Below are 56,637 nucleotides of genomic sequence, written 5' to 3' on the forward strand. Positions count from 1 at the left end.
TTCCCGCGCGCGGCGCAGGCCCGCCGTCACGGACACGGCGATCACCAGCTCCAGGCCGGCGATGCCGAGCGCGTGGCGCGGGGTGCCGTCGTAGAAGGGGAGCAGGAGGTCGGCGACGCCGAACGGGTCGTCCTCGAGGAAGAGGAAGGTCAGCCCGTGCAGCGTGCCGGTGGCGAGGGTGAACGCGGCGAGCAGGGTGTGGCCGGTGCGCAGCGCGTCCCGGCCGCTGAACCGGCGGACCCAGCCGGTGGCGGCGAGCACGCCCCAGCACAGGGTGAGGCACATGCAGAGGTAGGTGAGGCGGCCGGAGAGCGCGGCCGCCTCGGCGATCCCGGTGTCGTGCGGCGACACCGGGATCAGCGCGGCTGAGGGGGACATGGAGCGGCTTACCTCCGGGTGCGCGGCGGGGTCCTGCCGGGAGTTCCGAGCAGGCGGAGCAGGCCGAACGTGGCGACGGTGGCGAGGGCCACGAGGACGGCGGCGGCGGCGAGGTCCCCGCCGCCGAGGGTGTCGTCCTCGGTGGCGGAGACGAGCAGGGACGTGGTTTCGGCGAGCCCGGTGCTCTCCAGGAGCGTCAGGTGCCCGAGCGCGGTGTCGACGGCGGTCTGGGCGAACGCGCGGACGTCGTCGTCGCGGGTGCCGGCGCGGACGTCGGAGGCGAGCGCGAAGAGGCTGCCGTACTCGGCGCGGAGCCGGTTGACGTAGGCGCGGTCGAACGCGTCGCCGCCGGCCGCGGCGAGTTCGTCCGCCCAGGTGCGCTCCTGCTCGGTCGGCTCCCCCGGGAGGGTGATCGCGAGCCGGTCGGCCACCGCGCCCAGTGCGACGTCGAGGCGGGCCTGGTCGTCGGTGATGCGGACGGCGACGGCGCGGACGCGGCGGTTGGTGGCCCGCTCGGCGGCCAGCCTGCTCGACGGCCCGGCCCACAGCGTGTGCTGCTTCAGCCGGGTCAGCAGCGCGCGGTCGGTCTGCTGCAGTTCGCCGGCCGACGCCGGAAGGGCGCAGCCGAGCACGAGCGCGGCCGCGGCGGCCAGCAGCGCCACGAATCGGAGCGGCATCCCGGTGTCCCTTCGCGAAGGAGGCTTCACAGTGAGCTACGGGAGAAAGGTGCGATCCGGTTCTCGCCGTCACCTTTTAGTGACCTGTGATGTGCATCACAAGACACATTCTGAACCGATCTTGAACGAGTGTCGTTTGCGGCCGTCGCTAATGGGGCACCGAAACTAATGCATATGGCCTATTAAGTTGTTTTGCGCTACGCTCCGATGGCCCCACGGTCCGCCAGTCAGGTGAGGTTGCGAGCTTTATGGAAGCACTGGGCAGAGAAAGTCGCGGCCACGTCGGTTACGCCTCGTCCGCCACCGCGGTCGACCCGGCGGACGATCTCGTCCCGTTGCTGTACAAGGACTTCCGCGCCACCCTGTTCGCACAGGTGTTGTCCCTGACCAACCACGACCGGCAGTGGACCGAGGATGTGGTGCAGGAGACCATGATCCGCGCGTGGCAACACTCGGACACCCTCGAACGCGAGCCCGGAATGCTGCGCGGCTGGCTGCTCACGGTGGCCCGCCGGATCGTCATCGACGGCTGGAGAAATCGCCGGGTCCGCCCGCAGGAGGTCGCTCTGGACATCCCGGAAAACGCCGAGTCCGCCGATCGCGCGGACAGTTCGTTAGCCGCACTAACGATTACTCGGGCATTGGGAGAACTGGACGCGAAATACCAGTCCGTCATCTACGAGACCTACCTCGCCGGAAACACCGTTCGGCGGGCGGCGGAAATTCTGGGAATTCCGGAAGGAACCGTGAAATCGCGGTTGTACACGGCGATGCGGCAATTGCGGAAGACGCTCGGTGAAGTGGCGGTGCGATGACGGGGAAGCACCGGGACGCCGCGGCGCACGGGCTCGGCGTCCTCGACGACCCGGCGGAGTTCGAAACGCACCTGCGGGGCTGTGCCCGCTGCCGGGTCCGGGTCACCGAGTTCCGGTCGGTGGGCGAAGCGCTGGCGGAGGCGGTCCGGCTCGGGTACCTCCCCCGCGGCGGCGCACCGGCGGCCGGCGTTCCGGAGCGACCGGCCGGAGCCGGCTACCCGCTGCCCGACGGAAGTGCCGGCGGGGAAGACCGGTTCGCATCGGCTGCGTCCATCGGCTCCCCTGCTCGTGTCGTGGGCGGGTCCGGCCGCGCTCCGCGGGATCTCCCCTGGTCGGCCGGATTCCAGTAGTCTGCCCCAACCCAACATGAAAGTCCTTACGGTGGATACCGAAGTAAATCCCGAGCACCCCGTCAGCGGGGCTTCGGTACCGAAGCGTCCCGCCCCGCGGCTCCCCGGCCGCGAACCCGAGCTCAGCCGTCTGACCAGCCTTTTCCCCGCCGCACTCGGCGGCCGCGCGGCCAGCGCGGTCCTGGTCGGCGAGTTCGGCATGGGCAAGAGCGCCACCCTCCACACCGTCGCGGCGCTGGCCGCGGACGCGGGCTTCACCGTCGCGATCGCCACCGGGTCGCGGCTGGAGAGCCACCTGCCGGGCGGGCTCGCCCGCCAGCTCGCGGACGCGCTGAGCGCCCCGGGCACGCCGCGCCCGAGCGCCACCGAGCTGTGCGGACCGGCCGGGGAGAGCGAAGCGCTCGAACTCTTCTTCGGGCTCGTCCGCGAGGCCGCCGGCCGCGGCCCGCTGTTCCTCGGCATCGACAACGTCCACCTCGCCGACGCCTGGTCCATGCGGTGCCTCGCCTACATCCGCAACCGCGTGCTCGACCTGCCGGTGCTGATCGTCCTGACCGCGCTGACCGGGCACCCGCCGCACCACGACGTCGCGCTGCTGGAGATGGCGGGCTGCACGCCGGCGTCGATCACCCTGAACGGCCTCGGCGACGCCGCCGCGGCCGAAATCCTCGGTCTCGCCCCCGGCGAGCTCGCCACCGCCTGCCGCGAGGCGACCGGCGGCAACCCGTACCTGCTGCAGGCCCTGCGCCCGCGGCTGCTGCCCGGCGCGGACCCGCACGAGCTCGGCTCGTCGCTGATCGGCCAGGTGCTCCACACGCGGATGCAGGAGTTCCCGCACGCGGCGGAGATCCTGCACGCGGCGGCCATCCTCGGCGAGGACGCCGGGTTCGACCTGCTGGCCCAGCTCGCCGGCGTCGACGAGCTCGACGCGCTGCAGGCGATCGACACGATGGTCCGGCTGCACGTGCTCACCAACAGCAACCAGCCGGTGCTGACCTATTCGTTCGTCCGCAACTCCCTGCTCAAGGACATGCCGCAGACGACCCGCGCGGTCAACCACGGGCGGGCGGCGAAGCTGCTGTCGGAGACGGGCGCGCCGGTCGAGCGCGTCGCCGCGCACCTGCTGGAAGCGACGTCGATCCGGATCCCGTGGGGCGTGGACGTGCTGCGGCTGAGCGCGCGCGACGCCGTGTTCTCCGGACGGCCCGAGCTGGCCGCGCGGCACCTGCGGCGGGCGCTGGCCGAACGGCTGTCGTCCGGGCGCCGGGTCGCCGTGCTGCTGCAGCTGGCGCACGCGGAGTTCCAGGTCGACCCGCCGGCCGCGGCGAAGCGGGTGCGGGAAGCCGTCGACACGATCGGCAACCGCGAGACCGCCGCGGTCATCGCCACCGCAATGCTGCTGTCGCTCTGCGGCGGGCAGGACGCCCGGCTCGGGATCAGCGCGGCGGGCCAGATCGCGGCGCGGCTCGACGCCGGCGGCCCGGACGCCGTGTGGCCGCTGCTGTGCGTGACCTACCTCGCCGAGGCGGGCAGCCGGCTGGGCCCGCCCCCGGAGTTCCGCGACTTCGAGGAGCAGTGGGCGCCGCTGACCGACCCGGCGGCGCAGCGCAGCCGCTCGGCGTTGCTGGCGCTCGACGCCGTCCGCAGCGGCGAGTCCGCGCAGGACGCGCTCGGCCACTTCACCGACGCGCTGGCCGGCGACGACAGCGAACTGTTCGAGCAGCACTACTTCTTCACGCTGGCGACGGCGGTGCTCGCGGACGAGCCCGCGCACGTCGACCGGCTGTGTCGCGCCCTCGACGTCGAGCGTGAGCCGTGGGACGTGCACGTGCCGCACGGCGCGCTGCCCACCCTGGCCCGCGGGATCGCGCTGCAGGCCAGCGGCGACCTGCAGCGCGCGAGCGTCCACTTCGAATCGCTGCTGCGCCGGTTCGACGAGCGCGGCGGCACGACGACGTGCCCGGTCGGCGTGCTGTGCGCGGCGAAGCTCGTCGAGTGCTGGGTGGACCTCGGCCGGTTCGAGGCGGCGACGTCGCTGCTGGACCGGATGGACTTCGTCGCCAGCCAGGGCCTGTTCACCCACACCTACCTGCTGTACGCGCGAGGCCGCCTGCGCGTCGCCACCGGGTACACCCGGTTCGGGTTCGAGGACCTGCTCAGCTGCGGGCGCCGGCTGGCCCACCACGGCATGCGGTTCCCTGGGTTCGTGCCGTGGCGCGCGCACGCCGCGCGGGCGGCGCTGGCGCTCGGCCAGGCCGACGACGCGGCGCGGCTGGCGGAAGAGGACAGCACGGCGGCGGCCCGCTGGGGCGCGGCGCGGCCGCTGGGCACGGCGCTGACGACGTTGGGGCTCGTGCGCGAGGACGACGAAGCCGAGCGCGCGCTGACCAAGGCGATCACGACGTTGCGGACGTCCCCGGCGCGGCTGCAGCTGGCGACGGCGTTGACGGAGCTCGGCAGCCTGCAGGCGCGGCACGGCCAGTCCGAAAAGGCCATCGAAACCCTGCGGCAGGCGGTGGAGCTGAGCGAGCACTGCGGCGCCCGCCCGCTCGCCCGGCGCGCGGCGGAGGAGCTGCGCTCGTCCCGGCGTGCGCTCACCCCGGCCAAGGACAACGAACACGGGTTGACGCGGCAGGAAAACCGCATCGCGGTGATGGCCGCGCAGGGCCTGACCAACCGCGAAATCGCGACGGCGCTGCACCTGACCCGGCGCACGGTGGAGCTGCACCTGTCGGGCGCGTACCGCAAGCTCGGCATCCCCGGCCGCGCGGAACTCGGTGGCGCGCTGGCCAAGTCCCACCGTGCGGACGCGCGTTGACCCGTCTCCGGGTCGTTGCTCTACTCGGGCCATGTCGTACGAAGAGCCGTTGAAATTCGCCTACTGGGTCCCGAACGTGAGCGGTGGCCTCGTCACGTCCGACATCGAGCAGCGGACGGACTGGGGTTACGAGTACAACCGGCAGCTGGCCGTGCTGGCCGAGAACAGCGGGTTCGAGTACGCGCTTTCCCAAGTTCGCTACACCGCCAGCTACGGTGCCTCCTACCAGCACGAATCGACCGGGTTCAGCCTGGCCCTGCTGCTCGCGACGCAGCGCCTGAAGGTGATCGCGGCCGTCCACCCGGGACTGTGGCACCCGGGCGTGCTGGCGAAGTTCATCGCCAGCGCCGACGTGATTTCCGGCGGCCGCGCGGCGGTCAACGTGGTCAGCGGCTGGTTCAAGGGCGAGTTCACCGGCCTCGGCGAACCGTGGCTGGAGCACGACGAGCGCTACCGGCGGTCGGAGGAGTTCATCCGCGTCCTGCGCGAACTCTGGACCAACGACCACGCGGAGTTCCGCGGGGACTTCTACCGCATCCACGACTTCGACATCAAGCCGAAGCCGGTGGCGGCCCCGCACCCGGAGATCTTCCAGGGCGGAAATTCGACGGCGGCGCGGAAGCTCGCCGGGAGCGTGTCGGACTGGTACTTCAGCAACGGCAAGGACTTCGACGGGTTCAGCGAGCAGGTTTCCGAGGTTCGCGGCTACGCGGCTTCCGCGGGCCGGACTGTCCGGTTCGGACTGAACGGGTTCGTGATCGCCCGTTCTTCCGAGAGCGAGGCCCGCGCGGTCTTGAAGGAGATCGTCGCCAAGGCCAACGTCGAGGCGGTCGAAGGGTTCCGGTCGGCCGTGGCGCAGGCGGGGAAGTCCACTTCGGACTCGAAGGGGATGTGGGCGGATTCGGAGTTCGAGGACCTGGTGCAGTACAACGACGGGTTCCGGACGAAGCTGATCGGGACGCCGGAGCAGATCGCCGACCGGGCGATCGAGTACAAGAAGCGCGGGGCGAACCTGTTGCTGCTCGGGTTCCTGCACTACCTCGAGGACGTCGAGCACTTCGGCAAGGAGGTGCTGCCGGTGATCCGGGCCAAGGAGCAGGACCTGGCGCGAGGTGCGGCGACGCCGGAGCCGCTGGGGGTCTGAGCGCCCGCGGGGGCGCCCCCGTTTTCCACGCTACCCGGGAGCACCGACAGAATCGCGCCGCCACCACTCCGGCCGCCGCCGTGGTCAGGCGGGGCGCGTCGGCGGGCGTCGATTAGCGTGAGCACGTGAACTTCTGGGCAGGGGCGGGCAGCCTCGCGCTGCTGGCCGTCGTGCTGGTCTTCGCCATCGTCCGGCCGCGCGGGTGGCCCGAAGCCGTCGCCGCGGTGCCGGCCGCGGGGCTCGCCCTGCTGCTCGGGCTCGTGCGACCCGAAGCGGCCGGCGACCGGGCCGTCGAGATCCTCCCGACGCTGGGCTTTCTGGCCGCCATTCTCCTGTTGTCCTTTTTGGCCAGTGTCGACGGCGTCTTCAGCTGGCTCGGCAACCGCCTGGCCGAGGCGTGCCACGGCAAACCGCGGCGCCTGCTGGTGCTCACCTTCGCCGCCGCGGCCGGGGTGACCGCGATCCTCAGCCTGGACGCCACCGTCGTCCTGCTCACCCCGGTCGTCCTCGCGACGGCGAAGAGCCTCGAACTCCCGCCCCGCCCGCACGTCTACGCGTGCGCGCACCTGGCCAACTCCGCGTCGACGCTGCTGCCGGTGTCCAACCTGACGAACCTCCTGGCGTTCGCCGCGTCGGGGCTGACGTTCGCCGGGTTCACGGCGCTGATGGCGTTGCCGTGGCTGGTCACGATCGCCATCGAACTGGCGGTTTTCCTGCGGTTCTTCGCCGCCGACCTGCGTCCCCGCGAGACGGCCGAACCGAAGCAGCACCTCGAAACGCCGACGTTCGCACTCGTCGTCCTCGTCCTGACGCTGGTGGGCTTCGGCGTCGGCCAGCTCGGCCACGTCGAGCCGGTGTGGATCGCGGCGCTCGCGGCGCTGATCCTGGGCGTCCGGGCGCTGGCGAGGGGCAAGATCCGGCCGTGGCAGCTGGTCACCGAGGCGTCGCCGCAGCTGTGCCTGTTCGTGCTGGGCCTGGCGGTCGTGGTGGAGGCGGTGTCGGAGCACGTCCTGGGCGGCCTCCTCGGCGACCTCCTGCCGACGTCGACCGGCCTGCTGGACCTCCTGATCGCGGCCGGGGTGGCGGCGCTGCTGGCCAACCTGGTCAACAACCTGCCGGCGACGCTGATCCTGCTGTCGGTCCTCGGCCCGCACCCGGCGCCGGGCGTGCTGCTGGCGGTCCTGCTGGGCGTGAACATCGGCCCGAACGCGACCTACCTGGGCTCACTGGCGACGCTGCTGTGGCGCCGGACGCTCCCGGCACCCCCGTCGGCGAAGACGTTCCACGCGCTGGGGATCATCACGACGCCGTTGTGCCTGGCCGCGGCGACCGGGGCGTTGTGGCTGAGCCTGGGCCTGGCGAGCTGAGCCGTGGTCGACATGTCGCTGAGCCTCGAACAGCTCCAGGGCCACACCTGGGACGCTCCGCCCGCCGACGCGACCCGGCTGGTCCGGACCGCGCACGAGCGCCGAGCTGCTGGTGCCCCTCGCGCTCGACCTCCTGGAGCGGGATCCGCTCGCCGAAGGCGACTTCCACCCCGGTGACCTGCTCGTCGCCCTGCTGAAGGTCCCGCCGGTTGGAGAGCGTCCAGCGGCAGATCAACGCCTTCCGCGCCGCGCACAACCCCTGAATCAGCTGGGCATCGTGATCGTCTGGCCCGGCTTCATCGTCGCCCCGCAGTCGTCCAAAGGCCCGCCGAAGCGGTCCGCCGCCACCGCCGGGATCGTCTTCGCCGCGTAGTCCTGCGCCGCCTTCAGCTTCGCCGGGTCCGTCACCGCGTCGCGGCGGACCCAGTCGCCGTTGCGCAGGCCTTCGATCGGCGAGCTGTAGATCAGCACGTAGTCGCGGTCCAAGCGCGGGTCCAGAGCGATGCCGTTCCCCGCCGCCCAGGGGCCCCACGAGTGGATGAACGTCGGCTTCACCGTGTCGAACACGTAGTTGCGCAGGCCCGCCAGGTCGTTGTCGTGGACCAGGTCCGCGATCGGCTTGTTGACCAGGCCCGCCATGTCGACCAGCTCCAGGCGGCTGGTCATCGACGAACCACCGAGGTCCGGCAGCAGCAGCGACGCCTTCTGGATGCCCAGGATGTCCGCGTAAGTGTTGAAGCCGCGGCCGAAGCGGTCCGCCACCAGGCACGCCGTGATGTTGGGGTTCTTCGCGAACTTGTCCGCCGCCGACGCGAAGCCGATCGCCGACGGGATGAACGCGCCCACCAGGACCACGACCACGCCGACGCGCAGCAGGGCCTGGCGGTGGCGCAGCAGCTCACCAGCCGACAGCGTGCCCGCGATGACCGCCAGCGGCCAGATCGGGCTGGCGAAGCGGTGCTGGTACATCCAGTCCGGGACCATCACGCCGTACGCGACGATCCCGAGCCCCAGCGGCACCAGCAGCGCGATCAGCGAACGCCGCCACGGGGCCTTGACCAGCGCGAACGCGAGCACGAGCGCCAGCACGGCCACGCCGGCCCAGCCCGCGTAGCCGACCAGCTCGAAGGGGCGCTTCACGGCGTCGAAGCCCGGCAGGCCCTGCTGCTTCGCCACCGACGGGTTGGCCAGGAGCCGCCCGAACTCGGCGTGGCGCCAGACGACGTACGCGCCGAACGGCACCGCGAACGCCGCCACCGACAGCAGGGCCAGGCGGAAGCTCTTCCAGAACAGGCCGCCGCGCAGCAGGAACAGCGCCGCCAGCGGGTACGCGCCCGCGTAGATCAGGCCTTCCGGCCGGGTCAGCGCGGCGAACGCCACCATGACGCCCGCCCAGATCGCGACCTTCGGGGTCAGCAGGCGGTCGTTGCGCACCGCGATGAACAGCGTCACGCCCAGCGTGACCACCGCGAACGCGAACAGCGAGTTCTCCAGGCCGGACACGACCCAGATGACGAACGACGGGATCGTCGCCAGCGTCAGGCCGGCGATCAGCGTGGCCAGCCACGCGAAGCGGGTGAAGATCTGCTTCGCGGCGAAGTGGCACGCGGTCAGGATGCCGCCGGTGAACAGCAGGCCCAGCACCTTCGGGAACAGCACGTAGTCGGGCAGCCCGAAGAGGGAGCCGTGGTCGAAGAGGCCGACGAGCTTGCCGAGGCCGAGCAGCACCATCCACGTCGGGTCGGAGAAGCCCTCGACCGGCGGGGCGCCCGGCTGCAGCACCGGGCCGAGGCCGTCGGCGAAGCTGCGGGCGTAGGAGAACGTGATGGCGGCGTCGTCGACGATCCAGTGGCCGTAGCGCGTGGCGTGGGCGGCGACCGCCGCGACGCCGGCGAGCACGGCCAGCACCGGCGCGAGCCGCGCGCCCCAGCTCCGCGCGGTCGTCGCGGGCACGGGGTCCTCGGGGACGTCGCTCGGAGAGGTCTCGGTGAGTGCGCTAGCCGTCATGTCCTCGTCACTGTTCCGCCCGCAGGCTTCTGCCGGTGGGATACGCGCGAGCCGGCGCCCCCTGAAGTGGGTCGAGCTGGAGACCCGCCACCGCGGCGACGCGGTCGAGACACTGTAGCCAATACCCCATCGGGGGTCGGCCACGCGTCGGCATTGAGCGTGATCCACCCCACATTCGACCGGTCAGGACAAGTGCGAGGTGTCGTTGACCAGGCGGACCGACGCGTTGCCGTCCGGGTAGAACTCGACGATCGACAGCGATGCCAGGTCCAGGTGCAGCCGGAACAGCAGCTGCGGGCCGGCGTCGAGGCCCATCCGCAGCAGCGTCTTGATCGGCGTCACGTGGCTGACCAGCAGCAACGTCCGGCCGCCGTGTTCGGCGATCAGCTCGTCGCGGGCCTTGCGGACACGCCGGTGGACGACGTCGAAGCTCTCGCCGCCCGGGGGCGGCACCGCGCTGTCGCCCAGCCACGAACCGTGCAGCTCGGGGTCGCGGTCGGCGGCTTCGGCGAACGTCAGGCCTTCCCAGTCGCCGAAGTCGGTCTCGATGAGGCCGGGGTGGGTCTCGACGCGGCCGCCGAGCGCGTCGGCGACGGCCTGCGCGGTCTGCTTCGTGCGCGTGAGCGGCGAGGAGATGATCGGGACGGCCTCGCCGTCGACGACCAGGCCGTCCATCGCGGCCAGCCGCTTCGCCGCCGCCGCGGCCTGCGCGCGGCCCAGTTCGGTGAGCGGGACGTCGCCGCGGCCGGAGTAGCGGCGCAGCGCCGACATCTCCGTCTGGCCGTGGCGCAGCAGGAGCAGCCGGGTCGGCGTGCCCTTCGCGCCGGTCCAGGCCACCGTCGCGCGGTCCGGCTTGCGGGTCGGCAGCTTCGGTGGCTTCGCCGTGGCGGGCTTGCCGGCGGCCTCGTCCATGGCCTCGTTGGCCAGGCGGTCGGCGTGGGAGTTCTGCGCGCGCGGGATCCACTCGTACTTGACGCGCGTGAACCCGGCGGCCAGCTCCTTGGCCCGCTCGGCCAGCGGCTGCATGTCCGGGTGCTTGATCTTCCAGCGCCCGGACATCTGCTCCACCACGAGCTTCGAGTCCATCCGGACGTCCACAGTGGACGCACCGAGCTCGGCCGCGGCGGCCAGCCCGGCGATCAGCCCGCGGTACTCGGCGACGTTGTTGGTGACGACGCCGAGGCCTTCCTTGCGCTCGGCGAGGACCTCGCCGTCGGCGTCCTTGACCACGGCGCCGTAGCCGGCGGGCCCGGGGTTGCCCCGGGATCCGCCGTCGGCCTCGATGACGACGTGCGAGGTCACAGACCCGACTCCACGGTCCGGACCAGGATCGCGCCGCAGTTCTCGCACTGGATGACCTCGTCCTCGGGCGAGCCCTTGATCTCGTTGACGGTGTTGCGGTCCATCTCCAGCTGGCAGGCACCGCACCGGCGGGCGCGAAGCAGGGCGGCACCGATGCCCTTGTGCTCGCGGACCCGCTCGTACAGCTTGAGCAGCGGCTCCGGGAAACGCGGCAGCAGCTTCGCGCGGTCCTCGTCGCGGCGGGCGCGGATGGTGTCGAGGTCCTTGAACGCCTCGTCGCGGCGGACGATCGCGGCGGCGACCTCGGCTTCGGCCTTGTCGACCTCGGCGCCGGTGCGCTGCGCGTCCAGGCCCAGCGCCTCGCGCTGCTCCATCAGCTCCAGCAGGTCGTCCTCGAGCGCGCGCTGGCGCCGTTCCAGTGTCTGCAGTTCGTGCTCGATGTCGGTCATCTGCTTCGAGTTCACCGAGCCGGACGCGAGGAGCTTGCGGTCGCGGTCCTCCCGGGCGCGCACCGACTCGATCTCCTTCTCCTGCCGGGCGACCTCGCGGTCCAGGTCGGAGGCGGCGGTCTCCACCGAGACGAGCGCGTCGCGGCGCTCGCGGGCGAGCTTCTCCCCCGCGTCGATCTCGGCCAGCTCCGGCAGGGTGCGGCGGCGGTGCGCGGTGCGCGAGAGCTCGGCGTCCACCTTGGCGAGCTCGAGCAACTGGCGCTGCACGGCGGGTTCGGCCTTCACGGTGCTCCTCTTAATTCGATGTGCGCTCGGCGCGGACGTTCCACGGGTCGGTGCACCGCGTGGAGACGCAGATGTCGACGTTACCCGCAAACGCTCGCGCCACGACCGCCGAGGCTTGCCCGCACCACGGCCATTCGCTGGCCCAGTGGGTCAGCCCGACCAGCGCGGGCACCGGGTGCGCCCCGGCGAGGTGCTCACCGGCGGGGTGATGGCGCAGGTCGGCGGTGACGTAGGCGTCGACCCCGGCCGCGGTGGCCTGCTTCAGGTAGGAGTCGCCGGCCCCGCCGGAGACGGCGACGGTGCGGATCAAGCGGTCCTCGTCGCCCGCCCCGAGCACCCCGGGCACGGTCTCGGGCAGCGCGTCGGCGACCCGCTGCACGAAGATCGCGAACGGCTCGGGCTCGGGCAGTTCGCCGAGGCGGCCGATGCCGGTGACGCCGTCGGCGTTGGGCGCAAGGGGGCCGGTCACGCGGAGCCCGATCGCCTGCGCGAGCGCGTCGGAGACCCCGGGGTCGGCCGAGTCGGCGTTGGTGTGGGCGCAGTAGAGGGCGATACCGGCGCGGATCATCCGGTGCACGAGCGCACCCTTGGCGGTGTCGGCCGGGACGCCGTGCACGCCGCGCAGGAGCAGCGGGTGGTGCGCGACGATCAGCTGCGCGCCGAGGTCGGCGGCTTCGTCGACGGTCTCGGCGACCGGGTCGACGCAGAAGAGCACGCGCGTGACGGGCTCGGCCGGATCGCCGCAGACGAGGCCGACGGCGTCCCACGACTCGGCGAGCGCGGGCGGGTAGGCCTGCTCCAGCACGGTGATGACTTCGGAGAGTGCGGGCATCCGGGGATCTTCGCATGTACGGTCGTGCGCCATGCGAGTACTGGCTGTGCTCTTCGCGGTGGTGTCCGGTCTCCTGGTGGCGGCGCTCCCGGCGTCGGCTTCTCCCCCTGGCTTGTGGCGGCTCACCGACCTGGCCGCGCAGCGCGTGGAAATAGCCGATCAGGTGGCGGCGGCGAAGTACGGAACGCCGTCACCGATCGACGACCCGGTGCGCGAACAGCAGATCTACGACTCGGTTTCGGCGCGCGCCCCGGGTCTCGGCCTCGACCCGGCGGACGCGGTGCGGTTCTTCCGCGCGCAGATCGAGGCGAACAAGGTGGTGCAGCGCGGGCTTTACACGCGCTGGGACGCCCACCCGGCGGAAGTTCCTTCGCCCCGGCCGGATCTCGCGGTGATCCGCCCGGTGATCGACCGGCTGAACACGGGGTTGCTGACGGAGCTGGCGGCGACTTCGGCGGTGCGGGCGGCGCATTCGTGCCCGGCGCGTCAGCTGGTGGCGGCGGGGGTGGCGGACGTCGTCCACCACTTCGACGCACTGCACACCCGCGCCCTCGGCACGGCGACGTCGGCTACCTGCTTGGGCTGAGGGACCCTCGGCAGCGGCTGTTCGTGCGGGCCGGGGGAGGCGCCCCGGCGGCGTCTGGCCGCCGCCGCCGTGAGCGCCGCGTGGGGCGTCAGTTGCAGTTGCCGCAGCAGCCGCAGCCCTGACCGGTGCACTTCGAACAGCATCCGTGCATGATCGCTTTCCTTCCGGTTCGCGTCCTCGCGTGATCACGCTAAGTGCCGGTCGCGGGCCACGGGTACCGCCGAGTGAGCGGGTGACCGGGTGAACCAGCCGGTTACGCAGGCGAAGGGGGCGTTCCACGAAGGGTCCCGCACTGGGCGGCCAGGGCCGGATGAGTCCGGCCGACGCTGATCCGCATCGCCCGCCGGTAAGCCAGGTCGCACTCCCAGCAGGTTTTCAGCGGAGGCCTTCGCACGTAGTTCTCAAAGACGACCTCGTGCTCCTCGCCGCACAGCGTGGTGAGGATGCCGTTGCCGAAGTCGATATCGGCGACCCAGTGCCAGATGTCGTCGAGGGCCGGCTGGATCCGGGCCTTGTCCAGGTAGACGATCAGACTCACCGGAGCACCGCCTCAAACTCGTCATGACGTCTTGATGAGACAACGGTCACACGCGGTCGTCGACTGGTCAAGACGAGTTGACGAGTGGAGAATGTTCCGCATGGTGGACCGTACGAGTGGAGTTCCCGCGTTCCGGCAGGTCGCGACCGATCTTCGCCGGAAGATCGATGCTGGCGAGTACGCGCCCGGAGCCAAGCTTCCGAGTGAACGCGAGCTGATCGACACCTATGGCGTTTCGCGGCCGACCGTCCGTGAGGCGGTGAACCTCCTGCGGTCCGAAGGCGTGGTGGACGTCGAGCACGGCCGTGGCGTGTTCGTGCGCCCACCGTCGAACATCCAGCGGCTCGCGCGCGCCCGGCTCTCCCGTGATGCGCGCGAACGGAACGAAGGCGCGTTCATGGCCGAAGCCAAGGCGAAGGGGTTCACCGCGGCGAGCAACGTCAAGGTCCGCTTCGAACGCGCCGACGAACGGGCAGCCGGATATCTGCAGGTACCGGTCGGAACCGACGTGACCGTAAGGGATCGGGTGATGCGAGCCGACGGACTGGTGGCTCAGATCGCGGTGTCCCGGCTGCCGCGTGAACTGACCCGGGGCACCGCGATCGAGAAGATCAACACGGGCGACGGCGGAACTTACGCTCGCCTCGAAGAGGCGGGGCACGTGATCGGCTCGTTCGCCGAGCACGTGGGCGCCCGGATGCCGACTCCGGACGAAGTGTCGCTGCTCCAGCTCGCCGGCGGCGTCCCGGTCTTGACGGTCACGCGCGTGGCCTACGGAACCGGTGGCAGGGCATTGGAGATGAACGACATCGTGCTCCCGGCCAGCCTCTACCAACTGTCGTACGAGTGGCCGGCGGACTGATCGAGACCGCCGAGTGAGCGGGTGACCGGGTGAACCGGCCGGTTACGCTCGCGGACGTGACCCACATCGTCTTCGTCTGCTCCGGCAACATCTGCCGCTCCCCGATGGCCGAACTGGTGTTCCGGGCCAAGCTCGAAGAAGCTCACCTCGGCGATGCCGTCCGCGTCACCAGTGCCGGTACCGGGCCGTGGCACGCCGGGGAGCCCGCCGACAAACGTGCTCGCGCGACGCTGAAAGCGCACGGCTACCCCACCTCGCACGTGGCCTCCGAAGTCTCCGGCGAAGACCTCGCCGCCGATCTGCTGCTGGCCGCCGACGAAGGGCACGCCGAGTTCCTGCGGTCGCGGGTCGAGGATCCCGCCAAGGTGCGGCTGCTGCGCTCGTTCGACCCGTCCGCGCCCGAAGGCGCCGAGGTCCCGGACCCCTACTACGGCGGTGACGACGGCTTCGAGGACGTCCTCGGCATGGTCGAACGCGCGGTGCCCGGCTTGCTCGACTGGGTCCGCGCCGAGCGGTGACCGGCGTCACAGCCGATCTTCGTACGGTTGAGCGGGCCGCGCCCGATAAGCCCTCCGGCATCGTCGTCGATGAGGGGAAAACGCGTGCTCAAAAGGATTTCGGGCGTTCTGGCGCTCGTGACCGCGGCGGGGTTCGTGGCCGCCGGTCCGGCCGGAGCGATCGCCGGGGGAAGTCAAGCCGCCGAAGGAACGTATTCGTACGTCGCCAAGGTGAACACCGCCGGGCGGGGCTGCACCGGGGCGCTCGTCGCGCCGCAGTGGGTGCTCACCGCCACGACCTGCTTCGGCGACGCCGCGACGCCCGCGGGCCCGCCGCCGGCCGCGGCCACCGTGACCGTCGGGGGCCGGACCACCGCGGTCGCCTCGCTCGTGCCGCGGCCGGACCGGAACCTCGTCCTGGCCCGGCTCGACGCGCCCGTCTTCACCGTCGCGCCGGTCGCCCTCGGGACCTCGCCCGTCAGCACCGGCGAAACCCTGCGGCTCGCCGGCTACGGCCGGACCGCGACCGAATGGGTGCCGGACCGGTTGTCGACCGCCACCTTCACCGTCGCGTCGAGCACCGCGACCACGCTGAACGTCACGGCCGACGCCACCACCTGCAAGGGTGACGCGGGCGGTCCGGCGCTGCGCGAGACCGGCGGCGCGACCGAACTGGTCGCGATCAACAACGCGTCGTGGCAGCACGGCTGCATCGGCGAGACCGAAACGCGCAACGGCACCACGGAAACCCGGCTCGACGACCTCACGGACTGGGTGCGCGCCCAGATCCCGCCGTACGCGATCCGCAACTTCAACGGCCTGTGCACCGGCGCCGGCACCCAGGTGACCACCGCGGCGTGCGCGGCGGACAACACCGGGCAGCGGTGGACGCTCCCCGGGGACGGCACGGTCCGCACCGCGGCCGGCCTCTGCCTCGCCGTGACCGGGACGTCGGTCGGGACCGCCGCCTGCACGGCCGTCCCGGAGCAGCAGTGGCGCTTCCCCGGCGACGGCACGCTGCGGACGGCGGGCGGTGTCTGCGCCGACATCGGCAGCAACGCGGCGGGCGCGGCGCTGCTCGTCACCGGCTGCGTCGCCGGCAACCTGAGCCAGCAGTGGTTCCTCAAGGGCGACGGCACGCTGCGCAACCACAACGGGCTCTGCGCCGACCTGGGCTCCAACGCCGAGAAGACCCCGATCACCGTCGTGACCTGCGGCGAAGGCCTGGTCAGCCAGCGCTGGGGCCTCCTCGGCGGCACGCTCGTCAACACCAACCGCCTGTGCGCCGACCTCGGGTCCGACGACCCCGGCACGCGGGTGATCATGGTCGCGTGCCGGGCGGGCGCGGTCAGCCAGCAGTGGACCGCGCCGGGCGACGGCACGCTGCGCAACCACAACGGCCTGTGCGCCGACCTGGGCTCCAACGACCCGGGCACGCGGGTGATCACGGCCGCCTGCGTCGCCGGCAACGTGAGCCAGCAGTGGCGGCTCGACCGCTGAGTCCCGTTCGTCCCGGCCTCCGTCACAGGTGGTGGAGGCCGGGACGCGGCCGGGCCGGGGCACGGCCTACCGTGGTGGGGTGCGGTTGCGGTTCCTGCTCAAGCCCGGGTGGCTGGCTCTGACGGCGGTGGTGTTCACCTTCGCCGTCTGCTGCTTCACGCTCCTGTCGCCGTGGCAGTTCAGCCGCAACACCGAACGCGAGCAGCAGAACTCCGCGCTGGAGACGTCGTTCACGGCCGCGCCGCTGCCGCTGACGCAGCTGCTGCCGCCGGGGAGCGTGATCGGCCCGCAGACCGAATGGCACCTCGTCTCGATCACCGGCCGGTACCTGCCGGACAAGGAGGTCGTCGCGCGGCTGCGGACGGTGCAGGGCGAGGGCGCCTTCGAGGTGCTGACGCCGTTGCAGACCACCGACGGCACCGTCGTGCTCGTCGACCGCGGCTACGTCCGGCTCGACAGCAAGTCCGGCGCGCTGCCGTTCGCGCCGCCGCCACCCGGCGTCGTGACGGTGACCGCGCGGGCGCGCGCCGACGAAACGGACCCGAAGAACCGTGACGCGTTCGCCGACGCGTCGACCGGCGGGCGGCTGCAGAGCTACGTCGTCGATTCGCGGGTCGTCGCGCGGGCGGCGAAGCTCGACATCCGGCCGGGCTACTTCCAGCTCGACACCGGCCAGCCCGGCGTGCTCGGCGCGCTGCCGCTGCCGCAGACGGACTCGGGGCCGTTCCTGTCGTACGCACTGCAGTGGATCGCGTTCGGCGCGATGGCGCTGCTCGGCTGGCTGTACTTCACCGTGCGCGAGCTGAAGCCCGGCGGCGCGCTCGATTCGTCGCCGACGCCGGCGCGCCGCAAGTCGGTCGCGGAGATCCTGGCCGAGGACGAACTCGCCGAAAGTGGCCATCAGAAGTAGGCCGGAAATGGCCCTTCGGCGCGGCCACTTGCCCGGGTGACACTGCGGGCATGCTGATCCACCCGTGGGACGCCGCCGACGACTCCGAATGGCGGGAGTGGCTGTCCTCGCACGACTTCGGCCAGCTGATCGCCGGCGGCACCGGCCGCGACCTGCCGGTGGTGACCCCGGCGCACTTCGCGTTCGACGGCGACCGCACGGTCGTCACGCACCTGGCGCGGCCCAACCCGATCTGGCCGCTGCTGGAGGAGCACCCGCGGGCGCTGCTGACGGTGGTCGACGACTACACCTACATCCGCGCGGACTGGAACACGACCGCGGACCCGGCGCGCGGCGTGCCGACGTCGTACTACGCGACCGTGCAGCTCGAGGGCGACGTCCGGCTGGTCGACGACCCGGCGGCGAAGGCGGCGCTGCTGGACGAGCAGCTGCGGCACTTCGAGCCCGACGGCGCGCGGGCCGCGGTCAGCGCCACGGAGGCGCCGGACAAGCGGCTGCTGCCGGGGATCCGCGGGATCGAGTTCACGATCACCGGCGTCCGGGCGAAGTTCAAGTTCGGCGGCAACAAGACGGCCGAGGACCGGGACCGGATCGGCGCCCGGCTGACCGAGCGCGGCGGGCGGCTGGACGCGGAGGCGGTGACGCAGCTGCGCCGCCGCGGCTGAGGGGACACCCCCTCAGCCGCGCTTCGTTCAGCCGCCGCAGGCCGCGACCGGCTGCACGGCCAGGTCGCCGTCGATGGTCTCGCCGGTGGCGTGGTTCAGCGCGTGCACGGTCATGTGCTGGACCCGGCCGGGCCGGTTGGCGGTCGGGTGCTGCTCCCGGATGCCGGTGGGCGTCGAGACGTCGTCGCCGGTGAAGAAGACCAGGCCGTTGTCGGCGAAGGTGATCGTCCAGACCTGACCGGCGACGTTCGTGTGGATCTCGAACTCCTCGCCGACGACGAACGAGCCGCCCGGGCCGTCGTCGTCGTGCTTGGACTTGAGCGTCCACGAGGTGCCCATGCTGCCGACACTGTCGGTTGTGCCGCGGCGGCCAAGCACGAGCGGCCCCCGCCCTATCCCTGGGGGCGGCCCCTAGGCCAGTCTATCGGTGCCCCAGGACAAAACCGCCCCAGCGCAAGCGAAGCCGCCCGGTTGTCCACACCCGGCCGCCCCTGTGGACAGCTCAGCGCGAGCGGCGCCGCAAACCCGCCGCGACGGCCAGCACCACCGAGGTCACGGCGGCCAGCCAGCCGACGACCCGGGACAGCTCGACCGCCCGCGTCACGTGCCCGGCGTCCGGGTTGCGCCCGACGCCGAGGACCGGCAGCTCGGCCACGCCGTGCGGGTACACCGTCCGGCCGCCGACGCGGACCTCCAGCGCACCCGCGAACGCCGCCTCGACGCGCCCCGCGTTCGGGCTCGGGTGGGCGATCGTGTCACGGCGCCACGCGCGCCACGCGCCACCGGCCGAGCCGCCGACGACCGGGGCCGCCAAGACGGTCAACGCCGCCGCCACGCGGGTCGGGACCAGGTGGACGAGCTCGTCGAGCCGATCGATCGCCCAGTGCCCCCGCCGCCCGACGCGGGCCCGGCGCAGCAGGCTCACGGCGCGCGCCCCGGCCAGCCCGGGAACGCCCGCGAGCGCGCCCCACACCAGCGGGGCGACGACGGCGTCGGAGGTGTTTTCGGCCAGCGTCTCGACGGAGGCGCGGGACAACGCGATCGCCCCGAGGCCGTCGGCGACCCGCGGGTCCAATTCGGACAGTGTCGCGCGCGCCGGCTCGAAGCGGCACTCTTCGAGGTCACGCGCGAGTTCGGTGCCCTGCACGGCCAGCCCGGCGGCCCCGAGGACCGCCCACGTCGTGACGGCCGTCGCCGAGGCTTGGACGAGCGGCCGCCCGCGACCGGCCCGCTCCAGCAGCACGCCACCCACGACGGCGGCACCCGCGACGAGAGCGCCACGGCCGGGGGTGAGCCGCCGGAAAGCCGTGACGGGCGGACGGCGGCGGGGGTCGCCGAGGGCGCCGTCGGCCGCCACACCCAAGACCAGTCCGATCGCGCGCGCCGCGCTCACCCGTGCCCCCCGGCGGAAGAAAACTGCAGTTCCTGAGGAGGCTACTCGACCCCGGAACCCGCCTCGCGGCGTGTCCGCCTGCCCCCACCGGCTCGCACGACGACCACCTGCACTCGCCTCGCGCGCGACCGCCGCCCGGCCGATGTCCGCCTCGGCTCACGCACCGAACGACGACCGCGGGACCCACCTCATCGGCGCCGCACGACCGACCGCCCGGCTACGACACGAGCGCCCGCCTCGCCGGCATCCGCACGACGGCCCGCCCCCACCGACCGCCCGAGCGCCCCATCCCGGGCCCGCCTCACCGGCATCCGCACGACGGCCCACCCCACCGGCCTCGATTACTCCACCAAGGCAGCGATCTCCTCACGCGCCTGCACCACGATGTCCCGCATCGCCCGCTCGGCCCGGTCCGCCTCCCCCGCCGCCACCGCCGCCGCCACCTCCAAGTGCAGCGCCACCGCCTCGGGCTGCGGCTCCGGGGGCATCAACCCGTGCCCCGTCCGCCCCGTCAGCACCTCCGCCACGACCTCCGACAGCTGCGCGAACATCGGGTTCCGCGAAGCGCTCAGCAACAGGTCGTGGAAAGCGATGTCGAACTCGAGAAAAGTCGGCAGGTCCCGCGCCCGGGCAGTCCGCGCCAGCCGCTCCCCCAACGCCCCGAGCCGACCCCGCTCCTCCGGTGTCGCCCGCAAAGCCGCGTACCGGGCCGCGCAGGGTTCGATCGCCGACCGGAGCTCGTTCAGCGTGGCCAGCGCCGCCGGGCGGCCCGGCCCGTCGAGTTGCCAGCGGATCAGCCGCGGGTCGTAGTGGTTCCACTCCGCCGTCTCGCGGACGGTCACCCCGACCCGGCGCTTGCTGCTCGTCAGCCGCATCGTCTCCAGGACCCGGACGACCTCGCGGGCCACCGTCCGCGAAGCACCGAAGCGCTCTTGCAGCTCTTCGGAGCGCAAGACGGTGCCCGGGGGCAGCGATCCGTTCGCGATCGCCGCGCCCAGCTCGTCCAGTACCTGCTCGTGCCTCACCTCACCCAACCTAGTCATCTGACTCGATTAAGTAGTACTTCATCTTGAATAAGTAGTACTTTTGAGTTTGACTCTCCTGGGCACAACGACGTGGGAGGTGCGGATGACCGTCATCGTGGTGATGGGGGTGTCAGGCTCCGGGAAGACGACGATCGGGACCGCGCTCGCGCGGGCGCTGGACGTCGAATACGCCGAGGCGGACACGTTCCACCCGAAGGCCAACATCGACAAGATGACCGCGGGGCACCCGCTGACCGACGAGGACCGCGCCCCCTGGCTCGAGGCCATCGCCGGCTGGATCCGGGAGCACCAGGCCGCCGGGGGTGTCGTGACGTCGTCCGCGCTCAAGCGCCGGTACCGGGACGTGCTGCGGACCGGCGGGAACGTCTGGTTCGCCCACCTGCACGGGGACCGCGAGGTCCTCGCCGAGCGCATGCAGTCGCGCTCGGGTCACTTCATGCCGGTGTCGCTGCTGGACTCCCAGCTCGCCGACCTCGAACCCCTCGAACCGGACGAGCCCGGAGCGATCTTCGACATCCGCGAGTCGCCCGCCGCCATCACCGACGGCGCCCTCACCGCTTTCCGGGAGCGCTCATGACCACCCTCGCCGCCGCCTGGACCGGCCACGACACCCGCCTGATCGCCGCGACCGTCGTCGCGATCGCCGTCATCGTCGTGCTGATCACCAAGGTGAAACTGCACCCGTTCCTGTCGCTGGTGCTCGGCTCGCTCGTGCTCGGGCTGACCGCCGGGATGCCGGTCGACAAGCTGCTCAAGAGCTTCACGACCGGTGTCGGCAGCACGGTCGCGTCGGTCGGCATCCTGATCGCGCTCGGCGCGATGCTCGGCAAACTGCTGGCCGACTCGGGCGGCGCCGACCAGATCGTCGACACCGTGCTCGGCAAAGCCCGCGACAAGAGCCTGCCGTGGGCGATGGCGCTCGTCGCCGCGCTGATCGGGCTGCCGATGTTCTTCGAGATCGGGCTCGTCATGCTGATCCCGGTGGTGCTGCTCGCGGTCAAGCGCACCGGGAAACCGTTGATGCTGCTGGGAATTCCTGCGGTAGCCGGGCTTTCGGTGCTGCACGGCCTCGTCCCGCCGCACCCCGGCCCGCTCGCCGCGGCGGGCGCGCTGAACGCGAACGTCGGGATCACGCTGGCGTTCGGCCTGCTCGTCGGCATCCCGACGCTGGTCATCGCGGGCCCGCTGTTCGGCAAGCTGGCCGCCCGGCTGGTGCCGGACGCCGCGCCGCCCGAGCGCCTGATTCCCGAGCGCGCGGACACCGGCAAGCCGCGCCCGAGCTTCGCCGCGACGCTCACGACGGTGCTGCTGCCGGTCGTGCTCATGCTGGCGAAAGCGCTCTCCGACATCCTGCTGGCCAAGGACAGCCAGGCCCGCAAGATCCTCGACTTCGTCGGCGACCCGCTGATCGCGCTGCTGGTGGCGGTCCTGGTCGGCATGGTGCTGCTGGGCCGCCCGGCCGGGCTCGGCCGCGACAAGCTGTCCACTGTGGTCGGTGACTCGCTCGGCCCGGTCGCGGGCATCATCCTCATCGTCGGCGCGGGTGGCGGTTTCAAGCAGACCCTGGTCGACGCCGGCGTCGGCGACGTCATCACCGGCCTGGCCAAGGACGCGAACCTCTCGCCGCTCCTGCTCGGCTGGCTGGTCGCGGTGGCGATCCGCCTGGCCACCGGCTCGGCCACGGTGGCGACGGTCTCGGCGGCGGGCATCGTGGCCCCGCTGGCGGCGGGGATGGACCCGTCGCAGAGCGCACTGCTCGTCCTGGCGATCGGCGCCGGGTCGCTGTTCTTCTCGCACGTCAACGACGCCGGGTTCTGGCTGGTGAAGGAGTACTTCGGGCTCTCGGTGGGCCAGACCCTGAAGAGCTGGTCGGTGATGGAGACGCTGATCTCGGTGGTGGCGATCGCCCTGATCCTCCCCCTCTCCCTGCTGGTCTAGATGTGATGTTCAGGGACGTTGTCCCGAGCTGAGGTGACCCGGTGACGGCCTGTCGTGCAGACAGGTGAAGGCCTCCGGATGTGAAGTGGAGCTGTCTAGGAACCGCTTCACCCACCGGAGGCCTTCGTGTCCCACCCTGGCCCCACACAACCCGCCTGCGACTCGCTCGCCTGATCGTCGAACAAGGCTGGAACTGCACCGACGCGGCGAAGATGTTCATGGTCGCCGCCAAGACCGCCGCGAAGTGGCCCCCCTCCTCCCACCGCACCGAAGGTATGGCCGGGATGGCTGACCGCAGCAGCCGCCCACACCACAGCCCGAGCAAAACCTCGCCCGTGCCGGTGCGTCAGATCGCGCGACTGCGGTGGCGGCACCGGCTGGGCCCGGTCCAGATCGCCGGCCGGCTCGACCTGCCCGCATCCACCCTGCACGCCGCGCCGGTGCGCTGCCGGATCCACCGACTCAACCCACATCGACCGGGTCACCGGCGAACCCCTGCGCCGCTACGAACACGCCCATCCCGGATCGCTGATCCCCGTCGATGTCACCAAGTCCGGCAACATCCCCGACGGCGGCGGGCACCGCTTCGTCGGACGCGCCAAGGCGACCGCAACAAACGCCCCCGGGCTGCCCCGCGGCGCCTACGCCGAAATCCACACCCACGAAACCGCAGCCACCGCCACCGCGGTATTGCGCCAGGCAGTGGCCTGGTTCACCGACCGCGGCGTCACCGTCGAACGGGTCCTGCCCGCCCCTACCGGCCGCAGACCAACGGCAAGATCGAACGGTTCCACCGGACACTGGCCGATGGATGGGTCTACGCCCGCTTCTATCCCTGCGAGCAACAACGCCGAGCAGCGCTACCGGGCTGGCTGCACTTCTACAATCACCACCGACCCCACAGCTCAACCGGCGGCAAGCCACCGGTCACCCGGCTGACCAACCTCCCCGGACATCACATCCAGCCCCGCACTTTCACGTGGAAGCGCGGCGTTGACATGTGACCTTTTGGTCACCTATCTTGAGGACGTGCAAGACGACCTGGTGTTCAAGGCGCTGGCGGATCCGACCCGCCGGTTCCTGCTCGACCTGCTCTTCGAGCGTGACGGCCGCACGCTCACCGAGCTGGAGACCCAGGTCGAGATGACCCGCTTCGGCGTCATGAAGCACCTGAAGCTGCTGGAAGAAGCCGGGCTCGTCGTCACGCGCAAGGACGGCCGCGAGAAGCGGCACTTCCTGAACCCCGTGCCGATCCGGCAGATCCACGACCGGTGGATCGACAAGTACACCGAGCGCCACGTCACCGCGCTGCTCGACCTCAAGAACGAACTGGAAGGCGAAGAACCATGACGACCACCGTGCAGGTCCACCGCGTCTACATCAAGGCCACCCCGGAGCGCATCTGGGAAGCCATCACGAAGCCCGAGTGGACGCAGAAGTACGGCTACACCGGCCTCGCCGACTTCGACCTCAAGGTCGGCGGCAAGCACCGGACCCGCCCGACGCAGGCGTTCATCGACGCCGGGTTCACCGGTGACCTCGTCGACGGCGAGGTCCTGGAAGTCGACCCGCCGCGCAAGCTCGTCATCACCTGGAAATTGCTGATGGGTCCCGAAGGGATGGGCGCCGAGCCGTACACGACGCTCACCTACGACATCGAGGCGACGAAGACGGCCGGCACCAGACTGACCGTCACCCACGACGTCACCGGCGCGCCGCTCACCGCCGACATGGTCGCCGGGGTGCACGAAGACGTCAACGCCGGGCCGGGCGAGAACGCCGGTGGTGGCTGGGACTGGATCCTCTCGGACCTCAAGTCCCTGCTGGAGACCGGCGAAATCCTGGTGCCGTAAGGGGGTCTGGCGGGACCTGTCTCGCGCCGCTTCGAGACAGGTCCCGCCAGGGTCTTCAGACGCGCTGGGTCGCCGCCTTCAAGGCCGTCTTCGCGGCCTCCGGCGCGCCCAGTGTGTCGAGTCCGAACAAGGCCGCCCCCACCACGGGGTTCACGTCGACGACGCGGACCACCGCGCGCGGCGCCACCTTCAGGCACCGCTTCTCGATCTCCGCGATCACCGGCGCGCCGATCCCGGTCAGCACGCCGCCGCCGAGGACGATCTCCGGGGCTTCCCCGGTCAGGTCCAGCTCGCGGAGGATCACCGCGGCGAACACGCTGACCTCCTCCACGAACCGCGTCACGACGTCCTGCGCGACCTCGTCGCCGGCCGCCGCCACCTCGAACAGCAGGGGGCACAGCCCGTGGATCGACGCCGCGTCGATCTCCTCGAAGTGCAGGCCCTGCACGACGTCCAGCAGCGTCGGCTTCCCGAAGTACGCCGCCACCGCCGGCATCAGCGCGGTCCGCGGGCCGCGGCCGTCCTCGGCGCGCACGGCCCACCACAGCGCTTCTTCGCCGAGCCGGTAGCCGCCACCCCAGTCGCCGGAGATCTTGCCCAGCGCGGGAAAGCGGTGGACGCGGCCGTCCGGTCCGACGCCGGCGCCGTTGATCCCGGCGCCGCACACCACGGCGACGCCCACCCCCGCGCTGCCCGCCCGCAGCAGCGCGAGGGTGTCGTTGCCGACGGTCAGGGTGTCGCTCCAGCCGCGCGCGGACAGCGCCGCGTGCAGCGCTTCTTCCTCACGCGGGAAGTCCAGCCCGGCCAGGTACGCGGAGGTGTGGACCGCGGCCGGCCGTTCCCCGAAGTCCGGAAAGGCTTCCAGCACCAGGGTTTCCAGCGCCGTGACGCAGGCCGCGACGCCGACGTTCTGCGGTGACGCGCCGGGCCCGCGCGACTGGCCCAGCACGACGCCGTCTTCCGAAATCACGAGGACCTCGGTCTTGCTGTTGCCGCCGTCGACAGCGATGATGGCAGGCTTCATCCGCGCGCCCACGGCAGGTATTCGCGGTTGATCTGCACCAGCGAGTCGGCGAGCTGGTCGGCCTTGGTGTACTGCCCGACCAGCGGGTGTGCCAGCAGCGCGTCCGCCACGCGGTCGCGGCCGCCCTTGATCGCCGCCTCCAGTGCGAGGTACTCGTACGACGTCGTCGCCGCGATGAGCCCGGCGAAGCGCTGCTCCACCGGCGGTTGCGCGATCGGCGTCGCACCCTTCGAGTCCACAGTGGACCTGGCCTCGATGACGGCGTCGTCCGGCAGGAACGGGAAAGTCCCGTCGTTGCGGACGTTCACCACGTGCTCCTCGGCCGGCCCGCCCGCGGTCAGCGCGTGCACGAGCTGCACGGCGGCCTCCGAGTAGTACGCGCCGCCGCGCTTCTCCAGCGATTCCGGCTTCGTGTTCTGCTCCGGGTCGAGGTAGATCTTCAGCAGTTCTTCCTCGACGTCGGACACGACGTCCGCGCGCGGCCGCTCGGTGCGCTGCTTGGTGACCTGCTCGTCGTGCGCGTAGAAGTACTTCAGGTAGTACGACGGCACGACGTTCATGCGCCGCAACCACTTCTCCGGCACGCTGACCTCGTTGGACAGGTAGTCCAGGTGCTGGTCCAGCAGCTCGGGCAGCCGGTCGACGCCGTCGACGAGCGCGCCGCGCTCCCAGCTCAGGTGGTTGAGTCCGGTGTGGACGAGCTTGACGTCGTCCGCGCCGACGCCGAGCAGCTTCCCGAACTGGCGCTGCAGGTTGATCGCGACGTTGCACAGCCCGACCGCGCGGTGGCCCTCGTTGAGCAGGGCGCGCGTGACGATGCCGACCGGGTTCGTGAAGTTGACGATCCACGTGTCGTCACCGGCGATCTTGCGCACGCGGTCGGCGATGTCGAGCACCACCGGGACCGTGCGCAGCGCCTTCGCGAGGCCGCCCGCGCCGGTCGTCTCCTGCCCGACGCAGCCGCAAGCGTGCGGGAACGTTTCGTCCGAGCGCCGCGCCCGCTGCCCGCCGACCCGCAGCTGGATCAGCACCGCGGACGCGCCGTCGACACCCTCTTCCAGCGACTGCGTGGTCCGCACCCGCGCGGGGTGGCCGGCGTGGTCGAGCAAGCGCTGGCTGAACCCGCCGACGGCGTCGACGCGGTAGGCGTCCGGGTCGACCAGCACGATCTCGTCGACGTCCAAAGTGGACCGGCGACCGGCGATCCCGTCGATCAGTTCCGGCGTGTAGGTGGACCCGCCACCGACGACTGCCAGCTTCATCCCTTGACTCCCGTGAATGTGATGCCCTTGACGAACGACTTCTGGGCGAAGATGAACAGCACGATGACCGGCGCCATGATGAGGGCCGTGGCGGCCATCGTCAGGTTCCACTCGACGTGGTGCATGCCGCGGAAGGACGCGATCGCCAGCGAAAGCGGCCAGTGGTCGCGGTTTTCCCCGGTGTAGAGCAGCGGCCCGAAGTAGTCGTTCCAGGTGAACAGGAAGCAGAACATCGCGGTGGCCGCGATCCCGGGCTTCGCCATCGGGATCAGCACCCGGTACATCGCCTGGAACTCGTTGCAGCCGTCGATCTTCGCCGCTTCGATGTAGTCCTTCGGAATGGTGAGGAAGAACTGGCGGAGCAGGAAGATCGAGAACGCGTCGAAGAAGAAGTACGGCACGATCAGCGGAACCAGCGTGCCCGTGAGGCCCATCCGCACCCACAGGTCGTACAGCGGCACGATGGTGACCTGCGGCGGCAGCAGCATCGCGGCCACCGTCAGCATGAAGAACAGGTTCTGCCCGCGCCACCGCAGCTTCGAAAGCCCGTAGGCGGCCGGGATCGCCGACAGCAGCGCGCCCGCCGTCGCCACGGCCGAGTACAGCAGGCTGTTGCCGAAGTACGACAGCAGCGGCGCCTTCCGGAACACCTCGACGAAGTTCTCGAAGTGCCATTCGGTCGGCCACAGGCTCGCCGTCATCGCCTGGTCGCTCTTCATCACCGAAGTGAGGAACACGAACAGCAGCGGCAGCATGAAGATCACGCCGAGCGCGATCCCGACCGCGTGGGTCGCGATGTAGGAAAGCCGCTTGTCCCAGTTGCGCTTGAACCGCACCTTCGGCGGCACGCCCGCATCGCGCTGCGGCGCTTCGGCCAACGCGGTCATGCGCCCTCCTCCTGGTGCTGGGACTTCCGCAGCTGCCGCACCAGGATCCAGGTGAACCCGGCGCTGACGATGAACAGCAGCACGGCCATCGCTGCCGCGTAACCCATGTTGAAGTAACGGAAACCCTGGACGTACAGCCAGATCGGGTACGTCAGCGTCGAGTTCTGCGGTGCGCCGATCAGCTTCGAGTTGCCGGCGACGTCCGCGGTGCCCGCGCTCGCGGAAGCCGCGACGATCGCCTGCGTGAAGAACTGCAGCGCGTAGATGATCGAGTTGACCACGCCGAAGAGCAGCACCGGCGAGATCGAGGGCAGCGTGACGTGCCAGAACCGGCGGATCGGGCCGGCGCCGTCGAGCTCCGCCGCCTCGTACTGCTCGGTCGGGACGTCCAGCAGCGCGGCGAGGATGATGATCATCAGCTCGCCGGAGCCCCACAGCGCGAGCAGCGTCAGCGCGGGCTTCGACATCTCCGGGCTGTTGAACCACAGTCCGCCGTCGATGCCGACGAGTCGCAGGAACCGGTTGACCGGGCCGAATTCGGGGTTGAACACGAAGACGAACGCCAGGGTCGCCGCGGCGGGCGGGGCGAGCGTCGGCAGGTAGCAGAGCGTGCGGACCAGGCCGACCCCCGACTTGAGCCGCGAGATCACCGACGCGACGCCGAGGGAGAACACCACGCGGCAGACCGTCAGGATGACCACCAGCCACAGCGTGTTGTACGCGGCCGTGCCGACCAGCGGCTCGGTGGTGAACATCCGGACGTAGTTGTCGAAGCCGATGAACACCGGCGGGTTGATCAGGTCGTACCGGGTGAAGGAGTAGTAGACCGTGGCGATCAGCGGGTAGCCGAAGAAGATCAGGAATCCGAGGAACGCCGGTGCCATGAAGAAGAAAACGGTTCGGCGGCGCTTGGCCCGGCGGGCCCCCGCCCGCACCTTCGCAGGTGCGGACGGGGAACCTTCGGTGGTGACGGGAAGAGCGGTGGAGGTCATCCGCCCGCGCCCTTCTGCTTGAGCTCGTCGTTCACCTGCGCGTCGACCTTCGCCAGGCCCGCGGTCAGGTCGGGGATCGAGCCGGCCTGCCACTTCTCCGCGAAGTCGTTGACGGCCTTGAGGTGCGCGTCACCGATCGGGGTGGTCTGGTTGGCCACCAGCTTGCCGCTGTCGTAGATGTCGAGGAACGTCTTGAACTGCGGCTGCAGGTCCAGCTTCGGCGAGGTGAGCGAAGCCTTGGTGCTGGGCACGTTCTTCAGGCCGTTGGCCATGTCCACCAGGGTGTCGGTGTCCAGGGTGGCCTGCTTGATCAGCTCCCACGCGGCGCCGGGGTTCTTGGCGCCCTTGGGGATCGCGATGATCGTGCCGGTGGTGAACCCGCCGCCGTAGCGGTCGGCCATCGAGTCCAGCACCGGGAACGGCGCCGTCTGGTACTTGATCTCCGGCGCCTGGTCCTTGAGGAACGCGGTGCGGAACTCGCCGTCCATGATCATGGCGAGCTTGCCCTTGTGGAAGCCGTGGTCGGCGGAGTACTCGTCACCGAGGCCCGCCTTGAACTTCTCGACCTTGTCGTGTCCGCCGTAGAAGTCGATGAGCTGCTTCTGGAACTCGAACATCGCCTTCCAGCCGGGGTTGGTGGCGAGGTCCGACTTGCCGTCCTGGCCGAGGAAGGTGGCGCCGAAGTACTGCGCCCAGTACTGGGCCTGGTTGGCGTAGAACGGCATCGAAGGCAGGAAACCCGCGACCTTGATCGAGCCGTCCGGGTTGAACTCGGTGAGCTTCTTGGTGTCCTCGAACAACTCCGACAGCGTCTTCGGCGGCGAGGTGATGCCCTTCGACGCGAACATGTCGGTGTTGTAGTACATCCCGTAGACGTCGGCGAGCATCGGCATCGCGCACCGCTTGCCCTGGTACTCGGTGTAGTTGCGGACGGCTTCGGGGATCTGGTTCAGGTCGATCTTGTCGCGCTCGATGTAGGGCTTCAGGTCCTGGAAGCTGCCGGTGGAGCACCACGCACCGAGGTTGTCGGTGTAGAAGGAAATCGCGACGTCGGGCGGGTTGCCGCCGCGGATCGACTGGGTGAGCTTGTCGTCGTCCTGGTTGCCCTCGTGCTTGATCTCGATGTTCGGGAACTTGGCCTTGAGCTTGTTGAGCCCCGCCGTCACCACGCCGTACTCGCGGTCGGTGAACTTCGAGTACACGGTGATCGTGAGCTTGTCGTCCTTGCCGGGCGCGGCCGCGGCGTCACCCCCGCTCGGGGCGGCGGCGCCGGAACAGGCGCTGGTCAGCAGGACGGACGCCGCGGCGGCGGCCGCAAGAAGTGCGCCGCGACGGGTCCGGGTGGTAGGGGGCATGGCCCTCCTCCTCATCGGTTGGGGCTACTCGGTCGGGGACGGGTGATGTCGCCCTCGGGCCTGCGCGACCCGAGGAGCGTGGGGGTGACGACGCCGAAGACGTCCTCACGGGTGGTGGCGAGCGCGGACTGCAGCGCGCCCGCGCGGACGGCGTTGCCCTGCACCGAAGCGCAGCCGACGGGCGTGCGCGGCAGGACGAGTTCGTGGAGCTTTTCTTCGACGAGCGCGGCGAAGTCCTCGCCGCCCGCGCGGCTGGTGTCCCCGCAGAGGAGCACGAGCTGCGGGTCGGCCACCGCGACGAGGTTGGCGACGCCGCCGGCGACCCGCTTCGCCAGGTCGTGGCGGAACGGGTGGCGCGGTCCGGTTTTCGCGACGGCTTCCCATGCGGTGCCGGCTTCGATCCCGTGCGCGGCGGCGAGCCGGCAGATGGCGGGCGAGTCGACCAGGTTGCCGAACCGGGCGCCGGCCTCGGGCCAGACGTCGCCGGTGTCCACAGTGGCCGGATCGGGCACGCGCATCCAGTCGATCTCTCCGCCACCGCCGGTCGCGCCGCGCAGCAACCGCCGTCCGATCACGACGGCACCGCCGACGCCTTCGGACAGCCAGACCATGACGAAGTCGTCGACGTCCTGCGCCTGCCCGACGCTCATCTCCTCGACGGCGACGAGGTTGACGTCGTTCTCGATGGTGACGTCGACGCCGAGCTCGTCGGACAGCTTCTGCGGGACGTCGAAGCCGAGCCAGCCGGGGATGTGCGGCGCGGAGGACAGCAGGCCGGTCCGCGGGTCGAACGCCCCCTGCGCGCCGATCACGACGTGGGCCAGCCGGTCCCGGGTGATACCGGCTTCCCCGGCGACGTGGCTCAGTGCCTCCCCGAAGGTCCCGACGACGTCGGCCCCTTCGTGCACGGGCAAGGGAGCCCGGTACTCGGCGAGCACGACCCCGGCGACATCGGCGACGACGAAGTCCGCGAAGTGCGGCGTCAGATCGACGGCGGCGACGAAGGCGAGGCTCCCGTTGGCCGCCCAGAGCTGGGCCCGCGGCCCGCGGCCACCGCCCCGAACGCCGGCCTTGACGACGAGGTCGTCCAGCTCCAGCCGGGTGAGCAGCTGCGCGGTGGCGGGCTTCGAGAGTCCGATGGCGAGCTCGAGTTCGGCGCGGGTCAACGGGCCTTCCCGAAGGAGGACCTCGATGGCGGCGCGATCGTTGATCTCGCGCAGCATCCGCGGGCTACCGGCTCGCACTCGTCGCTCCCGACTTAATTAGGATACTTTACAGACGGTTTCCGGGGACTGTAGTGAGCCCGGGCACAGCCGTCAACGGTCTCTTGAAACGGGCGGGTAACGCTTGGGCGGGCCGGTAGACCACCTGGCGCAGGGGTGCACGGGGCGCAACGAAAACGGCCCCGGCGGGTAGCCGGGGCCGTTCAGGTGGTCGCGTTGCGTCGCGGGGCGGTTACGCAGGCGTCTCGCGGGCTGCCGGGATATCGCCGGGTGGCCTCAGGTCGAACTGCTGCCCGGCGCCTGCTTGCCGGCGCCGGGCAGCTGGACACCGCGATGATCCACGGGCGAGCCCGGCTCGACCGGCGATGACGATTCGGGGGCACCGCCGGGCCGCGGCCCTTCGATCCCACCCTCGGCTTCGGTGACCCGCCCGAGGGCGGGAGATCGATTCTCGGACGTGCCCGCCGGCTAGACCTCGGTGCCGATCCGTTGCGCCGGAGCCTCGACGTGCGCCGCACCGGCGGCATCACGGGCCGGCCACTCCGTCAGGTCGAGCCGCGGCAAATTTCTCGACGACGGCGGTTCGGCCTCGGAAATCCCTGGTGCCACTTGAGCCACAGGGGTTCCCCGTCGCCGCGAGCGATCGGGTGAAAAACGGGGGTGTACCGGCCAGGCACACCCCCGCACTCACTCCTCCGCGTCCGCCCAGGCCTTGAGCATCACGCGGGCGATCGACGAGTTGCCCGGCAGGATGATCTCCGCCGCGCCGCCGGCGATCGGGGTCGGGCGGGCGCCCTCGTTTCGCAACTGGCTGTTCTCGAACGCCGCGCGCACCTCCTCGCGGGACACCCACAGCGCCTCTTCGATCTCGCCGTCCGCCGGGACCAGCGGCAACGACCGATCGGCCCGGGCCGTGAAGCCCAGCATGATCGAACGCGGGAACGGCCACGGCTGGCTGCCGAGGTACCGCACGTCCGAGACCGTCGCCCCGACCTCTTCGCTGATCTCCCGGACCACGCAGGCTTCCAGGGACTCCCCCGCCTCCACGAAACCGGCCAGCACCGAATAGCGGCCGGCCGGCCAGATCGGCTGGCGGGCCAGCAGCACGTGCGAGCCGTTCGTGCCCTCCAGCGAATGGACCAGGCAGATCACCGCCGGGTCCGTGCGCGGGTACTCCTCGCGGCCGTCGTTGGTGCACTTGCTCGCCCAGCCGAACTGGATCAGCTCCGTCGGGTGGCCGCAGCGGGTGCAGAACTTGGCTTGACGGCGCCAGAAGCGCAGCGCCTGGGCCGTCGTGAACAGGCCCGCGGACGTGTCGTCCAGCAGGTCGCCGTAACCGCGCAGCTCGACCCAGATCTCGCCGTCGGCGCGCGGGACCTCCTCGACGAAGCCCCAGCTGCCCGCCATCTTCACCGTGTCGGCTTCGCCGGACGGGCCGCCCGGGAGCGACCAGTAGTCGACGTCCTGCCACTCGCCGAGGAACACCGCGTCCGCCGGTGGTGACGAGCCGAAGTCGACCGCCTTGCGGAACGACAGCGTCGACGCGCCTTCGACGACCGGCGTGCGCCCGGCGTCGTCCAGCAGGACGACCCGGGCGTCGGGCCAGCGCGACAGCAAGCGCGAAGGGTTGGTGCGCAAGCCTTCCTGCCGGTCCACAGTGGACCTGGAGAGGGTGGGCGGATCCCCCAGTGCGAACGGAACGGACATCAGGCGGGCTCGCCCACCACGACGTCGCCGAGCGCGAGGAGCTTGCTCTCCAGCACCGCCGCGTCGCCGACCACCACGCCGGTGAACCGCTTGGGGGCGAAGAACTTCAGCGCCGCTTCGGCCACCTCCTCGGCGGTCACCGCGGCCACCCGCGCCGGGTGCTCGTTCAGCCACTCCAGTCCCAGCCCGGTCGAAGCCAGCGCGAGCACCTGCCCGGCCAGCCCGGACTGCGACGACGTCGACGTCAGCAGCGAGCCGATCGCGTACTGCCGCACCGATTCCAGCTCGTCGCCGGCCGGCGGGACCTGGCCGAGGCGGCCCAGCTCGTAGCGGGTCTCCAGCAGCGCCGGGGCGGTCGCGTCGGTCGCGGTGTCCGCGTCGACGTTGACCACCGCGGTGCCGTCGGTGAACTCGAAGCCCGAGTGCGCGGAGTAGGTGTACCCCTTGTTCTCGCGGATGTTCTCCACCAGCCGCGACGAGAAGTACCCGCCGTAGGCCAGGTTCGCCAGCTGCAGCGCCGCGTAACCCGGGTCGGTGCGCGGGACCGTCTGCGCCGAAAGCCGGATCTGCGACTGGACGGCGCCGGCGCGCGGCACCAGCAGCACGTTCGGCCCGGTCAGGTCCGGCAGCGCCGGGAGCCGCACGGCGGCGCGGTCGGACGCCCAGCCGCCGAGCACCTTCTCCAGGTCACCGATCACCGTGGCCGGGTCGAGGTCGCCGACCAGCACCAGCACCGCACCGCGCGGCAGCACGGACGCCTGGTGCAGCGCGCGGACCTGCTCCGGTGTCACCACCGCGACGTCTTCGGCCTTGGGGACCTCGCGGGTGGCCGGGTGGTCGCCGTAGCGGTGCTTCTGCAGGGCTTCCCGCGCGATCGTGCGCGGCTGCGTGCGCGAGACGGCGATCCGCTCGACGAGCCGCTCCTTCTCGCGGGCGATCTCGTCGTCGGCGTACGTCGCTCCGGTGAGGACGTCGCCGAGCACGTCGAGGAACGTCGGGAACTTGTCGGCGAGCGCGGATCCGGTCAGCACCAGGCGTTCCGGGTCGACGCCGGCGCCGATGTCGCCGCCGATCAGCGCCAGTTCGGCGTCGATCTCGATGCGGTTGCGCCGGGCGGTGCCGGTGAGGATCGTCTCCGCGAGCACCTCGGCGGTCGCCGGGTGCAGCGCGTCGTCGCCCGCGAACGGGATCCACAGCCGCGCCTCGACCATCGGCACGGTCGCCTTGCGCACGGCCACCACGCGCAGGCCGTTGCTCAGCTCGGTGTCCACATGGGACAGGTCGGCGGCGGCGCGCTGCGCGCCGAGCGGGGGCAGCGGGCGGGGACCCTGCGCGGTGCGGCCGATCTCCTCCGCGCTGCGGTGCGTTGCCGAAGTCACTGCTCGTTGTTCCCTTCCGAAGCGGGCTTGACCACCAGCACGGCGCGCGCGTCCGGGCGCAGCGCCTTCGCCGCCGCCGAAACGGCTTCCGCGGTGACGGCCGACATCCGGTCCGCCAGCTTGTACACCAGCGACGCGTCGCCGTAGAGCAGCTCGAACGAGCCGAGCGCCAGGGTCCGGGACACCAGGCGGTCGTGCTCCGAGTGCAGGCTCGCCGTCCAGCGGGCCGTCACCTTGCGCAGTTCCTGCTCGTCCGGTGGCGTTTCGGCGAGTTTCTCGAGCTCGTCGTCCAGCGCGGCGAGCACGCGCTCGCGGGGCACCTCGTGCGGGTGGATGAGGGTGATGGTGAACGTGTCGGGGTCGCGGGCCTCGAACGGGCCGAACAGCCCGGCGCCCGCGCCGATGTCGACGACGAGGGGCTCGCGGTGCACCAGCCGCTGCTGGAGGCGGGAGCCGTCGCCGTCGGTGAGCACGCCGGCCAGCACGAGGTAGGCCAGGTAGCTGTCGACGTCGTTGATCGGGTCCGGCATCCGGTAGCCGACGGCGAGCGCGGGCAGCGGGGCGTGCGGGTCGATCGTCTCGCCCTGCAGTTCGCTGGTCGGCAGCGGCTCGGCGAACGACGGGCGCTCCGGCGCGGGCCGGTGCGGGACGTCGCCGAAGTGCTTCCCGATCAGTTCCTTGGCCGCGCCGACCTCGAAGTCGCCGGCCACCGTGAGCACGGCGTTCGCCGGCGAGTAGTAGGTGTCGAAGAACGCGGCGCAGTCCTCGACCGTGGCGCTCTCGAGATCCTCGAAGCCGCCGTAACCGTTGTGCGCGTTGGGGAACGTCGAGTACAGGACCGGCGGGAGGGTGATCCAAGGGAACCCGCCGTAGGGCCGGTTCAGCACGTTCAGCCGGATCTCTTCCTTGACGACGTCGATCTGGTTCGCCAGGTTCTCCGTCGTCAGCTTCGGCGCGCGCATCCGGTCGGCTTCGAGGAACAGCGCGCGCTCGAGCGCGGCGCTGGGCAGGACCTCGAAGTAGTCGGTGTAGTCCGGGTGGGTCGACCCGTTGAACGTGCCACCGCTGGACTGGACGTGGCGGAAGTGCGCGAGCTTCTCGAGGCTTTCGGAGCCCTGGAACATCAGGTGCTCGAAGAGGTGCGCGAAACCGGTGCGCCCCTCCGGCTCGGAGCGGAAACCCACGTCGTAGTGCACGCTGACGCCGACCACCGGCGCGGTCGCGTCGGGGGCGAGAACCACCCGCAGACCGTTGTCGAGGGTGTATCGGACGAGCTCGGGATCGGCCATGGCCCCACCCTACGACGGCGGAGCGGATTGCGGCGTCCGGCCTCGTGAGTGGGAAACAGTGTCCTGACCCTGTTTCCCACTCACGAGGGTGCGGAGGTGGGCGCGGCGGGCACCGGCGAACGCGCCCGCGAGCGCCGCCGCGAAGGATCCGGCCTGGTCAGGGGCGATGTCGCCGGCGTGCCAGTACACCGGCGGCGGGTGCGGGAGCGCCTCGAAGGCGGCCACCCACGGCGCCAGTTCGCCCAGAGCTGACGCGTACGGGAGGCCGCGCGAGAAGACGACTTCGCGCTGGGGCTTCGTGAGGTCCTTCGGCTTGGCCGACGCCAGCGCTTCGGCGACGCCGCGCAGGCGCCGGGCCACGTCGGTGCCCGCCCGCCGCCGCGCGGGCAGCGCCGCCGACGTCACGACGGCGGCGGCCCCGGCCAGGGCGAGGATGACGCCGAGCTGGGCGTAGCCGACGGTCAGCGCCAGCAGCACGGTGAGGAACACGCCGTAGACCACGATCCGGCTCCCCGCCCGGCCGAGGCGCCGGGGGTTCGGGGCGAACCAGCCGCGGCGGACGAGGTCGGCGAGCAGTTCGCGGTCGACGTCGAGGTGACGCCGGCGCAGTTCGGCGACGGTCCCCGCGGCCTCGGCGGCTTCGAAGACGGCACGTTCGAAGGCGGTCAGGTGCTCGTCGGGCGGGTTGCGGCGGGTCAGCCGCCAGTCGCCGTCCTCGGCGCTCACCCACAGGTAGTTGCGGACGGCGAGGTCGAGCACGGTCGCGGCGACGTCGGCGGGCCCGGTGCGCCCGTGCAGCAGGAGGCCGGCGTGGCCCGGCAGCACACCTTCCGGCGACTCGAACTCGCCCCCCGCCGTCACTTTCACGTGAAAGTGCCCACCTGGGGGCCGCACTTTCACGTGAAAGTGCCGCCGGGCGCCCCAGACCAGGGTGGCGGCCAGCAGCAGGAGCGCGGCGAAGCCGGCCCAGGCCCAGCCGACCGGGGCGGTGAGCACGAACGCGCCGGCGATCGTCTTGGCCGGGACCACGACGGCGTTGGCCGGCACGGTGCCGGCGGGCAGCTCGACGGTCGCCGTCATCCGCGCGCCCGCGGCCAGGTTCTGCTGGCTGAACCGGGTCAGCCCGGCGTGGTCGATCTGCGCGGCACCGCACGAGAAGTCGGAGTCCGGCGGCCCGGCGAGGCAGTCCACGGCGGCCGGGATCTTCGGCGCGGCGAAGGAGGCGCGGAGGAACTTCAGCTCGGTGCTCCAGCCGCCGGCCAGCTCCCAGGTGACCCGGTCGCCGGCCACCGCACCGTCCACTGTGTACCGGACGATCGAGGTGCCGGCGGTGAGGTGGACGGTGAAGGCGTCCTGGTCGACGCTCGCCGTCCCGCTGCCTTCGAGGACGACGTCGCGGACCCGGTAGAGCCGGTCGCGGTGGTGGGGCGCGGCGACGCGCAGCGCGACCCGGCGGTCCATCGTGACGCCGGTGGGCACGGAGATCGCTTCGGCGACCGACAGCGAGCCGTCGCGCTCCAGCTTGAGCTGGATCTCGGCGCTCTGCGGCAGGGTGGGCAGCGGGGGCTGGCCGGCCGGCGCCGCGGTGAGGAAGAGCGCGAGCGCGGCCGCGGCGAGCACGGTCAGCGAGCGGTGCGGCCGGACGCGGTGAGCAGCCCGTCGAGCGCGGTCAGGAACGACGGGAAGTGCGCGCCGAACCGCCGCAGGTCGGGGTCGGCTTCCATGCCGCCGTACCAGTACAGCCCGGCCGAGCCGTCCGCCGCCGGGTTCAGCCCGGCGAACGCGCCGAGCCAGCGTTCGGTGTCGCCGAGCACCACGGCGTAGGGCAGCGACCGGGAGAACACCAGCTCGCGGTCGGCGGGCGGGATGTCCTCGGCCTTGGCGGTGTGCAGGTAGTCGAGCAGGCCGCGGACCTGACCGGCCAGCGCCCGGCCGCGCGCGGTGCGGGTCGGCAGCAGCGCGGCCGCCGCGACGACGCCGAGCCCGGCCAGCGCGACGGCGACGCCGAGCAGCGCGTCCCCGACGGTGAAGGTGAGGACCGCGGTGGCGGCGAGCCCGAGCGCGAAGATCCCGGCCCCGAGCCAGGTCAGCCGTCCGCGCGCGCTGCCGGGACGGCGGGAGAACCAGCGCTTGGTGACGACGTCGGCGTACATCGCGTCGCTGATCCGGCGCAGGTCGAGCCCGCCGCGGGCGCGCAGCTGCGACACCAGGACGGTGTCGGTGCCCTCGGGCAGCAGGGTTTCGTAGACGGCGCGCTCGAAGTCGTGGAGGTGCTCGTCCGGCGGGTTGCGGCGGGAGATCTGCCAGTCTTGCCCTTGGGGCCCGGGGATTTCGGCCAGCCAGAGGTAGTTGCGGACGGCGAGGTCGACCACGGTGGCGCTGATGTCGACGACGTCGACGGTCTCGTCGACGACCGTGCCGACCTGGCCCGGCAGCACGCCGTCCGGGCTGGCGAAGAAGACGCGGTCGCCGTCGCGGAGGAGGACCTCGACCGGGCCGGTGGCGGTGCGCAGCGCACCGGCGTCCTGCTTGCGGCGCCGCCACACGAAGATCCCGGCGGCGACGAGGAGGACGAGCAGGACCGCGAAGCCGGCGCCGGTCAGCGGGGTCAGCGCGAAGGCGTTGGCGAGCAGGCCGATGTCGGCGAACTTCGCGGTGGCCGGCGCGGTGCCGGCGGGCAGCCCGACGAGCAGGTCGACGCGGTCACCGGGCCGGACGTCGTTCTGTTCGAGGCGCACGACGCCGGTGTGGTCGAGCTCGGCGAGGGTGCAGCGCTGGCTCGAGCCGACGGGGCCGGCGAAGCAGTCCACCGGGGACAATTCTGGCGAGGGCGCGAGGAAGGACGCGGTGAGCTTGGTCAGCGGGGTGTCGAAGCCGCTCGCGACCTGCCACCGCGCCTGCTGACGGCCACCCTGGTCGGCGATCGCGCCGTCGACGAGGTAGGTGACGGTGCCGGCGCCCCCGGTGAAGGTGAGCACGAGCTGGTCACCGGTGAGCTGGCTGCTCGCGGCGCCTTCGGCCTTGACGTCGCGGACGGCGAAGACGCGGTCCTGGTCGTCGCTCGCGGGCACGCGCAGCGGGACGCGGGAGGTGAGCTGCTTGCCGCCGGGGACGGTGACCTTTTCGGTGACGGAAAGGGAGCCGTCGCGCAGGACCTTGAGGGCGACGTCGGCGACCGGGCCGTCCGGTGGCTGGAGGTTCTGGCCGTTCAGCTCCTGGGGCTTCGGCACCAGGTCACTCGGCTGGTTGGGCAGACTGGGCCCGGCGTTCTGCGCGGCCGCGCTCCCGGCGCCGAGTACCCAGGCCACGACGACGATCGCGGCCGTGGCCCCCCATTTCATCGACACAGCACCACACCCTAGAGCACTCGATCTATGCTGACGCCCGGAACGGCGAGATCACCGCAGGTACGCCGCTTCCGACGGGGAAAAGTCTTGGGGGGTTCCACTCGATGACGCACGGCCCGCAGGGTCCTGGTCCGTTCGACCCGCGCCGCCCGCCACCGGGGGCCCGACCGTTGCCGCCGCCGGCTGCGAGGCCGTTGCCGCCGGGGAGGCCGGGAGCGGGTGGGGCGCCTGGGTCTGGTGGCGCGCCTGGGCAGCCGCCGCACCCCGGCAACAATCCCGGCGCCCCTGGGCAGGACCCCAGCGCACCCCGGCAAGGCCCCGGCGGACCTGGGCACCCGCCGCAGCATCCCGGCAACCACCCCGGCGCGCCCGGGCAGCGCCCCGGCTCAGCCGGACCCGAGCACCCGCCGCAGCATCCCGGCAACCCCGGCGCACCTGGGCAGGGCCCCGGCTCAGCCGGACAGGGCCCGCAGGACCCCGGCTCGGCTGGGCAGCAAACAGCCGGCGCGCCAGGTCATCCGCAGCATCCCGGCAACCACCCCGGCGCACCCGGGCAAGGCCCGCAGAGCTCAGGCGCACCCGGGCAAGGCCCGCAGGGCCCCGGCGCACCCGGGCAAGGCCCGCAGGGTCCGGGCACGCCCGGGCAGCGGGCCGCCGGTGCACCAGGCCACCCGCAGCAAGGCCCAGCCGGCACGCCCGGTCAACCGCCGCGCTATCCCCCGCCGCCGCAAGGGCCTGGGCGTCCGCAAAGCACCGCGCCCTACGGGCCGCCGACCGGGCCGAGTCCAGTTCCTCCCTTCGGGTACCCCGCGCCGCCGCCCGCGCGGAGTCCGCTTCCGCCGCCCGCCGCCGCTCCGGCCGCCTTCGTGCCCGGGTACGCCGCGCCGCCGCCCTACGCTCCCTACGGCACTCGCTTCGCGCCCTACCCCGCCAAGAAATCCAACACCGGGGTGATCGTCGCCGTCGCGATCTTCGCCATCGTCGCCGTTGCCGGGGGCCTGGTCGCCGCCGTCGCGCTGATCGGGGGCGGGCACACGCGGCACGTCGCCGACGCCGGGTACTCCAGCACCTACCCGACCAGCACCGAAGAAACCACCGAGACGACCGAGACGACCACGTCGTCGTCCTCGACCACCGAGGCAACGACCCGGACCTCCGCGCGCGAGACGCCGACGTCGCAACCGCCGGCCGGCCCCCGCTCGGTGGTCGCCACCGGGAACAACCCGCTGTTCGGCAGCGCGAACTACGGGCTGCAGAACGTCTCGTGCTCGCTGAGCCGCTGGGCGACCGACCAGAACAGCGCCACGAAGTTCTTCCAGTCCGCCATCACCTGCCTCGACGCGATGTGGTCGCGCATGCTCGGCGGCGTCGACCTGCCGTTCGAATCGCCGAACCTGGCCGTGCCGCGGTCGCTTTCCGAGTCCTCGACGCCGTGCGGCAGCGGGGGCACGACCACCGGCGTCACGCCGTTCTACTGCCCGAGCAACAACACGATCTACATGCCGATGGACCGGATCGAGATCGACGTCTGGGGCAACCACCCCGGCCCGTACCTGTCGATGCTGGCCCACGAATACGGCCACCACGTGCAGAACATGGCGGGCATCTCGGAGGCGTACGGCAACCAGCGCTACGACGCCGGCGCCGACTCGGCGGCGGGCCTGGAGCTGTCGCGGCGGATGGAACTCGAGGCGCAGTGCTTCTCGGGCATGTTCCTCGGCTCGGCGTCGGTCTCCGGCGGCTCGGTCGACAAGAAGATCTACAACGAGGCCTGGAACGCCCAGGACCGCGGCGACGACTACGCCCGCAACGGCAAGCGCGACCACGGCAGCGCCAAGCACAACATCTCCTGGTGGCAGCACGGCGCGACGACCAACCGCAACCAGCAGTGCAACACGTGGCTCGCGTCCTCGGGAGACGTTTCCTGAGCCGATGACCGGTTTCCGCGCGGTGTTCGAACGAGCTTGAACCCTCAGCTCGGCGGCGTGAACGGGTTGGCGGGCAGCCCGGACGGCGGTGTGTCCGCATCAGCCGAGGACGCGGGCGCGGGCGCGAACCCCGGCCCCGTCGCGGCGGACGGCGTCCCGTACCCCTGGCCCCGCGCCGCCTGCACGCGGGCCGTGTACGCCTGGACCGCGCGGGCGTGGTCGCGGTTGCGCCGCTCCGCCAGCACCGCCGCCAGGAACGCCCACGCCGGCACCCCGGGCGGCACCGGCGTCCCCAAGGCCTCGCTCACCTGCCGCGCGAGGCCCCAGCCCAGCGCTTGCGCCGCTTCCGGGCGGAGCTGGGCGAAGCGGGTCAGGAACTGGCGGCTCGCCAGGGCGAGGTCGTCCGGGAGCCGCGTCAGGTCGAGGTGGGCCGCCCAGCCTTCGAGGCCCGGGGGCATCGCCATCGCCGGGTGACCGGTCGTTTCGGGGACGCGCTCGCGGACCACCAGCGTCCCGGCCAGGAAGTCGCCCACCCGGCGACCGTCGGACGAGCAGAGCGACACGATCACCGCCACCGCGCCGAACAGGCCGAGCGTCCAGAAGTCGACGACGAAGCCGGCGAGCCCGCGGACCAGGGCGTGCCGGAAGCGGATCGGGCCGCCGTCGACGCGGACCACGCGCAGGCCGACCGCCATCTTGCCGAGCGAGCGGCCGCGCGAGAGCGTCTCGGCCAGCACCGGGTAGCCGACCAGGATCAGCACCACGATGACCAGGATCAGCGTCACCGCGAGGGCTTCGTCCTCGCCCGGCACCGTCAGCGTGAGCACGATGAACGCGGCCAGCAGCAGCGCGAACTGGATGAGGACGTCGAGCGCCATCGCCAGCGCCCGGCTGGCGAGCTTGGCGACGCGCAGGTCCAGGACGACGGCTTCGCCGGTGACCAGCTCGGATTCCTCGTGCACGCGGCCCAGCGTATCGACGGATAGGGTGACGGCGTGGATGTGGACGTCTTCGTCGCGGCGCACGCGGCGGAGTGGAACCGGCTCGGCGAGCTGACCCGGCGCGGCGGCAAGCTGACCGGCGCCGAGGCCGACGAGCTGGTGACGCTCTACCAGCGGACGGCGACGCACTTGTCGATCGTCCGGTCGGTCGCGCCCGACCCGGCGCTGATCGGCCGGCTTTCCGAGCTGGTGGCGCGCGGCCGGTCGGCGATCTCGGGGTCGCACAACCCGGCGTGGCGCGAGGTCGCGCTGTTCTTCACGCGCCGCTTCCCGGCCGCGGTGTACCTGTCGCGGCGCTGGTGGATCCCGGCCGCGCTGGTGTCGATCGCGGTGATGGCGGTGATCGCGGTGTGGGTGGCGGGCGATCCCCACGTGCGCGCGTCGATCTCCACCCCGGACGAGCTGCGCGAGCTGACCCGGCCCGGCGGCGAAGCGGAGAACTACTACTCGACGGGCCCGGCGGGCTCGTTCGCGGCGCGCGTCTGGACGAACAACGCGCTGGTGGCGGCGAACTCCCTGTTCCTCGGCATCGCGCTCGGCATCCCGGTGATCGGCGGCCTCTGGCTGAATTCCCTGAACGCGGGCGTGATCATCGGCGCGATGAGCGCGGCCGGCCGCGGCGACGTGATGATCGGCCTCCTGCTCCCCCACGGCCTGCTGGAACTGACGGCGGTCTTCGTGGCGGCGGGCACGGGCCTGAAACTCGGCTGGACGGTGATCGACCCGGGCCGCCGTTCACGGTCGGCGGCGCTGGCCGAACAGGGCCGGTCGGTGGTGGTGATCGCGCTCGGACTGGCGTGCGTGCTGCTCGTGACGGGCATCATCGAGGCGTTCGTGACGCCGTCGGGCTGGCCTACGTGGATTCGGGTGGGGATCGGCGTGGTGGCCGAGGTGGCTTTCCTGGTTTACGTCTTCACGCTCGGGAGACGGGCGGCGAAGGAAGGCGAAGTGGGCGATCTGGACGCGCGGGACGCTGGGGACGCGCTGCCGGAGTCAGGCTAAAGCTCGACCGCCGAAGGGTACTTCCTTCGAACGAACTCAGCATAACCCTCGTCGGAAACCCGAACAGCCGTTCGCACTACACCTACCTGACTGAAATCATATCCGGTCGATTCAACATGAAGAGCCTTGGAGAGTCCTTTACTGAGCTTTTCGTCGAGCTGACGGATCGACAAGATTCCCACCGCAGCGAACTCCTCGACGAGCTCGGAAACATGAGCTGGGTTCGTCTTCATTCGGCCAGGAAGATTCCTGTCCAAGTAGGCCTGCATCGAACTCAAGTCGAGCGGACGGTCGCCTCCTTCCTGAAAGGCATCCGCCACGTCCTGCACGGCTTCATCCTGCGACCTCCTGGCCGCACTCAGCAGGGACTGGAACTGCCTGTCCGCCACATAGAGCAGCCCGCTCAGAGCATGAAAGTCCCTGCGCAGGTCCTGAGGGATACTGCTCTCACCCTTGTACGCCAGGTGGTGGGACAGGTTCGCCCACGCATCCATCAGCAACGTCCGGCACTGGATCTCGAACTTCCGCCCCTTGATCCGGTCATACCGCCGCCCATGGAACTCGGGACGTAGCCGACAGATGTAGTGCTGGGACATGTACCCGAACGAGGCCACATCCGCGCCGCTGACTTTGTCCTCCACATCGAGCACGTCGAACTCGTCGTGGATGATCTTCGCGAGCTTGGGCAGGTCATCGGTGAAGAGGCAGACCACACGCAGTCCGACCAGGTCTTCGGTGTCCTCCATCGGATCCCGGTACTTCTTGCGCTCGATCTTCTCCAGGAAGCTGCCCCGCTCCTTGACCCGGCCCGTGATCGAATGGATCTTGATTTCCCGCAGGTCATCGGATTCGCGCAGACCGTGCAGCGCCTCTTCTTTCAGATCCTCCAGGTCCTTGAGCCGTGAATCGTAGAGCCTGCCCGGATCAGGATCAGGAGAATCGCTCACCCCGGCATGGTACCCGCCCCGAAAGAATCGAGACTCAACACAAGCACGACCCCTCGAAGGCGATCGACGATCCGTCCTCCAGGCCCGCCGACCCGGCGAACCGCGCCTCGAACTCCCCTACCTCCGTCAGCACCACCTTCGGGCTCGACGCCGACCCGTCCGCGCCCGTCTTCACCGTCACCGTCTCCCCACCTCCCTCGAACACCAACGCGCTCTTCGGACGCGCCGCCCGCACGAAGAACGTCACCGGGACGTCCGCCGCGGGTTGGCCGTTCTCGCCGATCACCCGGACCACGAACGGCGCGCCCGGGTCCTTCGAAGCCAGCCGCTGACCGTTCCCCGACAGGATCGCCAACGTCCGCCCGCCCGCGGCCCACGTGTTCGCGATGCCCGTCAACGAACAGACTTCCTGGTACAGCCGCGCTCCCACCGAAGCGCTCTCCGCCGTCAAACACCGCGCCGTCGCCACGTTCGCGATCTCCACCAGACCCGGCAGCCCAGCGACCCGCCGCCACGCCTGGTGCTTGTCCGCCGCGTCGCACGCGGCCAGCTTCACCGCGACCCCGTCGACCGGGCTGGAAGCCGTCAAGCACTGTCCACTTGAGACATTCGTGAGGTGCTGCGAACCGTACGTCCACGCAGCACCCGCGTCCCCCGCGTCCGCCAGCACCGGCCGGCCGGAAACCACCGCCAGTGAGAGCTTGCCGCCACCGTCGGCGAGGTACAGCGGGGTCCCCTCGGAGACCGGCGCCGAAGCGAGTGCCAGTGCCACCGCCATGAGCTTGAACATGCTTCGGGCTTAACAGGCCGAACGGACGTTCACCACCGCAGCCACCCGTTAGAGCCGGCCCGCCGCCTTCAGCGCCAGATAACGGTCCGCCAGCGCCGGGGGCAGCTCCTCCGGGACCGCGTCCACCACGCTCACCCCGTGCCGCCCCAGCCGCTCGGTCACGCGCTGCCGCTCGGCCACCGTCCGCGACGCCGCCGCCGCGTCGTACACCGCTTCCGCGTCGCCGCGGGCGGTCAGCATCTCCGCCACCCGGGGGTCCGCCACCGACGCCACGATCAGCTCGTGCCGCGCGGTCAGCGAGCTCAGCACCGGGAACAGGCCTTCCTCCAGCGGCGCCGCGTCGAGGCCGGTCAGCAGCACGACCAGCGCCCGGCGCCGGGTCCGCTGCAGCACCTCCGCGACCATCCCGCGCGCGTCCGTCTCGATCAGCGACGGCTCCAGCGGCGCCATCGCGTTCACCAGCGACGTCAGCAGCGCCGCCCCCGACGAGCCCTGCACCGCGGCCCGCAGCCGGCGGTCGTAGGCCAGCAGGTCGACGCGGTCGCCCGCCCGGGAAGCCAGTGCGGCCAGGAGCAACGCCGCGTCCATCGCCGCGTCCAGGCGGGGCGCGTCGCCCACACGGCCGGCCGAAACGCGGCCCGTGTCGAGCACCAGCACCACGTGCCGGTCGCGCTCGGGGCGCCACGTCCGGACCATGACGTCGGCCGCCCGCGCGGTCGCCCGCCAATCGATCGAGCGGACGTCGTCGCCGATCACGTACTCGCGCAGCGAGTCGAATTCCGTGCCCTGGCCCCGGATCAGCACCGCGTTGCGGCCGTCGAGCTGCTGCAGCCGCGCCAGCCGCGACGGCAGGTGCTTGCGGCTGTGGAACGGCGGCAGCACGCGGACCGTCCACGGCACCTCGTGCGAACCCTGCCGCGCGGCCAGGCCCAGCGGCCCCACCGACCGGACCGTCACCCGCGCCGCCGTCCGGTCACCGCGCCGCGTCGGACGCAACGCCGTCACGAAAGCCCGTCGCTCCCCCGCCGGGACCTTCACCGCGTGCCGGTCCAAGGCACCCGCCGAAGGTGGCCACGCGTCGCGCAGCGCTCCCCGCACGGTCCGGCCGCCGGGGTTGGCGACCACCAGCGTCACCTCGCACGGCTCCCCGAGCCGCACCGAAGTGTCGCCGGAGCGCGAAAACGTCAGCGCCCGGACGCTGCCCGCCAGCACCAGGTCGACGACGACCAGCACCAGCAGCACCCCGCCGACGGCCAGCAGCCCGGCGTCCGACGGCGCCAGCAGCCCGACCACCAGCGCGCCGAAGAGCGCCAGCAGCCCGAGCCTCCCGGTGACGGCCATGTCAGCGCGGCACGGGCACGGACGCGAGCACGCGGTCCAGCACGCCGTCCGCGGTGACGCCCTCGAGCTCGGCTTCCGGCCGGACGTCGAGGCGGTGCCGCAACGCGGGCCGCGCCAGCGCCTTGACGTCGTCCGGGGTCGCGTAGTCGCGCCCCGCCAGCCACGCCCAGGCCCGGGTGACCGCGAGCAACGCCGTGGCCCCACGGGGAGAAACGCCGATGCGCACCGACGGCAGCGACCGCGTCGCCCGGCACAGGTCGACGACGTACCCGATCACCTCGGGCCCGACGGTGACGCGAGCGACCGCTTCGCGCGCAGCCGCGAGTTCCGGCGCGCCGGCCACCGAGCGAAGTCCCGCCGCCGCGAGGTTGCGCGGGTCGAAGCCCTGCGCGTGGCGCCACAGGATGCCGATCTCGTCCTCACGCGAGGGCGCCGGCATGGTCAGCTTGAGCAGGAACCGGTCCAGCTGCGCCTCCGGCAGCGGGTAGGTGCCCTCGTACTCCACCGGGTTCTGCGTGGCGATCACGATGAACGGATCCGGCAGCGGCCGCGTCTTGCCGTCGAGCGAGACCTGCCGCTCCTCCATGGCCTCCAGCAGCGACGACTGCGTCTTCGGCGGCGTCCGGTTGATCTCGTCGGCGAGCAGCAGGTTCGTGAACACCGGCCCCTCCCGGAAGGAGAACTCGCCGCTGTGGGCGTCGTAGACGATCGAGCCGGTGACGTCGCCGGGCATCAGGTCCGGCGTGAACTGCACCCGTTTGGTCTCCAGGTCCAGCGCCGCGGCCAGCGCCCGCACGAGCAGCGTCTTCGCGACGCCGGGGACGCCTTCGAGCAGCACGTGCCCCCGGCACAGCAGGGCCAGGATCAGCCCGGTGACGGCGGCGTCGTTGCCGACGACGGCCTTGCCGACCTCGGCGCGCAGCGCGATCAGCGCGTCACGGGCCCCGGTCGCGTTCTCGCTGGTCAAGTTCGCCCTGCCTCTCGTTCCACCCTGTCCAGTTCGCCCGCCAGCCGGACCAGCCCGGCGTCGCCGGTCACCGGCGGGCCGTAGAGCACCGCCCCGACGTCGTTCGCCGCGCGGCCGGTGCGCTCGGCCACCGAGGCCACCAGCGCCGCCGGGTCGGCGTCGCGCGGCAGGCCCAGCGCGGTCCGCAGCCGGGTCCGCGCCGCCTTCCGCAGCGTCTCACCCGCGTGGTCGGCCGCCTTCGCCCGCCGGTACAGCCGCGCGCGCCCCTCGGCGGTTTCGGCCGCGCGGACGACGATCGGCAGCGGCTCGGTGACCACCGGGCCCAGCCGCCGAGCCCGCCACAGCGCCAGCAGCGCGACGGCGATGCCCGCCTGCGCGACGCCGTAGTACCAGCCGGCCGGGATCAGGTCGAAGATCGACTTGCGGGTGTCGTCCAGCCCCGGGTCCGAAACCGACGGCAGGTACCAGACCAGCCGCGGGTGCGTCCCGAGCAGGTGCAGCGCCAGCGCCGCGTTGCCCTCGTCGGCGAGCCGCGAGTTGGTCAGCGGCGCGGCCGAGCCCAGCAGCGTCGTCGTGCCGCCCGCGTCGGCGAGCTGCAGCAGCGTGCCGCCGCCGTCTTCGCCGGGGTAGCAGGATCGCGCGCCCGGGGACGCGTACCCGGTGCCGCCGAGGGTGACGTCGCCCGCCGCGACGGCCGCGGCGACCGTGCACCGCGGGCTCAGCGTGGCGACGTCGCTGTCGCCTTCCCGGCGCACCAGCGGCAGCGAGTCGTGCAGCGTCGGCGTTCCCGGCGTCACCAGCACGACGTCGGCGGAGCGCTCCCGCAGCGCGTCGAGCCGCTTCGCGGGCACCAGGTCGGGCTGGGTGACGAGCAGCGTCGCGTTCTCGCCCGCCACCTCGTCCGCCTCGGCCATCGTGTGCGCGGTCCGGACGTCCACGCCCTGGTCGCGCAGGAGCTTCGCGAGCGCGTGGGCGCCGCCGGGTTCGTACGAGCCGGGTTCGAGCGCGCCGTGCGTCTGCTCCCCGCGGCCGAGCAGGAGCAGCGCGCCGGCGGCGAAGATCAGGGCGACGAGGGCGAGCGGGATCCGGGCCCCGCGCCAGATCCGGCGCACGTCCGGCGAGACCGAGGTGCTGCTCATACCGCGACCGGCCGCTCACGGCGGCACTGCTCGTCCAGCTCGGTCAGCCTCCGGTACGCCGCTTCGGTGCCTTCGCGGCCGCCGTAGTGGACGTCGTCGAAGAGCCGCGCGCCCGTGCGCAGCGCGTCGGCCACGTTGGGCAGCAGGGTACCGGCTTCCGCCGCGGCCTCGTCCGCCGTGCGGCCGGAGCGGGTGTCGAGCAGCGCGCGCTCTTCCAGCGCCCGCACGACGGCGCGGAAGCGGTCGCGCACGGCGTCGTCGTAGCGGCCCGCCGCGGCGGCTTCGGCGGCCGAGCGGCGGTAGTCGGCGGCGTTCTTGCGCTGCCCGCCGAAGACGACCCGGTCGGCGCGGGCGGTGCGGGCGACCTTGCCGGTGCGCAGCCGGACCACGACGACGAGCACGATCAGCAGCACGAGGACCAGCAGCAACCCGAAGGGGCCGCCCGGGACCACCGACGACATGCCCCGAAGCAGCTTGTCCACCTGCTCGCCCAGCCACTGCCCGACCTGCTGGAGGAAGCCCGGCTGCGCGTCGCGGTACTTCGGGTCCGAAAGCTCCTCCGCGGCGGCGCGGCGGGCCGAGTCCCGGTCGATGTCGACCGGGACGTCAGTGAAGAACAGCGTCACCACGCCTGCGGGGGCTGGACCCCGGCCGCGCGCGCCAGCTCGATGTCCATGCCTTCGCGGCGCATCCGCTGGTCGAGGTAGACGATCGCGGTGACCAGCGCGACGAACGGGATCGCGATCGTGCCGGAGACGATCTGCCCCGCGGACTGCAGCAACAGCTCGCCGGTGCCCGGCACGGACACCTTGCCCGGGTTGAGGAAGCCGTCGAACACGCCGGTGCCGAGCGCGAACGGCAGCTGGATGATGTTTTCGAAGAACGACTCGATGATCCGCGCCAGCACGAGCACGCCGAGCACCCGCCAGAACGAGCCGCGCACCAGCTTGACCGACCGGGCGAACGCTTCCCGGAACGTGCCGCGCTCGAGCACCAGCGCCGGGGACGCCAGCGCCCAGAACACCCAGACGAGCACCCCGGGGACGATGCACAGCATCAGGCCGATCGTGCTGGTCAGCGCGTAGACGAACGCCACGCCGAGCAGCGGCAGCAGCCGGGGCTGGACCTCGCGCCAAGCGCCGCCGAAGGTGACCTCGCGGCCCAGCGCGGCGCGGCCCACGACCGCGGCCATCAGGCCGGTGGTGAACGTCATCAGCAGCGCGGAGATGAGCGACGCCGGCAGCGCCACGATCAAGAGGTCGCCGAAGGTGCCGAAGACGGCGTTGCGCAGTTCTTCGTCGGTCGCGCCCGGCCCGAGTTCGGCCGTCGAAGCCAGGCTCTCGAGGTCGGCGTAGAGGAACTTCTGCGCGACGAAGGTCAGGGCGGCGCTGATCACCGCGACCACCGCGCCGATGCCCAGCACGAGCAGCGGGTGGCGGCGGAGCGTCGTGATCGCGCCGTCGAGGATGTCGCCGATGTTGAGCGGCCGGAGCGCGATCACGCCCGGCTTGCCGAGCCCGTGCGGGTTCCAGCGCGGCTGCGGCGCGTACTGCGGCGGCGCCTGCCACCCGGGTGCCTGCTGCTGCCAGCCCGGCGGCGGCGTCGGCGGGGCGGGCGGGGTGTCCGGCGCCTGCCAGCCGCGCGGCGGCGTGGCCGGTGACGCGGTGTGATCTTCTGACGGCTTCGGCTCACCCGATCCGGGAGCCTGAGCCGCGGGCACGCCCTGGCTCGGTGTCGGCGTGTCGGCGCCCTCTCCGCCGGACGCGCCACCGGTGTCTGTCATCGAAGCCCCTCGCCTGCGGTACCTGCTTGCCGACACTCTCTCAGAGGCGGTTGTACCCGGCCAGACCTGGGGTGACGTCCGGTCGCCGTGACACCACGCGCACGGACGGGTGCGAGACGGCCCGTTCCCCCGATATGCTGAACCGCGGGATCGGGTACCCCCGGTCCGTACCGAGACCCTTCGGGACTGCCTAGTGACGCAACCGCCCCACGGCCAGGTACCGCCTCGCGGAACCGTTCAGCCGCCGCCGGTGCCGGGTGCGCAACCGGACCTCCCGTGGCTGGGTCAACCGCACACCATGGCCGCACCGAAGCGCCGCTCGCCGGCGGCGGTGATCGGCGTGTGCCTGGGCGCGGTGGCCGTGCTGGTGCTCGGCCTGGTCGCGATCGTCGCGCTCAACCGCACCGAGACGCCGCTGGCCGACCCCAGCTTCCGGGACGCGCCGTCGTCGCAGGACAGCCCGGCCCCGCTGCCCCCCGGCGGCGCGGGCGCCCCGGCCTCGGCGTCGACGCCGGCGTCCGAAACACCGTCGCCCAGCGCGACCGGGCCGCAGAAGGTCCTCAAGCTGGCCGACCACCCGATCCTGCAGGACCCGAACGCCGGTCTCCAGAACCGCGTGTGCACGCTCCCGGCCTGGCAGAGCACGCAGGAAGGCGCGGAGGCGTTCTTCACCGCGGCGAGCAAGTGCCTGGACGCGGCGTGGGGCCCGTTCCTCGAGGCCTACCACCTGCCGTTCACGCCGCCGGCCCTGCACTTCCCGACCGGCGCGAGCTTCGAAACCGAGTGCGGCACCATCCAGGTCGGCATCGCGACCGCCGCGTACTACTGCGAAAACAACCTGTACGTCCCGTTCCGCGGGCTGCAGACCGACCAGTACGGCAACAACCCCGGCGTCTACCTGGCCCTGTTCGCCCACGAGTACGGCCACCACGTGCAGGAAGTCGCGGGCCTGATGGACGCGGCCTGGCAGAAGATCTACGAAGCCGGCCAGAACAGCCCCGCCGGGCTGGAGATGTCCCGCCGCAAGGAACTGCAGGCCCAGTGCTTCTCGGGCATGTTCCTGGGCGCGCACGTCGACCAGGGCGGCACGATCAGCCGCGACATGTACAACAAGGCGTGGAACGACCAGGAAACCCGCGGCGACAACACGTCCCGCAGCCACGACCACGGCACGAACGCGCACTACGCGGCGTGGTGGCGAGCGGGCGCGACGAGCAACCGGATCTCCGACTGCAACACGTTCGCGGCCCCGTCGGCCGAGGTCAGCTAGCGGGTTTCGGGCGCAGCGGGATGCTCAGCCACAGGTAGCCGAACATCCCGCCGGCGAAGCACGCGAACACCAGCAGCGCGAGCCCCAGCGGCCGGCGAGCGTCCGAAGCACCGATCGACGTGTCGGCCGCGTGGACCGCGACCGGGCCCTGGTCCGGCAAGGTCTCCGGGACGGCGACCTCGACGCGCTCGCCCTGCCCGTGCCCGCAGCCGTTCAGCGTGCCTTCGTGCGCCTTGCCGGCGACGGTGAACTTGACCGTCTCGACGGCATCCGGTTTGTCGCACGCCGCGGGCTTGGTGACCTCGGCCTGCACCGGCGCGCCGAGGCTGTCACTGGTGATGCCCAGCAGCCCCGGCCCGGCGAGCCAGGCGAGCAGCACGACGAGCACGCCCGCCGCGGCGGGGATCGCCACCGTGGGCCACGTGAGGGCGAGGGATCGCGGGGGCACCCGGCCATGGTTCCAGATTCCGCGGCCGAAACCCAGGTGCCGTCACCGCTGTTCGATCTTCTCCGCCTGCGTGACCTTCTTGACGTAGAGGAGCTTGTCGCCGGGTTCGATGGCGTCGGCCTGCGGGGCGTCGACGCGGTAGAGGACGCCGTCGCGGACCAGGCCGAGCACGAGGTCGGGCAGGTGCCGCGGCGAACCGCCCTCCTCGGCGGGCTCGACCGCCCGCTCGGCGATCGCCAGGCCCGACTCCGGGGTCAGCAGGTCCTCCATGATGTCGACGACCAGCGGCGTCGACGTCGCCATGCCGAGCAGCCGCCCGGCCGTCTCGCTGGAGACGACGACCTGGTTGGCGCCCGACTGCTTGAGCAGGTGGACGTTCTCCGCCTCCCGCACCGACGCCACGATGTGCGCCTTGGGCGCCAGCTCGCGGGCGGTCAGGGTGACGAGGACCGCCGTGTCGTCCCGGTTCGGGGCGACGACGACCGCGCGCGCGTGCTGCACCGCGGCGACGCGCAGGACGTCGGAGCGGGTGGCCGAGCCGTGCACGGCGACCAGGCCCAGCGCGCTCGCCGCGTCGAGGGCCTGCTGGTCGGTGTCGACGACGACGATCTGGCCCGGGGCGACGTTCTCGTCGCCGAGCAGCGCGTTGACGGCGGACCGGCCCTTGGTGCCGAACCCGACGACGACCGTGTGGTCGCGCACCTTCGTCCTCCACTTCTGGATCTTGAACGCCTGGCGGGAGCGCTCGGTGAGCACTTCCAGGGTGGTCCCGACCAGGACGATGAGGAAGAGCACCCGCAGCGGCGTGATCACCAGGACGTTCACCAGCCGGGCGGACGCCGTGGCCGGCGCGATGTCGCCGTAGCCGGTGGTCGAGAGCGAGACGGTGGCGTAGTACAGGCTGTCCAGCAGGGACAGGCCGTCGCCGTTGGCGTCGCGGTACCCGTCGCGGTCGACGTAGACGATGATCACGGTGGCCAGCAGCGCGAGCAGCGCGCCGATGATCCGCTTCACGATGGCCCGCAGCGGGCTGACCGTCAGCTCGGGCATCCGCAAGACGCCGACGAGCTCGTGGTCCGGCCGATCGGTGAGACTGCCCAGCGGCAACCGCCTCAGGGCCTTCATGCACCGGCTCCCAGCGGCTGGTGTCGAGCGTCACTCACGCCCGGAGGATAGCCCAACCGGGTGGCGGACCGCCGCGTGGAACGCGACGATGCCCCCATGGCTACCTCGCAACGGCCCGCGCACCTCTTGGCGGGGGCACTGGGCTTCATGGGCGTCCTGCACTTCGCCGTGCCCAAGCCGTTCGACGGCCTGATCCCGCGTTCCCTGCCGGGTTCGCGCCGGGCGTGGACGTACGGCTCGGGGGTGGTGGAGCTGGCGGTCGCGGCCGCGGTGGCGACCCCGCGCACGCGCCGGCTGGGCGGGCTGGCGGCGGCGTTGCTGTTCTTGGGGGTGTTCCCGGGGAACGTGAAGATGGCGGTGGACGCGAAGACCCCGCCCCAGCGCGCGATCGCGTGGGGGCGGCTGCCGCTGCAGTGGCCGCTGATCGCGTGGGCGCTGAAGGTCCGCGACCGCGGCTGACGCCGTGCACGCCGAAATCACCGAGGTGCTCGACGGCGGCCTGGTCCGCTTCGCTTCCCCGCTGGGCACCGCGAACGCGGCCTGGCGGGGCACGGAGCCGCCCCGCGTCGGGCGGGTCCACGTGGAGCTGGACTTCCCGGCCGCGCTCCGGACCTGGGCGGTGGTCCCGGCCGGCACGCCCGAGCTTCGCGGCACCGGCGACCAGGTCCGCGTCACGGCCCGGGTGGCCGCGTACACCCCCGAGGACGGCGTGCTCACCCTCGAGCTGGGTGACAGCGTGGTGCTGGCCGAACTCCCCGCGCCCGCACCGGAAATCCGGCCCGGCGGCTGGCTGCGGGTGACCGCCGGCCGCCTCGACCTCTACCCGGTCGACCTGTAGTCACTCCTGCGGGATGTCCCGCAGGAGCCGGCGCAGGCCTTCCGTGTCCAGCAGGTCCGCCGGGCGGATCGTGCGGTTCGCCCGGACGTAGTGGAACGCCGCCCGCACCTGCTCCACCGGGACGTTCTTCAGCGCCGCCCAGGCCATCCGGTACGCCGCCAGCTGGACCGCCAGTGCCGGGATCCTCGGCTCGGGCGGGACCGAGCCCGTCTTCCAGTCCACGACCTCCCAGTACCCGTCGGCGTGCCAGAACACCGCGTCCATGCGGCCGCGCAGGGTGATGCCCTCGACGTCGGCCGAGAACGAGACCTCCACCGCCGCCGGGACGCGCTCCGCCCACTCGCTGGCCTCGAACGCCTCCCGGAGTTCCTCGAAGTCCGTGTCGGGCGCCTCGTCGAAGTCGGCCGCGCCCGGGAGGTCGTCGATCTCGATCAGCTGGTCGCCCCCGAAGCGGCGTTCCAGCCAGCCGTGGAACTCCGTGCCGCGGCGGGCGAAGCTGTTGGGCTCCATCGGCAACGGGCGGCGCAGGTCGCTCGCGAGCCGGGCGCTGTCGTCGGCCAGCGCGACCAGCTGGCTCACCGTGAGCCGCGAAGGCAGCGGGACCCGCTTGACGTGGTCGTCCTTGCGCGCCCACTCCTCGAGCAGGACGTCGGTGTCGGTCAGCCAGCCGTCCGGGTCGTCGTCCTCCCCTTCCGCCGGCGGTTCCTCAGCGTCCGAAGTGGACATCGCCTCGGACACCAGCTCGACCCCGGTCTGCACGCCGGTGCGGCGGTCGGCCAGCGGGTCGACCGGCCACCGCGACTTCCGCGAGTCCGACACCAGCGGGTTTTCCTCGTCCGACGCCGGTTCCGGCGCCCAGTCGGCCAGCTGCCCGACGCCGGTTTCCCGCAGCACGCCGGCGATCTCGGTGAGGAACTCCGACGGCCCCTTCGCGCGGCTGCTGCTTTCGTTCCACCAGTGCCCGGAGACGATCAGCGCGCGCTCGGACCGCGTCAGCGCCACGTAGCAGAGCCGCCGCTCCTCGGACTGCTCCCGCTCGACGAACCCGGCCTCGTGCAGCTCCAGTCCTTCTTGGACTTCCTTGCGGTCGTAACCCTCGGCGACGCGCAGCTCCGGCAGGTCTTCGGCGTCACCGCGCAGCACCGCGGGCAGCGAAGTCGCGGTCCGCAGCCACGACGACGACCGGCGACGGCCGGGGAACACCTCGTGCACCAGGTGCGGGACGGCGACGACCTCCCACTCCAGGCCCTTCGACGAGTGCACGGTGAGCACCTGCACCCGGTCCGGGACGACCTCGACCTCGCCGGGGGTGAGACCGTCTTCGGCGTGCGCGGCCGTGTTCAGATAGTCCACAAAGGACAGCAGGGTCGCCGTCGGCGCGGTCTCGGCGTAGTCGGTGACGACTTCGGCGAACGCGTCCAGGTGCGCGCGGCCCGCGGAACCGGGGCGGGCCAGCGATTCGACGTCCAGCAGCATCGTGCGCTCGACGTCGGCGACGAGCTCCGGCAGCGACTGGTCGAGCCGCCGCCGCAGCGCGGCCAGCTCCCAGCCGATCCGCCGGATGCGCCGGTAGCCCTCCGCCGAATACCGTTCCGCCGCACCGGGTTCGTCGACGGCGTCGATCAGCCCGGCCTGCTCGACCCGCTCGACCACCAGCTCCGGGGTGTCGGACTTCTCCGGGCTGGACAGCTCGCCGGCCCGCCGCCACAGCGCCGCGACGTCGGCGGCCGCGAGGCGCCAGCGCGCGCCGGTCAGGAGCCGGGCCGCCGCACTGCCCGACAGCGGGTCGGCGAGCACCTTCAACGTCGAAACGAGGTCGGCGACCTCGGGTTCGTCGAGCAGGCCGCCGAGCCCGACGACCTCGACCGGCAGCCCGCGCGCCCGTAGTTCGGCGGCGATCGGGGCCATGTCGGCGCGGCGCCGCACGAGGACGGCGGCGGTCGGCGGCTTCCCGGTCTCCTCCTGCACGGCGTACCAGCGCCGCGACAGGGCGTCGGCGACCCACTCGCGTTCGGCGCGGATGTCCGGCAGCAGCGCGCACGCGATGTCCGCCGCGCCGGCGCCTTCGCGGGCCCGCAACCGTTCGACGCCGAGGCCGCGGGCGCGCAGCGGTTCGGCGATCGCGTTCGCGAGGTCGAGGATCTCCGGCGGGTTGCGGAAGCTGGTGAGCAGCCCGAATTCGTGCGCGGGGACGAGGCGTTCGCCGTCGAAGCGCGGGAAGTCCGAGGTGAACCGGGGCAGGTTGGCCGCGCTGGCGCCGCGCCAGCCGTAGATGGCCTGCGCCGGGTCGCCGACGGCGGTCACCGGCATCGGCGGGTTCTCGACGCCGCCGAACAGCGCGCGCAGCAGGACGCGCTGGGCGTGCCCGGTGTCCTGGTACTCGTCGAGCAGGACGGCGCCGTAGCGTTCCCGTTCGCCGCGCACCACCGACGGGTAGCCGCTCGCGAGCTGCGCGGCGAGGGACATCTGATCGGCGAAGTCGAGCGCGCCTTCGTTGCGCTTGCGACGGTGGTAGTCCTCGACGAGCGGCAGCAGCGCGAGCCGGAAGTGCTGCGCCGCCATGATTTCCGTGAGCTTCTGCGGCAGCCCGGCCCGCTGTCCCTTGGCGCGCGGCGCGTTCTCGATGATCCGGCAGAGCCACTTCGTGTACTCGGCGAGCTGCTCGGTGGAGACCAGGTGCTCGCCGAGTTCGCCGGCGAGGGCGAGCACGTCGGCGGTGACGGTCGGCGGGACGCGGTCGGTCTCGAGCTCGTTGTCCCAAGTGGACACCACGCGGTGCGCGATCTGCCACGACGACGTCTCGGACAGCAGCCGGACACCGGGCTGCACCGGCAGCCGGAGGCCGTGCTCGGACAGCATGCGCCCGGCGTAGGCGTGGTAGGTGAGGACGGTCGGCTCGCCGGCGACCACAGTGGACCGCAGCCCGCCGGTGGGGTCGAGGCGGTCGAGGAGGCCGGACCCGGCGAGGCGGCGCAGCCGTGCGCGGACGCGTTCCCCGAGCTGGCGGGCGGCCTTGCGGGTGAAGGTGAGGCCGAGCACACGGTCGGGGCTGACGATCCCGTTGGCGACCAGCCAGACCACCCGCGCGGCCATCGTTTCGGTCTTCCCCGCGCCGGCCCCGGCGACGACGAGCGAGGGTTCGACGGGCGCGGCGATGACGGTCGCCTGCTCGGGGGTCGGCCGGTGCAGCCCGAGCGCGTCGGCCAGTTCCGCGGGCTCGACGGGGTTGGCGACGAGGAGCGGGCTCACGCGCTCCCCCCGACGCAACTTTCCCTACGAAAGCTCCGCTTTGTGGCGCAAAGCGGAGCTTTCGTAGGGAAAGTGACGTTGACGGGGGTCACGGGCCTGGTACCTGCCGGCCTTCGGGGCGCAGGGGGCAGC

At 71.9% G+C, this 56,637-nt stretch carries 54 protein-coding genes and 1 pseudogene (2 of these 55 running past the window's edge); 22 read left to right on the plus strand and 33 right to left on the minus strand.

Annotated features, from left to right (window positions below; translation table 11 throughout):
- Both AB0B33_RS16620 and AB0B33_RS16625 read right to left on the minus strand, forming a co-directional pair.
- Positions 1-378, minus strand: partial view of a ferredoxin gene (locus tag AB0B33_RS16620; RefSeq protein WP_247014429.1) — the 5' end (the start) only. Its footprint begins 417 nt before the window's first position; 378 of the gene's 795 nt are visible here — the first part of the coding sequence; it begins with the start codon at positions 376-378; its stop codon lies beyond the left edge, outside the window.
- 8 nt (positions 379-386) lie between these two features.
- The gene (locus AB0B33_RS16625) at positions 387-1,055 is read right to left on the minus strand and encodes a DUF4142 domain-containing protein (RefSeq protein WP_247014430.1); all 669 of its coding nucleotides are present in this window, start codon (positions 1,053-1,055) and stop codon (positions 387-389) included.
- A 248-nt stretch (positions 1,056-1,303) separates the two neighbouring features.
- Here AB0B33_RS16625 and AB0B33_RS16630 point away from each other — a divergent pair, with 248 nt between their 5' ends.
- The 6 genes from AB0B33_RS16630 to AB0B33_RS16655 all read left to right on the plus strand — a co-directional run bounded on the left by AB0B33_RS16630 (position 1,304) and on the right by AB0B33_RS16655 (position 7,922).
- Positions 1,304-1,870, plus strand: a complete 567-nt coding sequence (locus tag AB0B33_RS16630) for a sigma-70 family RNA polymerase sigma factor (RefSeq protein WP_360772148.1) — start codon at positions 1,304-1,306, stop codon at positions 1,868-1,870.
- Entirely contained in the window at positions 1,867-2,220 is a 354-nt protein-coding gene (locus tag AB0B33_RS16635) for a hypothetical protein (RefSeq protein ID WP_247014432.1), read from the plus strand. The genes AB0B33_RS16630 and AB0B33_RS16635 overlap by 4 nt, the downstream gene beginning before the upstream one ends.
- A 31-nt stretch (positions 2,221-2,251) precedes the next feature.
- Positions 2,252-5,038, plus strand: a complete 2,787-nt coding sequence (locus AB0B33_RS16640; RefSeq protein ID WP_360772150.1) for an AAA family ATPase — start codon at positions 2,252-2,254, stop codon at positions 5,036-5,038.
- Positions 5,039-5,069: 31 nt separating this feature from the next.
- A complete protein-coding gene (gene sfnG / locus AB0B33_RS16645; protein ID WP_247014434.1) occupies positions 5,070-6,182 on the plus strand; it encodes a dimethylsulfone monooxygenase SfnG in 1,113 nt (370 codons plus the stop codon).
- A 125-nt stretch (positions 6,183-6,307) separates the two neighbouring features.
- Positions 6,308-7,549 (plus strand): SLC13 family permease, encoded by a 1,242-nt coding sequence (locus AB0B33_RS16650; protein ID WP_360772153.1) that lies wholly within the window; start codon positions 6,308-6,310, stop codon positions 7,547-7,549.
- A gap of 112 nt (positions 7,550-7,661) precedes the next feature.
- Positions 7,662-7,922 (plus strand): contact-dependent growth inhibition system immunity protein, encoded by a 261-nt coding sequence (locus AB0B33_RS16655; protein ID WP_360772156.1) that lies wholly within the window; start codon positions 7,662-7,664, stop codon positions 7,920-7,922.
- Here AB0B33_RS16655 and AB0B33_RS16660 read toward each other — a convergent pair.
- The 4 genes from AB0B33_RS16660 to AB0B33_RS16675 form a co-directional block, all read right to left on the minus strand.
- Positions 7,814-9,556, minus strand: coding sequence for a hypothetical protein (locus AB0B33_RS16660; protein WP_360772159.1), 1,743 nt, complete (start codon positions 9,554-9,556; stop codon positions 7,814-7,816). The genes AB0B33_RS16655 and AB0B33_RS16660 overlap by 109 nt on opposite strands.
- Positions 9,557-9,739: 183 nt before the next feature.
- Positions 9,740-10,858: a bifunctional RNase H/acid phosphatase gene (locus tag AB0B33_RS16665; protein WP_247014437.1), complete on the minus strand. Its 1,119-nt coding sequence runs from the start codon at positions 10,856-10,858 to the stop codon at positions 9,740-9,742.
- A complete protein-coding gene (locus AB0B33_RS16670; RefSeq protein WP_247014438.1) occupies positions 10,855-11,592 on the minus strand; it encodes a C4-type zinc ribbon domain-containing protein in 738 nt (245 codons plus the stop codon). The genes AB0B33_RS16665 and AB0B33_RS16670 overlap by 4 nt, the downstream gene beginning before the upstream one ends.
- A 10-nt stretch (positions 11,593-11,602) precedes the next feature.
- Positions 11,603-12,424 (minus strand): Nif3-like dinuclear metal center hexameric protein, encoded by an 822-nt coding sequence (locus AB0B33_RS16675; RefSeq protein WP_360772162.1) that lies wholly within the window; start codon positions 12,422-12,424, stop codon positions 11,603-11,605.
- 31 nt (positions 12,425-12,455) lie between these two features.
- Between AB0B33_RS16675 and AB0B33_RS16680 the strand changes: the two genes are divergently transcribed.
- Positions 12,456-13,010 (plus strand): chorismate mutase, encoded by a 555-nt coding sequence (locus AB0B33_RS16680; RefSeq protein WP_360772165.1) that lies wholly within the window; start codon positions 12,456-12,458, stop codon positions 13,008-13,010.
- A gap of 253 nt (positions 13,011-13,263) precedes the next feature.
- Here the strand turns inward: AB0B33_RS16680 and AB0B33_RS16685 are convergent, their stop codons facing one another.
- A complete protein-coding gene (locus AB0B33_RS16685) occupies positions 13,264-13,548 on the minus strand; it encodes a hypothetical protein (protein WP_360772167.1) in 285 nt (94 codons plus the stop codon).
- Positions 13,549-13,648: 100 nt separating this feature from the next.
- Here AB0B33_RS16685 and AB0B33_RS16690 point away from each other — a divergent pair, with 100 nt between their 5' ends.
- From AB0B33_RS16690 to AB0B33_RS16710, 5 genes are all read left to right on the plus strand, one after another.
- Positions 13,649-14,410, plus strand: a complete 762-nt coding sequence (locus AB0B33_RS16690) for a GntR family transcriptional regulator (protein WP_360772170.1) — start codon at positions 13,649-13,651, stop codon at positions 14,408-14,410.
- 56 nt (positions 14,411-14,466) lie between these two features.
- On the plus strand, positions 14,467-14,928 hold the full coding sequence (locus tag AB0B33_RS16695) for a low molecular weight protein-tyrosine-phosphatase (RefSeq protein WP_360772173.1): 462 nt from the start codon (positions 14,467-14,469) through the stop codon (positions 14,926-14,928).
- A gap of 84 nt (positions 14,929-15,012) precedes the next feature.
- On the plus strand, positions 15,013-16,407 hold the full coding sequence (locus AB0B33_RS16700; protein ID WP_360772176.1) for a ricin-type beta-trefoil lectin domain protein: 1,395 nt from the start codon (positions 15,013-15,015) through the stop codon (positions 16,405-16,407).
- Between the two features lie 79 nt (positions 16,408-16,486).
- Entirely contained in the window at positions 16,487-17,317 is an 831-nt protein-coding gene (locus tag AB0B33_RS16705) for an SURF1 family cytochrome oxidase biogenesis protein (RefSeq protein ID WP_247014444.1), read from the plus strand.
- A 50-nt stretch (positions 17,318-17,367) separates the two neighbouring features.
- Positions 17,368-17,982 (plus strand): FMN-binding negative transcriptional regulator, encoded by a 615-nt coding sequence (locus AB0B33_RS16710; RefSeq protein ID WP_360772179.1) that lies wholly within the window; start codon positions 17,368-17,370, stop codon positions 17,980-17,982.
- 27 nt (positions 17,983-18,009) lie between these two features.
- Here AB0B33_RS16710 and AB0B33_RS16715 read toward each other — a convergent pair whose 3' ends face one another.
- From AB0B33_RS16715 to AB0B33_RS16725, 3 genes are all read right to left on the minus strand, one after another.
- Entirely contained in the window at positions 18,010-18,321 is a 312-nt protein-coding gene (locus AB0B33_RS16715; protein WP_360772182.1) for a hypothetical protein, read from the minus strand.
- A 163-nt stretch (positions 18,322-18,484) separates the two neighbouring features.
- Entirely contained in the window at positions 18,485-19,375 is an 891-nt protein-coding gene (locus AB0B33_RS16720; protein ID WP_360772185.1) for a cobalamin biosynthesis protein, read from the minus strand.
- A gap of 341 nt (positions 19,376-19,716) precedes the next feature.
- A complete protein-coding gene (locus AB0B33_RS16725) occupies positions 19,717-20,418 on the minus strand; it encodes an FCD domain-containing protein (RefSeq protein WP_247014448.1) in 702 nt (233 codons plus the stop codon).
- Positions 20,419-20,503: 85 nt separating this feature from the next.
- Between AB0B33_RS16725 and AB0B33_RS16730 the strand changes: the two genes are divergently transcribed.
- The 5 genes and pseudogenes from AB0B33_RS16730 (at position 20,504) to AB0B33_RS16750 (ending at position 24,212) form a co-directional block, all read left to right on the plus strand.
- Positions 20,504-20,998 (plus strand): gluconokinase, encoded by a 495-nt coding sequence (locus AB0B33_RS16730; RefSeq protein WP_360772189.1) that lies wholly within the window; start codon positions 20,504-20,506, stop codon positions 20,996-20,998.
- Positions 20,995-22,359, plus strand: coding sequence for a gluconate:H+ symporter (locus tag AB0B33_RS16735; RefSeq protein ID WP_247014450.1), 1,365 nt, complete (start codon positions 20,995-20,997; stop codon positions 22,357-22,359). The genes AB0B33_RS16730 and AB0B33_RS16735 overlap by 4 nt, the downstream gene beginning before the upstream one ends.
- Positions 22,360-22,514: 155 nt before the next feature.
- Positions 22,515-23,363 (plus strand): annotated as a pseudogene (locus AB0B33_RS16740) (IS481 family transposase).
- A gap of 25 nt (positions 23,364-23,388) precedes the next feature.
- Positions 23,389-23,709 carry a metalloregulator ArsR/SmtB family transcription factor gene (locus AB0B33_RS16745; protein ID WP_086671947.1) on the plus strand — a complete coding sequence of 107 codons (321 nt, stop codon included), beginning with the start codon at positions 23,389-23,391 and terminating at the stop codon, positions 23,707-23,709.
- Positions 23,706-24,212, plus strand: a complete 507-nt coding sequence (locus tag AB0B33_RS16750; protein ID WP_247014451.1) for an SRPBCC domain-containing protein — start codon at positions 23,706-23,708, stop codon at positions 24,210-24,212. Before AB0B33_RS16745 ends, AB0B33_RS16750 begins: the two co-directional genes overlap by 4 nt.
- Before the next feature lie 55 nt (positions 24,213-24,267).
- Here AB0B33_RS16750 and AB0B33_RS16755 read toward each other — a convergent pair whose 3' ends face one another.
- The 11 genes from AB0B33_RS16755 to AB0B33_RS16805 form a co-directional block, all read right to left on the minus strand.
- Positions 24,268-25,236, minus strand: a complete 969-nt coding sequence (locus AB0B33_RS16755; RefSeq protein ID WP_360772192.1) for a BadF/BadG/BcrA/BcrD ATPase family protein — start codon at positions 25,234-25,236, stop codon at positions 24,268-24,270.
- The gene (locus AB0B33_RS16760) at positions 25,233-26,498 is read right to left on the minus strand and encodes a 6-phospho-beta-glucosidase (RefSeq protein WP_360772195.1); all 1,266 of its coding nucleotides are present in this window, start codon (positions 26,496-26,498) and stop codon (positions 25,233-25,235) included. Before AB0B33_RS16760 ends, AB0B33_RS16755 begins: the two co-directional genes overlap by 4 nt.
- On the minus strand, positions 26,495-27,385 hold the full coding sequence (locus AB0B33_RS16765; protein ID WP_247014454.1) for a carbohydrate ABC transporter permease: 891 nt from the start codon (positions 27,383-27,385) through the stop codon (positions 26,495-26,497). The genes AB0B33_RS16760 and AB0B33_RS16765 overlap by 4 nt, the downstream gene beginning before the upstream one ends.
- The gene (locus AB0B33_RS16770) at positions 27,382-28,377 is read right to left on the minus strand and encodes a sugar ABC transporter permease (protein WP_247014455.1); all 996 of its coding nucleotides are present in this window, start codon (positions 28,375-28,377) and stop codon (positions 27,382-27,384) included. Before AB0B33_RS16770 ends, AB0B33_RS16765 begins: the two co-directional genes overlap by 4 nt.
- Positions 28,374-29,732 carry an extracellular solute-binding protein gene (locus AB0B33_RS16775; RefSeq protein ID WP_247014456.1) on the minus strand — a complete coding sequence of 453 codons (1,359 nt, stop codon included), beginning with the start codon at positions 29,730-29,732 and terminating at the stop codon, positions 28,374-28,376. Before AB0B33_RS16775 ends, AB0B33_RS16770 begins: the two co-directional genes overlap by 4 nt.
- Before the next feature lie 11 nt (positions 29,733-29,743).
- Complete coding sequence (locus AB0B33_RS16780) at positions 29,744-30,955, minus strand: ROK family transcriptional regulator (protein WP_360772774.1); 1,212 nt, start codon at positions 30,953-30,955, stop codon at positions 29,744-29,746.
- Positions 30,956-31,642: 687 nt separating this feature from the next.
- Positions 31,643-32,662 carry an NAD(+) diphosphatase gene (nudC, locus tag AB0B33_RS16785; RefSeq protein WP_360772199.1) on the minus strand — a complete coding sequence of 340 codons (1,020 nt, stop codon included), beginning with the start codon at positions 32,660-32,662 and terminating at the stop codon, positions 31,643-31,645.
- Complete coding sequence (locus tag AB0B33_RS16790; protein WP_247014460.1) at positions 32,662-34,041, minus strand: pitrilysin family protein; 1,380 nt, start codon at positions 34,039-34,041, stop codon at positions 32,662-32,664. The genes nudC and AB0B33_RS16790 overlap by 1 nt, the downstream gene beginning before the upstream one ends.
- Positions 34,038-35,330, minus strand: a complete 1,293-nt coding sequence (locus tag AB0B33_RS16795; RefSeq protein ID WP_360772202.1) for a pitrilysin family protein — start codon at positions 35,328-35,330, stop codon at positions 34,038-34,040. The genes AB0B33_RS16790 and AB0B33_RS16795 overlap by 4 nt, the downstream gene beginning before the upstream one ends.
- Positions 35,331-35,339: 9 nt before the next feature.
- Entirely contained in the window at positions 35,340-36,950 is a 1,611-nt protein-coding gene (locus AB0B33_RS16800; protein ID WP_360772205.1) for a DUF2207 domain-containing protein, read from the minus strand.
- A gap of 2 nt (positions 36,951-36,952) precedes the next feature.
- Complete coding sequence (locus AB0B33_RS16805; protein ID WP_360772777.1) at positions 36,953-38,671, minus strand: DUF2207 domain-containing protein; 1,719 nt, start codon at positions 38,669-38,671, stop codon at positions 36,953-36,955.
- Between the two features lie 872 nt (positions 38,672-39,543).
- On the opposite strand from AB0B33_RS16805, the gene AB0B33_RS16810 reads away from it, so the two are divergent.
- Entirely contained in the window at positions 39,544-40,605 is a 1,062-nt protein-coding gene (locus AB0B33_RS16810; RefSeq protein ID WP_360772208.1) for a neutral zinc metallopeptidase, read from the plus strand.
- 44 nt (positions 40,606-40,649) lie between these two features.
- Here AB0B33_RS16810 and AB0B33_RS16815 read toward each other — a convergent pair whose 3' ends face one another.
- Complete coding sequence (locus AB0B33_RS16815; RefSeq protein ID WP_360772211.1) at positions 40,650-41,567, minus strand: RDD family protein; 918 nt, start codon at positions 41,565-41,567, stop codon at positions 40,650-40,652.
- Between the two features lie 33 nt (positions 41,568-41,600).
- Between AB0B33_RS16815 and AB0B33_RS16820 the strand changes: the two genes are divergently transcribed.
- Positions 41,601-42,608: a stage II sporulation protein M gene (locus AB0B33_RS16820; protein WP_360772213.1), complete on the plus strand. Its 1,008-nt coding sequence runs from the start codon at positions 41,601-41,603 to the stop codon at positions 42,606-42,608.
- On the opposite strand, the gene AB0B33_RS16825 is transcribed toward AB0B33_RS16820, so the two are convergent.
- From AB0B33_RS16825 to AB0B33_RS16855, 7 genes are read right to left on the minus strand one after another with little or no spacing between them, the layout of a single operon-like run.
- Complete coding sequence (locus AB0B33_RS16825; RefSeq protein ID WP_360772217.1) at positions 42,605-43,555, minus strand: hypothetical protein; 951 nt, start codon at positions 43,553-43,555, stop codon at positions 42,605-42,607. The genes AB0B33_RS16820 and AB0B33_RS16825 overlap by 4 nt on opposite strands.
- 34 nt (positions 43,556-43,589) lie before the next feature.
- Positions 43,590-44,345, minus strand: coding sequence for an RICIN domain-containing protein (locus AB0B33_RS16830; protein ID WP_360772220.1), 756 nt, complete (start codon positions 44,343-44,345; stop codon positions 43,590-43,592).
- Between the two features lie 48 nt (positions 44,346-44,393).
- Complete coding sequence (locus AB0B33_RS16835) at positions 44,394-45,686, minus strand: DUF58 domain-containing protein (protein WP_247014468.1); 1,293 nt, start codon at positions 45,684-45,686, stop codon at positions 44,394-44,396.
- Position 45,687: 1 nt separating this feature from the next.
- Positions 45,688-46,653 carry a MoxR family ATPase gene (locus AB0B33_RS16840; protein ID WP_360772223.1) on the minus strand — a complete coding sequence of 322 codons (966 nt, stop codon included), beginning with the start codon at positions 46,651-46,653 and terminating at the stop codon, positions 45,688-45,690.
- Complete coding sequence (locus AB0B33_RS16845) at positions 46,650-47,792, minus strand: DUF4350 domain-containing protein (RefSeq protein WP_247014470.1); 1,143 nt, start codon at positions 47,790-47,792, stop codon at positions 46,650-46,652. Before AB0B33_RS16845 ends, AB0B33_RS16840 begins: the two co-directional genes overlap by 4 nt.
- Positions 47,789-48,421, minus strand: coding sequence for a DUF4129 domain-containing protein (locus AB0B33_RS16850; protein ID WP_360772226.1), 633 nt, complete (start codon positions 48,419-48,421; stop codon positions 47,789-47,791). The genes AB0B33_RS16845 and AB0B33_RS16850 overlap by 4 nt, the downstream gene beginning before the upstream one ends.
- Positions 48,415-49,575, minus strand: coding sequence for a hypothetical protein (locus AB0B33_RS16855; RefSeq protein WP_360772229.1), 1,161 nt, complete (start codon positions 49,573-49,575; stop codon positions 48,415-48,417). The genes AB0B33_RS16850 and AB0B33_RS16855 overlap by 7 nt, the downstream gene beginning before the upstream one ends.
- Before the next feature lie 298 nt (positions 49,576-49,873).
- On the opposite strand from AB0B33_RS16855, the gene AB0B33_RS16860 reads away from it, so the two are divergent.
- On the plus strand, positions 49,874-50,845 hold the full coding sequence (locus AB0B33_RS16860; RefSeq protein ID WP_360772232.1) for a neutral zinc metallopeptidase: 972 nt from the start codon (positions 49,874-49,876) through the stop codon (positions 50,843-50,845).
- Here AB0B33_RS16860 and AB0B33_RS16865 read toward each other — a convergent pair.
- Positions 50,838-51,257, minus strand: coding sequence for a hypothetical protein (locus tag AB0B33_RS16865; protein WP_360772780.1), 420 nt, complete (start codon positions 51,255-51,257; stop codon positions 50,838-50,840). The two genes, AB0B33_RS16860 and AB0B33_RS16865, sit on opposite strands and share 8 nt — an antisense overlap.
- Positions 51,258-51,335: 78 nt before the next feature.
- Positions 51,336-52,418 (minus strand): potassium channel family protein, encoded by a 1,083-nt coding sequence (locus AB0B33_RS16870; protein ID WP_360772235.1) that lies wholly within the window; start codon positions 52,416-52,418, stop codon positions 51,336-51,338.
- Positions 52,419-52,514: 96 nt separating this feature from the next.
- Here AB0B33_RS16870 and AB0B33_RS16875 point away from each other — a divergent pair, with 96 nt between their 5' ends.
- Together AB0B33_RS16875 and AB0B33_RS16880 are read left to right on the plus strand one after the other, a co-directional pair.
- Entirely contained in the window at positions 52,515-52,877 is a 363-nt protein-coding gene (locus AB0B33_RS16875) for a hypothetical protein (RefSeq protein WP_360772237.1), read from the plus strand.
- A gap of 4 nt (positions 52,878-52,881) precedes the next feature.
- Positions 52,882-53,256: a hypothetical protein gene (locus AB0B33_RS16880; RefSeq protein ID WP_360772240.1), complete on the plus strand. Its 375-nt coding sequence runs from the start codon at positions 52,882-52,884 to the stop codon at positions 53,254-53,256.
- On the opposite strand, the gene AB0B33_RS16885 is transcribed toward AB0B33_RS16880, so the two are convergent.
- Together AB0B33_RS16885 and AB0B33_RS16890 are read right to left on the minus strand one after the other, a co-directional pair.
- The gene (locus AB0B33_RS16885) at positions 53,257-56,505 is read right to left on the minus strand and encodes an ATP-dependent DNA helicase (RefSeq protein WP_360772243.1); all 3,249 of its coding nucleotides are present in this window, start codon (positions 56,503-56,505) and stop codon (positions 53,257-53,259) included. It abuts the gene before it with no gap.
- A gap of 88 nt (positions 56,506-56,593) precedes the next feature.
- Positions 56,594-56,637, minus strand: the 3' end of a protein-coding gene (locus AB0B33_RS16890) for an ATP-dependent DNA helicase (RefSeq protein ID WP_360772783.1). The gene runs 3,130 nt beyond the window's last position; the window shows 44 of its 3,174 coding nt (coding positions 3,131-3,174); its start codon lies off the right edge, out of view — the gene reads right to left on this strand; the stop codon is at positions 56,594-56,596.

It is taken from the genome of Amycolatopsis sp. NPDC049159, from assembly GCF_040648295.1.
GTDB classification, from domain to species: Bacteria; Actinomycetota; Actinomycetes; order Mycobacteriales; family Pseudonocardiaceae; genus Amycolatopsis; species Amycolatopsis pretoriensis_A.

Bases quoted from the DNA above. Each gene is read 5' to 3' on its own strand.
- AB0B33_RS16875 (WP_360772237.1), top strand. From the start codon at position 52,515: ATGGCTACCTCGCAACGGCCCGCGCACCTCTTGGCGGGGGCACTGGGC.
- AB0B33_RS16835 (WP_247014468.1), bottom strand. From the start codon at position 45,686: ATGGCCGTCACCGGGAGGCTCGGGCTGCTGGCGCTCTTCGGCGCGCTG.
- AB0B33_RS16725 (WP_247014448.1), bottom strand. From the start codon at position 20,418: ATGACTAGGTTGGGTGAGGTGAGGCACGAGCAGGTACTGGACGAGCTG.
- sfnG (WP_247014434.1), top strand. From the start codon at position 5,070: ATGTCGTACGAAGAGCCGTTGAAATTCGCCTACTGGGTCCCGAACGTG.
- AB0B33_RS16715 (WP_360772182.1), bottom strand. From the start codon at position 18,321: ATGGGCACCTCGTGGACGCTCAAGTCCAAGCACGACGACGACGGCCCG.
- AB0B33_RS16710 (WP_360772179.1), top strand. From the start codon at position 17,368: ATGCTGATCCACCCGTGGGACGCCGCCGACGACTCCGAATGGCGGGAG.
- AB0B33_RS16730 (WP_360772189.1), top strand. From the start codon at position 20,504: ATGACCGTCATCGTGGTGATGGGGGTGTCAGGCTCCGGGAAGACGACG.
- AB0B33_RS16830 (WP_360772220.1), bottom strand. From the start codon at position 44,345: ATGTTCAAGCTCATGGCGGTGGCACTGGCACTCGCTTCGGCGCCGGTC.
- AB0B33_RS16660 (WP_360772159.1), bottom strand. From the start codon at position 9,556: ATGACGGCTAGCGCACTCACCGAGACCTCTCCGAGCGACGTCCCCGAG.
- AB0B33_RS16855 (WP_360772229.1), bottom strand. From the start codon at position 49,575: ATGACAGACACCGGTGGCGCGTCCGGCGGAGAGGGCGCCGACACGCCG.
- AB0B33_RS16845 (WP_247014470.1), bottom strand. From the start codon at position 47,792: ATGAGCAGCACCTCGGTCTCGCCGGACGTGCGCCGGATCTGGCGCGGG.
- AB0B33_RS16860 (WP_360772232.1), top strand. From the start codon at position 49,874: ATGGCCGCACCGAAGCGCCGCTCGCCGGCGGCGGTGATCGGCGTGTGC.
- AB0B33_RS16625 (WP_247014430.1), bottom strand. From the start codon at position 1,055: ATGCCGCTCCGATTCGTGGCGCTGCTGGCCGCCGCGGCCGCGCTCGTG.
- AB0B33_RS16805 (WP_360772777.1), bottom strand. From the start codon at position 38,671: ATGAAATGGGGGGCCACGGCCGCGATCGTCGTCGTGGCCTGGGTACTC.
- AB0B33_RS16775 (WP_247014456.1), bottom strand. From the start codon at position 29,732: ATGCCCCCTACCACCCGGACCCGTCGCGGCGCACTTCTTGCGGCCGCC.
- AB0B33_RS16755 (WP_360772192.1), bottom strand. From the start codon at position 25,236: ATGAAGCCTGCCATCATCGCTGTCGACGGCGGCAACAGCAAGACCGAG.
- AB0B33_RS16870 (WP_360772235.1), bottom strand. From the start codon at position 52,418: ATGAAGGCCCTGAGGCGGTTGCCGCTGGGCAGTCTCACCGATCGGCCG.
- AB0B33_RS16770 (WP_247014455.1), bottom strand. From the start codon at position 28,377: ATGACCTCCACCGCTCTTCCCGTCACCACCGAAGGTTCCCCGTCCGCA.
- AB0B33_RS16675 (WP_360772162.1), bottom strand. From the start codon at position 12,424: ATGCCCGCACTCTCCGAAGTCATCACCGTGCTGGAGCAGGCCTACCCG.
- AB0B33_RS16760 (WP_360772195.1), bottom strand. From the start codon at position 26,498: ATGAAGCTGGCAGTCGTCGGTGGCGGGTCCACCTACACGCCGGAACTG.
- AB0B33_RS16680 (WP_360772165.1), top strand. From the start codon at position 12,456: ATGCGAGTACTGGCTGTGCTCTTCGCGGTGGTGTCCGGTCTCCTGGTG.
- AB0B33_RS16795 (WP_360772202.1), bottom strand. From the start codon at position 35,330: ATGGCCGATCCCGAGCTCGTCCGATACACCCTCGACAACGGTCTGCGG.
- AB0B33_RS16750 (WP_247014451.1), top strand. From the start codon at position 23,706: ATGACGACCACCGTGCAGGTCCACCGCGTCTACATCAAGGCCACCCCG.
- AB0B33_RS16690 (WP_360772170.1), top strand. From the start codon at position 13,649: ATGGTGGACCGTACGAGTGGAGTTCCCGCGTTCCGGCAGGTCGCGACC.
- nudC (WP_360772199.1), bottom strand. From the start codon at position 32,662: ATGTCCGTTCCGTTCGCACTGGGGGATCCGCCCACCCTCTCCAGGTCC.
- AB0B33_RS16735 (WP_247014450.1), top strand. From the start codon at position 20,995: ATGACCACCCTCGCCGCCGCCTGGACCGGCCACGACACCCGCCTGATC.
- AB0B33_RS16780 (WP_360772774.1), bottom strand. From the start codon at position 30,955: ATGCTGCGCGAGATCAACGATCGCGCCGCCATCGAGGTCCTCCTTCGG.
- AB0B33_RS16635 (WP_247014432.1), top strand. From the start codon at position 1,867: ATGACGGGGAAGCACCGGGACGCCGCGGCGCACGGGCTCGGCGTCCTC.
- AB0B33_RS16765 (WP_247014454.1), bottom strand. From the start codon at position 27,385: ATGACCGCGTTGGCCGAAGCGCCGCAGCGCGATGCGGGCGTGCCGCCG.
- AB0B33_RS16630 (WP_360772148.1), top strand. From the start codon at position 1,304: ATGGAAGCACTGGGCAGAGAAAGTCGCGGCCACGTCGGTTACGCCTCG.